The 55,813-nt window shown below is 65.3% G+C and carries 51 protein-coding genes and 1 pseudogene (2 of these 52 running past the window's edge); 22 read left to right on the forward strand and 30 right to left on the reverse strand.

The genetic code is table 11. From position 1 onward, the window contains the following. The 3 genes from AC5RTT_RS00530 to AC5RTT_RS00540 all read right to left on the reverse strand — a co-directional run. A protein-coding gene (locus AC5RTT_RS00530; RefSeq protein ID WP_494143543.1) for a reverse transcriptase family protein crosses the window boundary here: on the reverse strand, window positions 1–620 show its 5' portion. The gene continues 262 nt to the left of window position 1, outside the view; the window shows 620 of its 882 coding nt (coding positions 1–620); it begins with the start codon at window positions 618–620; its stop codon lies beyond the left edge, outside the window. Between the two features lie 164 nt (window positions 621–784). Continuing rightward, window positions 785–1,546: a hypothetical protein gene (locus AC5RTT_RS00535; protein ID WP_494143544.1), complete on the reverse strand. Its 762-nt coding sequence runs from the start codon at window positions 1,544–1,546 to the stop codon at window positions 785–787. A gap of 113 nt (window positions 1,547–1,659) precedes the next feature. Further along, a complete protein-coding gene (locus tag AC5RTT_RS00540) occupies window positions 1,660–2,259 on the reverse strand; it encodes a recombinase family protein (RefSeq protein ID WP_494143545.1) in 600 nt (199 codons plus the stop codon). 408 nt (window positions 2,260–2,667) lie between these two features. Between AC5RTT_RS00540 and AC5RTT_RS00545 the strand changes: the two genes are divergently transcribed. Beyond that, window positions 2,668–2,970, forward strand: a complete 303-nt coding sequence (locus AC5RTT_RS00545; RefSeq protein ID WP_494143546.1) for a DUF4193 domain-containing protein — start codon at window positions 2,668–2,670, stop codon at window positions 2,968–2,970. Between the two features lie 683 nt (window positions 2,971–3,653). Here the strand turns inward: AC5RTT_RS00545 and AC5RTT_RS00550 are convergent. From AC5RTT_RS00550 to AC5RTT_RS00560, 3 genes are all read right to left on the reverse strand, one after another. Continuing rightward, a complete protein-coding gene (locus tag AC5RTT_RS00550) occupies window positions 3,654–3,938 on the reverse strand; it encodes a hypothetical protein (RefSeq protein WP_494143547.1) in 285 nt (94 codons plus the stop codon). A 63-nt stretch (window positions 3,939–4,001) separates the two neighbouring features. Further along, a complete protein-coding gene (locus tag AC5RTT_RS00555; protein ID WP_494143548.1) occupies window positions 4,002–6,200 on the reverse strand; it encodes a CBM96 family carbohydrate-binding protein in 2,199 nt (732 codons plus the stop codon). 521 nt (window positions 6,201–6,721) lie between these two features. Continuing rightward, window positions 6,722–7,216 carry a hypothetical protein gene (locus tag AC5RTT_RS00560; protein ID WP_494143549.1) on the reverse strand — a complete coding sequence of 165 codons (495 nt, stop codon included), beginning with the start codon at window positions 7,214–7,216 and terminating at the stop codon, window positions 6,722–6,724. 356 nt (window positions 7,217–7,572) lie between these two features. On the opposite strand from AC5RTT_RS00560, the gene AC5RTT_RS00565 reads away from it, so the two are divergent. The 4 genes from AC5RTT_RS00565 (at window position 7,573) to AC5RTT_RS00580 (ending at window position 13,077) form a co-directional block, all read left to right on the forward strand. Next, window positions 7,573–9,789, forward strand: coding sequence for a catalase (locus AC5RTT_RS00565; RefSeq protein WP_494143550.1), 2,217 nt, complete (start codon window positions 7,573–7,575; stop codon window positions 9,787–9,789). A 46-nt stretch (window positions 9,790–9,835) separates the two neighbouring features. Further along, window positions 9,836–10,733, forward strand: a protein-coding gene (locus tag AC5RTT_RS00570; RefSeq protein ID WP_494143551.1) for an IS5 family transposase whose coding sequence is annotated in 2 segments (ribosomal slippage) — window positions 9,836–10,186 and window positions 10,188–10,733 — 897 coding nt in all. Because the reading frame shifts where the segments join, the coding sequence is not laid out codon by codon here. Between the two features lie 188 nt (window positions 10,734–10,921). Continuing rightward, window positions 10,922–12,121: a pyridoxal phosphate-dependent aminotransferase gene (locus tag AC5RTT_RS00575; protein ID WP_494052759.1), complete on the forward strand. Its 1,200-nt coding sequence runs from the start codon at window positions 10,922–10,924 to the stop codon at window positions 12,119–12,121. Continuing rightward, window positions 12,118–13,077 (forward strand): 2-hydroxyacid dehydrogenase, encoded by a 960-nt coding sequence (locus AC5RTT_RS00580; RefSeq protein WP_494143552.1) that lies wholly within the window; start codon window positions 12,118–12,120, stop codon window positions 13,075–13,077. Before AC5RTT_RS00575 ends, AC5RTT_RS00580 begins: the two co-directional genes overlap by 4 nt. A 151-nt stretch (window positions 13,078–13,228) precedes the next feature. Here the strand turns inward: AC5RTT_RS00580 and AC5RTT_RS00585 are convergent, their stop codons facing one another. Beyond that, a complete protein-coding gene (locus AC5RTT_RS00585; protein WP_494143553.1) occupies window positions 13,229–15,508 on the reverse strand; it encodes a beta-L-arabinofuranosidase domain-containing protein in 2,280 nt (759 codons plus the stop codon). Window positions 15,509–15,643: 135 nt separating this feature from the next. Beyond that, the gene (locus AC5RTT_RS00590; protein ID WP_494143554.1) at window positions 15,644–16,702 is read right to left on the reverse strand and encodes a TerC family protein; all 1,059 of its coding nucleotides are present in this window, start codon (window positions 16,700–16,702) and stop codon (window positions 15,644–15,646) included. Between the two features lie 246 nt (window positions 16,703–16,948). On the opposite strand from AC5RTT_RS00590, the gene AC5RTT_RS00595 reads away from it, so the two are divergent. After that, a complete protein-coding gene (locus AC5RTT_RS00595; protein ID WP_494143555.1) occupies window positions 16,949–17,614 on the forward strand; it encodes a GntR family transcriptional regulator in 666 nt (221 codons plus the stop codon). Continuing rightward, window positions 17,611–18,786 carry an MFS transporter gene (locus AC5RTT_RS00600; protein WP_494143556.1) on the forward strand — a complete coding sequence of 392 codons (1,176 nt, stop codon included), beginning with the start codon at window positions 17,611–17,613 and terminating at the stop codon, window positions 18,784–18,786. The genes AC5RTT_RS00595 and AC5RTT_RS00600 overlap by 4 nt, the downstream gene beginning before the upstream one ends. Window positions 18,787–18,908: 122 nt before the next feature. On the opposite strand, the gene AC5RTT_RS00605 is transcribed toward AC5RTT_RS00600, so the two are convergent. The 4 genes from AC5RTT_RS00605 to AC5RTT_RS00620 all read right to left on the reverse strand — a co-directional run bounded on the left by AC5RTT_RS00605 (window position 18,909) and on the right by AC5RTT_RS00620 (window position 22,779). Continuing rightward, a complete protein-coding gene (locus tag AC5RTT_RS00605; RefSeq protein WP_494143557.1) occupies window positions 18,909–19,481 on the reverse strand; it encodes an MOSC domain-containing protein in 573 nt (190 codons plus the stop codon). 34 nt (window positions 19,482–19,515) lie between these two features. Then, the gene (locus tag AC5RTT_RS00610) at window positions 19,516–21,906 is read right to left on the reverse strand and encodes an ATP-binding cassette domain-containing protein (protein ID WP_494143558.1); all 2,391 of its coding nucleotides are present in this window, start codon (window positions 21,904–21,906) and stop codon (window positions 19,516–19,518) included. Window positions 21,907–21,982: 76 nt separating this feature from the next. After that, the gene (locus tag AC5RTT_RS00615; RefSeq protein WP_494011270.1) at window positions 21,983–22,402 is read right to left on the reverse strand and encodes a VOC family protein; all 420 of its coding nucleotides are present in this window, start codon (window positions 22,400–22,402) and stop codon (window positions 21,983–21,985) included. Beyond that, window positions 22,390–22,779 carry a helix-turn-helix transcriptional regulator gene (locus AC5RTT_RS00620; protein WP_494011419.1) on the reverse strand — a complete coding sequence of 130 codons (390 nt, stop codon included), beginning with the start codon at window positions 22,777–22,779 and terminating at the stop codon, window positions 22,390–22,392. The genes AC5RTT_RS00615 and AC5RTT_RS00620 overlap by 13 nt, the downstream gene beginning before the upstream one ends. A 280-nt stretch (window positions 22,780–23,059) precedes the next feature. Here AC5RTT_RS00620 and AC5RTT_RS00625 point away from each other — a divergent pair, with 280 nt between their 5' ends. Next, window positions 23,060–23,488, forward strand: coding sequence for a CBU_0592 family membrane protein (locus AC5RTT_RS00625; RefSeq protein WP_494143559.1), 429 nt, complete (start codon window positions 23,060–23,062; stop codon window positions 23,486–23,488). A 25-nt stretch (window positions 23,489–23,513) separates the two neighbouring features. Here the strand turns inward: AC5RTT_RS00625 and AC5RTT_RS00630 are convergent, their stop codons facing one another. The 12 genes and pseudogenes from AC5RTT_RS00630 to AC5RTT_RS00685 all read right to left on the reverse strand — a co-directional run bounded on the left by AC5RTT_RS00630 (window position 23,514) and on the right by AC5RTT_RS00685 (window position 35,429). Beyond that, complete coding sequence (locus AC5RTT_RS00630; RefSeq protein ID WP_494011268.1) at window positions 23,514–23,762, reverse strand: hypothetical protein; 249 nt, start codon at window positions 23,760–23,762, stop codon at window positions 23,514–23,516. 117 nt (window positions 23,763–23,879) lie between these two features. Continuing rightward, entirely contained in the window at window positions 23,880–24,866 is a 987-nt protein-coding gene (locus AC5RTT_RS00635) for a 3-hydroxyacyl-CoA dehydrogenase family protein (protein ID WP_494143560.1), read from the reverse strand. Window positions 24,867–24,868: 2 nt separating this feature from the next. After that, window positions 24,869–25,357, reverse strand: coding sequence for a ribose-5-phosphate isomerase (locus AC5RTT_RS00640; protein ID WP_494143561.1), 489 nt, complete (start codon window positions 25,355–25,357; stop codon window positions 24,869–24,871). Further along, complete coding sequence (dhaL, locus tag AC5RTT_RS00645) at window positions 25,354–27,138, reverse strand: dihydroxyacetone kinase subunit DhaL (protein WP_494143562.1); 1,785 nt, start codon at window positions 27,136–27,138, stop codon at window positions 25,354–25,356. Before dhaL ends, AC5RTT_RS00640 begins: the two co-directional genes overlap by 4 nt. 52 nt (window positions 27,139–27,190) lie before the next feature. Next, window positions 27,191–28,192: a sugar phosphate isomerase/epimerase family protein gene (locus AC5RTT_RS00650; protein ID WP_494143563.1), complete on the reverse strand. Its 1,002-nt coding sequence runs from the start codon at window positions 28,190–28,192 to the stop codon at window positions 27,191–27,193. 2 nt (window positions 28,193–28,194) lie between these two features. Further along, window positions 28,195–29,313, reverse strand: coding sequence for a Gfo/Idh/MocA family protein (locus AC5RTT_RS00655; protein ID WP_494143564.1), 1,119 nt, complete (start codon window positions 29,311–29,313; stop codon window positions 28,195–28,197). Beyond that, on the reverse strand, window positions 29,298–29,999 hold the full coding sequence (locus AC5RTT_RS00660) for a ThuA domain-containing protein (RefSeq protein WP_494011262.1): 702 nt from the start codon (window positions 29,997–29,999) through the stop codon (window positions 29,298–29,300). Before AC5RTT_RS00660 ends, AC5RTT_RS00655 begins: the two co-directional genes overlap by 16 nt. Before the next feature lie 22 nt (window positions 30,000–30,021). After that, window positions 30,022–31,025 (reverse strand): annotated as a pseudogene (locus AC5RTT_RS00665) (sugar phosphate isomerase/epimerase family protein). Between the two features lie 31 nt (window positions 31,026–31,056). Beyond that, a complete protein-coding gene (locus tag AC5RTT_RS00670) occupies window positions 31,057–32,247 on the reverse strand; it encodes a Gfo/Idh/MocA family protein (RefSeq protein WP_494143565.1) in 1,191 nt (396 codons plus the stop codon). A gap of 14 nt (window positions 32,248–32,261) precedes the next feature. Next, the gene (locus tag AC5RTT_RS00675) at window positions 32,262–33,089 is read right to left on the reverse strand and encodes a carbohydrate ABC transporter permease (RefSeq protein WP_494143616.1); all 828 of its coding nucleotides are present in this window, start codon (window positions 33,087–33,089) and stop codon (window positions 32,262–32,264) included. Window positions 33,090–33,168: 79 nt separating this feature from the next. Next, entirely contained in the window at window positions 33,169–34,104 is a 936-nt protein-coding gene (locus AC5RTT_RS00680) for a carbohydrate ABC transporter permease (protein ID WP_494011259.1), read from the reverse strand. Then, a complete protein-coding gene (locus AC5RTT_RS00685) occupies window positions 34,101–35,429 on the reverse strand; it encodes an extracellular solute-binding protein (RefSeq protein WP_494143566.1) in 1,329 nt (442 codons plus the stop codon). Before AC5RTT_RS00685 ends, AC5RTT_RS00680 begins: the two co-directional genes overlap by 4 nt. Before the next feature lie 246 nt (window positions 35,430–35,675). On the opposite strand from AC5RTT_RS00685, the gene AC5RTT_RS00690 reads away from it, so the two are divergent. Beyond that, the gene (locus AC5RTT_RS00690) at window positions 35,676–36,731 is read left to right on the forward strand and encodes a LacI family DNA-binding transcriptional regulator (RefSeq protein ID WP_494143567.1); all 1,056 of its coding nucleotides are present in this window, start codon (window positions 35,676–35,678) and stop codon (window positions 36,729–36,731) included. A 10-nt stretch (window positions 36,732–36,741) separates the two neighbouring features. Next, on the forward strand, window positions 36,742–37,941 hold the full coding sequence (locus tag AC5RTT_RS00695; protein WP_494143568.1) for a mandelate racemase/muconate lactonizing enzyme family protein: 1,200 nt from the start codon (window positions 36,742–36,744) through the stop codon (window positions 37,939–37,941). A 33-nt stretch (window positions 37,942–37,974) separates the two neighbouring features. Here the strand turns inward: AC5RTT_RS00695 and AC5RTT_RS00700 are convergent, their stop codons facing one another. Next, on the reverse strand, window positions 37,975–39,081 hold the full coding sequence (locus tag AC5RTT_RS00700; protein WP_494143569.1) for a GTP pyrophosphokinase: 1,107 nt from the start codon (window positions 39,079–39,081) through the stop codon (window positions 37,975–37,977). A gap of 302 nt (window positions 39,082–39,383) precedes the next feature. On the opposite strand from AC5RTT_RS00700, the gene AC5RTT_RS00705 reads away from it, so the two are divergent. Then, window positions 39,384–40,772 carry an APC family permease gene (locus AC5RTT_RS00705; protein ID WP_494143570.1) on the forward strand — a complete coding sequence of 463 codons (1,389 nt, stop codon included), beginning with the start codon at window positions 39,384–39,386 and terminating at the stop codon, window positions 40,770–40,772. Window positions 40,773–40,843: 71 nt separating this feature from the next. On the opposite strand, the gene AC5RTT_RS00710 is transcribed toward AC5RTT_RS00705, so the two are convergent. Together AC5RTT_RS00710 and AC5RTT_RS00715 are read right to left on the reverse strand one after the other, a co-directional pair. Then, window positions 40,844–41,500: a cyclodeaminase/cyclohydrolase family protein gene (locus AC5RTT_RS00710; protein ID WP_494143571.1), complete on the reverse strand. Its 657-nt coding sequence runs from the start codon at window positions 41,498–41,500 to the stop codon at window positions 40,844–40,846. Between the two features lie 52 nt (window positions 41,501–41,552). Further along, window positions 41,553–41,915, reverse strand: a complete 363-nt coding sequence (locus tag AC5RTT_RS00715; RefSeq protein WP_494143572.1) for a hypothetical protein — start codon at window positions 41,913–41,915, stop codon at window positions 41,553–41,555. A gap of 58 nt (window positions 41,916–41,973) precedes the next feature. Between AC5RTT_RS00715 and AC5RTT_RS00720 the strand changes: the two genes are divergently transcribed. Both AC5RTT_RS00720 and AC5RTT_RS00725 read left to right on the forward strand, forming a co-directional pair. Beyond that, window positions 41,974–42,774 carry an alpha/beta hydrolase gene (locus AC5RTT_RS00720; RefSeq protein WP_494143573.1) on the forward strand — a complete coding sequence of 267 codons (801 nt, stop codon included), beginning with the start codon at window positions 41,974–41,976 and terminating at the stop codon, window positions 42,772–42,774. 42 nt (window positions 42,775–42,816) lie between these two features. Then, a complete protein-coding gene (locus AC5RTT_RS00725) occupies window positions 42,817–43,755 on the forward strand; it encodes a carbohydrate kinase family protein (protein ID WP_494143574.1) in 939 nt (312 codons plus the stop codon). A gap of 88 nt (window positions 43,756–43,843) precedes the next feature. Here AC5RTT_RS00725 and AC5RTT_RS00730 read toward each other — a convergent pair whose 3' ends face one another. Continuing rightward, entirely contained in the window at window positions 43,844–45,025 is a 1,182-nt protein-coding gene (locus AC5RTT_RS00730; RefSeq protein WP_494143575.1) for an ABC transporter substrate-binding protein, read from the reverse strand. Window positions 45,026–45,238: 213 nt separating this feature from the next. Here AC5RTT_RS00730 and AC5RTT_RS00735 point away from each other — a divergent pair, with 213 nt between their 5' ends. From AC5RTT_RS00735 to AC5RTT_RS00770, 8 genes are all read left to right on the forward strand, one after another. Further along, complete coding sequence (locus tag AC5RTT_RS00735) at window positions 45,239–45,781, forward strand: TetR/AcrR family transcriptional regulator (protein WP_494143576.1); 543 nt, start codon at window positions 45,239–45,241, stop codon at window positions 45,779–45,781. Then, window positions 45,778–46,131, forward strand: coding sequence for a DMT family transporter (locus tag AC5RTT_RS00740; protein WP_494143577.1), 354 nt, complete (start codon window positions 45,778–45,780; stop codon window positions 46,129–46,131). The genes AC5RTT_RS00735 and AC5RTT_RS00740 overlap by 4 nt, the downstream gene beginning before the upstream one ends. Next, a complete protein-coding gene (locus AC5RTT_RS00745) occupies window positions 46,128–46,457 on the forward strand; it encodes a DMT family transporter (RefSeq protein WP_494143578.1) in 330 nt (109 codons plus the stop codon). Before AC5RTT_RS00740 ends, AC5RTT_RS00745 begins: the two co-directional genes overlap by 4 nt. A gap of 70 nt (window positions 46,458–46,527) precedes the next feature. Continuing rightward, window positions 46,528–47,121, forward strand: coding sequence for a TetR/AcrR family transcriptional regulator (locus AC5RTT_RS00750; protein ID WP_494052781.1), 594 nt, complete (start codon window positions 46,528–46,530; stop codon window positions 47,119–47,121). 363 nt (window positions 47,122–47,484) lie between these two features. Beyond that, entirely contained in the window at window positions 47,485–49,188 is a 1,704-nt protein-coding gene (betA, locus tag AC5RTT_RS00755) for a choline dehydrogenase (protein ID WP_494143579.1), read from the forward strand. A 31-nt stretch (window positions 49,189–49,219) separates the two neighbouring features. Then, the gene (locus AC5RTT_RS00760; RefSeq protein ID WP_494143580.1) at window positions 49,220–50,770 is read left to right on the forward strand and encodes an aldehyde dehydrogenase family protein; all 1,551 of its coding nucleotides are present in this window, start codon (window positions 49,220–49,222) and stop codon (window positions 50,768–50,770) included. 120 nt (window positions 50,771–50,890) lie between these two features. Continuing rightward, window positions 50,891–52,495, forward strand: coding sequence for an APC family permease (locus AC5RTT_RS00765; RefSeq protein WP_494143581.1), 1,605 nt, complete (start codon window positions 50,891–50,893; stop codon window positions 52,493–52,495). Window positions 52,496–52,599: 104 nt separating this feature from the next. Continuing rightward, complete coding sequence (locus tag AC5RTT_RS00770; protein WP_494143582.1) at window positions 52,600–53,559, forward strand: lipid kinase; 960 nt, start codon at window positions 52,600–52,602, stop codon at window positions 53,557–53,559. A 6-nt stretch (window positions 53,560–53,565) separates the two neighbouring features. Here the strand turns inward: AC5RTT_RS00770 and AC5RTT_RS00775 are convergent, their stop codons facing one another. Together AC5RTT_RS00775 and AC5RTT_RS00780 are read right to left on the reverse strand one after the other, a co-directional pair. Continuing rightward, window positions 53,566–54,864 carry a Y-family DNA polymerase gene (locus AC5RTT_RS00775; protein WP_494143583.1) on the reverse strand — a complete coding sequence of 433 codons (1,299 nt, stop codon included), beginning with the start codon at window positions 54,862–54,864 and terminating at the stop codon, window positions 53,566–53,568. 24 nt (window positions 54,865–54,888) lie between these two features. Beyond that, the gene (locus AC5RTT_RS00780) at window positions 54,889–55,320 is read right to left on the reverse strand and encodes a LexA family protein (RefSeq protein ID WP_494143584.1); all 432 of its coding nucleotides are present in this window, start codon (window positions 55,318–55,320) and stop codon (window positions 54,889–54,891) included. A gap of 116 nt (window positions 55,321–55,436) precedes the next feature. Here AC5RTT_RS00780 and AC5RTT_RS00785 point away from each other — a divergent pair, with 116 nt between their 5' ends. After that, window positions 55,437–55,813, forward strand: the 5' portion of a protein-coding gene (locus tag AC5RTT_RS00785) for an HAD family hydrolase (RefSeq protein ID WP_494143585.1). 442 nt of this gene lie beyond the right edge of the window; only the first 377 of its 819 coding nucleotides appear in the window; the start codon lies at window positions 55,437–55,439; its stop codon lies off the right edge, out of view.

The following is a 55,813-nucleotide window of genomic DNA, read 5'->3' on the forward strand; positions in this document are numbered from 1 at the left end:
AAACGCACTTTTCGCCTATTTGTATGGAACCCAAACGACAGCAGTAGTTCGCTTATCACCTCCAAGTGCTCGTCACCCACACTTGGTCCGGAAAAGGTCAGGTCATCTGCGTATCGCGTGTACACGAGCCCGTTCTCGGCTGAGAACGATCTGAACTTGTCGTCCAAGGGGCGAAACACAAGGTTTGATAATACTGGGCTAGTCGGAAAGCCCGTTGCAAGGGACCCGCTGAAGGTACTTGCATTAGTAATTGCTTCGGCAACGGTTGGATTGGCGCCATGGACTTGAAGAGCGCCTTCAACCTGTTGCCGGCTTATTGAAGGAAAGAAATCCGTGATGTCCACCGTCAACAGGGCGCGCGCGTTTAGGTGCGCCTTGGCATTTGTCGAAGTTCCGCGTCCGCGGGTAAACCCGTGAACATTGGGATGGGGGTCCAAGACCTTCCGGTCAATGAATTCCTTGAGCCGTTTCTGGAGCCTGAGCAGGGCCTCGTCAAGGGGCCGACATACTGTCCGGTACCCGCCCTTAGGTTTACGCGTGGTGTGGACGTGGACATCCGATGCGTTGAGCGGCCGGTCAAGCCAGGTAATCGCCGAGTCAGGCAAGGATGCGGCGAGCATAAGATTATTGACGCTGCGGATTCGGGGCAAAACCTTCAATAAGAGCCTCCAAGCGTGGAGTGCGGGGCGCGGAAATCACGCATGAAGGCAAAGCCGACTAAGGTGCTGGCGTGTGCGAGTCGCACACTCTTGAACTGCCGCACCCCGCAAGCTGCTATTTTATACTATTCGCGGGCAGCTTTAGTGCAGGTGGGTGCATGGATGCCGGTAACTTGGAAGTAAGTATGATCGGCTAGCCGAACGGCCCTGCTGGAAACACTCTTTCGGAAGTTTGAAGCGAACAGCGACGAACATGATGGTTCTATGGTTGCGAAGTCCCTGTACTCAAACTTTTTAGGCAAACGGTGAATGTCACAACAGAGCTCCGCCCACACTTTAATTGCTTGAGTAGAAATTGCAATGCAGTAGTCAGCAATGGATAGCACCCGGTCTGCCTTCGTTCCGATCGAGTGGGAAACTAAGGCCAACGATGTGCGTGCAGCTTCGGCGGCGGATCTGACTATTAGTGGATACCGCGTTTGCAGGCGCTGATTTTGTTCAAATACAAAATTTACTTCCCGGCCCCGATACTTTTGAAGTGTGCGGGTGACGACCCATTCAAACTGAGCAGGTAGCGTGTTGTATGGATCATCATCTCCCACAAGCAGATTTGAGGAGCACAGCCACTCGAAATCCAGACGTGGGAGCAGCGCCTTGAAGCGAGATTTGGCGAGGAAGTTATCGTCAACGTGGTGAAATCCGATGCGTTCGAGGCGCGCGGCATTGGGCTCCAGCTGAAAGTCCGGCTGCAGGTTTAGTTCATGAATGAGGTCTTCGATCTGTTCCGAAACGGCTGCGGCGTCTCGCACGATGACTGCGCTGGCTGACGGAAACCGAGCGTCACCGTTGAGGGCCCCCTCGTCCAGAAAGACTTCCAGTGGTTGCACTCAGGCATGTTATCCGAGTTTCGCGATGGCATGCCGGCAGAACCCACGCCAGGTTGACTCAATTGTGGAGCGCCCAAAGTCCGATAACGGACGTTTTGTTAGGTGCTTGCATGCTAAAGGAGCTGCGTGGGTGGAAGGGGCTTTGGGTTCATTCCGTTCGCCAGCCGGATGTATTGGTAGACCGTTTCGCGGCTGATGCCATAATCTCGGGCGAGGACGACCTTAGGAATGCCGCTGCCGGCCCGCTCGACCAGCTCGGCTGCCCGTTCCGGTGTCAGGGTCTTCTTCCGCCCTTTGTAGACGCCGCGTTGCTGGGCCAGGGCGATGCCCTCGCGCTGGCGCTCCCTGATCAGGGCACGCTCAAATTCGGCGAAGGCGCCCATGACCGAGAGCATGAGGTTGGCCATGGGGGAGTCCTCGCCGGTGAAGACGAGCTGTTCCTTGACGAATTCCACCCGAACCCCTCGCCGGGTGAGCCCCTGGACCAGCGCACGCAGGTCGTCCAGATTGCGGGCAAGCCTGTCCATGCTGTGCACAACGACGGTGTCGCCGTCGCGTACAAAGCGGAGCAGTTCGGCGAGCTGCGGCCGCGCCGTGTCCCTGCCGGAGGCTTTATCCGTAAAGACCCGGTCCAGTGTCTGGCTTTCGAGCTGGCGCTTCTCGTTCTGGTCCAGAGTGCTGACCCGTACGTACCCGATGCGCTGACCCACCACGGCCGCCTCCAAACCTCAAAGTGTGTATTTGAGTTTCAGGGTCGCCCTGACGCACGTCAAGCCTTGCTCGCACTGGTCTCGCGGCGGCCTTTGCCTCAATCCCAACGTTTGGTGCGGGCGGGGTCTATTGCCGCTTCCCAGCGGTTTCTCAGGTTGAGGTCGGACACTGAGGTCAAGCTCCGGTCAGCCGCTGTCTGGTCGGAGCTTCGCCACGCGTGGGATGTGGGCGGGAGAGCCCATTTTGGAAGACCCCCACGTTGGGGCGGGGGAGTGGTGCTGACTATCGCAGGTGCGCCTATTAATCTGTTGACGGGCATCCGCGATGGGACGTGGGAACAACGGCACAGTAGTGTGCGTTGCAGTCTCGTCCAAAGAGAAACAGAGCACCAGAAATGAGAAGCACTTAACGTGGCAACCGATTACGACGAAGTCCGTTCCGACGTCAAGGAATCCCAGGACAGTTCCCTGGAGGCGCTGAAGTCCGCCAGCGCCCCGGATGCCCGCAGCGTCGTCACAGAGCTGGACGAAGCCGACGCCCTCGATGAGGGCCTGACCCCAGGTGGAGAAATTGTCTCCGAGGAACTCGTTGTTCAGGTCATCCCGCAGGGCAAGGACGAGTTCACCTGCTCTTCTTGCTTCCTGGTCCGGCATCGGTCCCAACTGGCACGTGAAAGCAAAGGCCACTCCTACTGCATCGAGTGCGAAGGCTAGGACAATCCTTTGCGACGGCCGTCAGCACGGGCGTCCCGGTTCTCGGTAAGTGCAGCCTGACATAACGTCGGCTGGCGAGTGCTGAAACTGCGCCGGCGTCCTACGCTTGAACCTCGCCGAGGTCTCCATGACCTTCTGGGCGGAAGCGCCCTTCGGCGGCAGCACTGATGTTTTCGCTGCCCTCGGACACGTCTGGTGAGCTGCGAGAGAGCCTGCCGGTGTAAACTCAGAAAAGATCTATAGTTGAAGCTTCAACCTATTTACTTTACATAATCTCCATTATCGGCGTTTGCTTCGAAGACTCATTTAACGAGAGCACACGCATGTATCCCCACAACAGGTTCATCGCGACTGGTGATTCCAGCAGGTGCATTTAACTGCAGCCAATGACGCGCAGGCATGCTGGAGTGGAGCCTCGGTTGCGTTCTATCGCTCCAAGTCAGGGAATCGTTTGGAGCGGGGTCCAACGGCATCTGTGGTTGCACTGTGGTTGGTGGCGTTCCTAATAACCGGGCGGTCCTTTGCAGGAACATAGGCGCCTTTATGCCGGCCCGGCCTGGATGGCCGCAGGGCTGCGGTGACAACGAATGCGAGGATGATCGCTACAACTGCAGCTAAACCAAGAGAGGGGCCCAAAAGGCCAGCCATCGCAGGAAGTCAGCTATCAGGTCATCCTTTTGGCGTCAGTTGTTCAGCTCGTACCACTTGCGGTTCTGCACTGCGTTGGTTCCGTCCACGTGCAGGCATCCACCGCTGCACACTGATCTGTCCACGCAGAACCCTGTGCCGTCCTCTTGGGTGGCGTAGCACAGGGATGGTGCGACTGTGCCGTTGGCTGATGGGTCTTGGTTCTTGGCTGGTTCGGTGTTCTGTGCCGGGGCTTTGTCCGCGCCGCCGACTGCTGATGCGATGGTGCCCGCTGCGACTACTGCTGTTACTGCTGCTGATGCAGCTTTCCTTATGCGCATGGTGGTACTTCCTTTCCGGCAGATGGTGAGCCCCCCGATTGGGGGGCTCACCCTTTCTTTTGCTTATGGTGCGGAGCGTGATCCGCTGTCGGTTTGCATGGCGCCGTGAACAGGCTTGAACTCCCACGAGTAGGAACCGTCAGCCTTCAAGCTCATCCGCAGGTGCCCCCACGTGTCGCTGAACCGTTTCTGCATGTAGCTTGGCGAGCTCGTGAACGAACGCAGGCTGATGCCGCCCGTGGACACCTGGAACTGCTGCATCCCGTCAGTGGTGCAAACGTCACTCTTGTTCACCGGGCAGGTCCGCTCATAGTTGTGCTGCGAACCGGACAGCAGCACCCGCACCCGGTGCTTGTCGAACACGTCAATCCACGGCTTGCCCTGAGTGAAGCGGCTGTGGCTGGACGTGTTGGACGTGAAGTACGGGTCATGGTAGACAACCGCCAAGTGCTTGCCCGCGGCTTTGGCCCGCCCGAGGTCCGCGTCAAACTCTGCGGTCATTTGGCTTGCCCGCGTGGTGTTGTAACGCCATATCGCTGTGGGAGCAAACAGGATGTGCCAGTTGCCCTTATCAATCGCGTACCATTCCAGCGCGTCCTGGAACCTGCCCAGCGTGGTGCTGGTAGCAGACTTGGAGGTGCTCACACACTGCCCGTCCATGTAGCGGTCCAGGTCGTCGTTCCGGCCCGGCTCCACGTCATGGTTCGGCCCAGGCGTCCAGTAGGTCTTGGACTTGATCGGCCCCCAGTTGCGTTCATAGTTCGCGTAGGAATCGTTGCCCGAGCCGCAGGTACCGACGCTGTACTGGAAATCACCTACGCCAATGAAGTTATCCAGCGCTCCACTATCCAGCGCGCCCCGGATGCTGGCCGCGTTCTTCCCGGAAGCCGAATTGGGGTCCGTCACGCCGGATGGGTTCATATCACCCGTAGCGGCGAAGTCGAACGCATCCCCGCTGGCCGGCGGCGCCGGAGGGGTTGGTGTGGGCGAAGGCGGGGTTGGTGTGGGTGAAGGCGCGCCCACGTTGTAGACGCGCACCCAGTCCACCCGCATTTCCCCGGCCCCGTCAGCCGTGCTGTCAGGGAACCAGTCCAGCTGCAGCGTTTGGTGCATGGGGCCGGGAGGTTGGTGTGCCGGGTCCCTGTCCTCGAACCACTTCACGCCGTCCACGTAACCAACGATGCCCTTATCGGTCCACTCGACCGCGTAGTTGTGGAACTGGGACACGTCCAGGGCCTTCTGCGCCGAGATTTGTTTGTTCTCGCAGGAGTAGTGGTGGAAGAACTTGATGACGTTCCAGGCGCCAGCAGTTTCGGCGTAGTCAATCTCGCCGTCGCACGGCCAGTTCTCACTGTCCGGCCAAAGGATGGACACCATGTGATATTCGTTGTCACCGGATCCTGCTGCCCGGACTTCCCAGCGCCCATACTTGCGGTTGTCGAACTTGGCGCCGATGCCGGCGGTGGTTCCGTTAGGGGTGCCGTTGATCACGAGTTTGGAGCCGTCAACGGCGGCCTGCTGCGGTGAGCGGATGCCGTTGCCCGCGTGGCCTGCGCTGTTGTAGACGGTCCACTTGGCCGGGTCAGGTGCCCCGGTGTAGTTGAATTCGTCCCCTGCCACTGGGGTGCCCCAGTTGAAAGTAGCGGCGGCGGTGGTGCCGTCACCCGGCGGTTGCGTGGGCGTTGTGGTGTCAGCTTCCGTAGTGACTACCAGGCGCGGGCGCAGAGCCGGATCCGCCGACTCGTCAGACTTAAAGCCCACCCACTTTTGCGCGTGGGTTTCGAGCTTCAGATTGTTTTCGCCAGCCGTGACGCCCTTGGTCACGTCCCACTCCACCCAAGCGCCCGCGGCAAAGCCACCGGTCTTCCCGAGCCAAGTTCCCCGTGCGGGTGCGTTGTTCCACGTCACGCCGGTTTCAGTCCAGCCGCCCGCCGTGGTGTAAACGTCCACGTACTCACTCGCGGTTGTGGACGCTTCCGAGTAGGCCCGCAGCTTGGCCGACGTGATCTTTTCGCCAGCCGGGACCGTGACGTTGAAGCGCAGCAGGCTATGACGCCAGATGTTGGTCCGGCCTTCCGTGGACCAGCGGACGCTGGTCCCGAAGTTCTCCGTTGGCCGGTCCGCCTGCACGTAAGTGTCGGCGGCGGCCGTGACAGTAACCGGTCCCGCCGCGTTGACGGTCCCGCCGCCCACGACGGCAAGTGTAATGAGCATGGCTAATGTTGCCAGGGCGGCAGTGGTCCGCCGCAGGGTGGTTCTCATGGCAGTCCCTCCATGGTGTTAGGGGTTTTGGCTATGCCTTGCCCCACCCTGCCGTCGCAGGACCGGTGATGGCCGAAGTATGAGTGGCCGGTAGCCAAATCATAGATGAACGTGTGACTGCTGTGACAGATGTTGAACGGGGGGATTCAGGATGGGTCGGCCGCGAAGGTCATACCCCGCGTTCCTCCGCCAGCAGTGGCAGCAGACAAGGATGGCGTGGTCACCGGGGTGGACCTTCCATGAGTGCCTGGGGACCGCTAAGGCTGTGCACACAACAATCTCCGCCCACGACGAAAAGCGCTCCCGCGACTTCCATCGATTCACCCGTTGGACCCCAGGGCGCGAACTGCGGGACCCTCAGTACAGCACCCTTGACAATCCTGAATGACATCGAGCTAGCCCCCGCCCAGCTCCCAACAACGTCAGACGGTCATAGAAGAACCGTCAGGTCAGAGTCCGCTTCGCTTTTGGACACTCCACAGACGAAAGGGTCTAAGACCAATCTGACGGCTGCTCATTCGTCACCTCGCCGGCAGGTGGTTTGGCGGTCGTCTTGGTGTGTGGCCAAACCGCTCCTGCGCAGTTCCGGCGGACGTGCCGAGGGCTGCGCCGATAGCCTCCCAGGAGTCGCCCTTCGCGCGGGCAGCCCGGACGGCGGCTTCCAGCTCGGCCTCGGCCTTCGCAGCAGCCGTCCGGGCAGCGGTGATCCGGCGGAAGTCCGCAGCGTCCCTGTCAGCGCGAGGCACCGGGTTGAGGCGAAGGAGCGTACCATCCACCCGCAGCGGCGCGGCTAGGTGCTCGACATGCAGGACGTAACCTTCTTCGGGCCCGCGCTGTACGTAGACGGTGAGGACGGTCTTTCCCTCGCCGTCATCAAAGTCCACTTTCCCGTAGCTCTCACTCGGGCCAACAGGCCATGGGCGCGGCCTCAACCGCCCTGAAGCTTCATACTGCGCCAGCTCGTCGACGTTCTGCCCGACGCGGACCTCGGGGACGCGTGCTTCGCGTGGGGTCATCCTGACCGTCCTCCTTCAACTTGTCTAGCCGCCCACCCCGACGCGTTCGTAGCGGCATTCGGGCAGCGCTCTAGTACAGATACCAGTACAAGTCACTGCGCATTAAAACGCACGAGTACCGGGTACTCGATCGTTCCGCTCTGAGCGCCGTCCGGGACTCCGTCGACGAGGATGTGGTTCCAGAGGAGCGACCGTTCAACCCCGTACCGCCGCTGCATGTCGAAGTGGTGTTGATCAGGGCCGCGTTAGCTTGGGGATTTGTGGCACGGGCCAACGTTACCTAGGGTACTAAGCACGCTTAGTATCTTGGTTTCGACAGCGGACTGCCAGATTTCCCATCCTGAGGAGAAGAATTCGTGCCAGAAGAGAGCAACATCCACATTCCCGGCGTCCCCGCCAGCGAGCCCGCCAGCCTGGAGGAACCGACAACTCCGCGGGAGCCGCTGCCGCCAAAGCCGGACCAGCGAGGACCTGAAGCGGTTTCGCCTACGGGAAGCCCAACAGGGGCGCCGGCTACGGCGCGGGCCCAGTCCGGTCAGTACCTGACTACTGCCCAGGGGTTGCGCGTTCGCGACACCGACCACTCCTTGAAGGCCGGTTCGCGCGGCCCAATCCTGTTGCAGGACCACCACCTGCGGGAGAAGATCACGCACTTTGACCACGAGCGCATTCCCGAGCGCGTGGTGCATGCCCGGGGCGCCGGGGCCCACGGTGTCTTCCGTTCCTACGGCACTGCTGCAAACATCACCCGCGCAGGCTTCCTGGCCAAGGACGTGGAGACTCCGGTCTTCGTCCGTTTTTCCACCGTGCTGGGTTCCCGTGGCTCTGCTGACACGGTTCGTGACACCCGGGGCTTTTCCACCAAGTTCTACACGGATGAGGGCACGTACGATCTGGTGGGCAACAACATCCCCGTCTTCTTCGTCCAGGACGGTATCAAGTTCCCGGACATCGTTCACGCCGCGAAGCCGCACCCGGACCGGGAAATTCCCCAGGCGCAGAGTGCCCATGACACGTTCTGGGATTTCGTCTCCCTGCATACCGAGGCCCAGGCGCACACGATGTGGAACATGTCCGACAGGGGAATCCCGCGTTCCTACCGGACCATGGAAGGCTTCGGCGTCCACACCTTCCGGTTCATCAACGCCGAAGGCCGCACCACCCTGGTGAAGTTCCACTGGAAGCCAAAGCAGGGCGTCCACTCACTGGTGTGGGAAGAAGCGCAGATCATCAACGGCATGGATCCGGACTTTCACCGCCGTGACCTCGCCGACGCCATCGAAGCAGGCGCCTACCCTGAGTGGGAGCTCGGTGTCCAGACGTTCCCGGACACCGAGGACCAAATGTTTGAAGGCATCGACCTGCTGGACCCCACCAAGTTCGTTCCCGAAGAACTGGCTCCCGTCCAGCCAATCGGCGTCATGACCCTCAACGCCAATCCCACCAACTTCTTCGCCGAAACCGAACAAGTGGCGTTCCATCCCGGCCACCTCGTCCCCGGGATCGACGTCACGAATGACCCCCTGCTCCAGGTGCGCCTCTTCTCATACCTTGACACCCAGATCTCCCGGCTGGGCGGGCCCAACTTCGGCCAGATTCCCATCAACCGTCCGCAAGCCCCGGTGAATGACATGCTGCGGGACGGCATGCACCAGCAGGGGGTCCACGGGGGAGCGGCTCCATACCACCCCAACTCGCTCGACGGCGGTTGCCCGTTCCTCGCCGGACAGGATCTTGGTGCTTTCATCGACGTGCCGGAGGAAGTGGCTGCCTCCATCAAGGAACGGAAGAACCCGGCATCCTTCGATGACCACTACAGCCAGGTGGGCCTCTTCTTCCGCAGCCTGAGCCCGGTGGAGCAGGACCACGTGATCCAGGCTTACACCTTCGAGCTCGGCAAATGCTACGAAAAGTCCATCCGCGAACGGCAGCTTGCAGCCTTGGCCAACGTGGACGCCGGCCTGTGCGCAGCGGTAGCCAAGGGCCTGGGCCTCCCCGCCCCGCAGGCAACAGAGCAAGTTCCGGAGTCCGACCCCAGCCCCGCTTTGTCGCAGGTGGGCAAAACCTGGCCCGTTGCCGGCCGCATTGTCGGGATTCTCGCCGATGGGAACAGCGACCTTGCTGCCGTGAACGCAGCACGAAAGGCGCTGGACGCCGAGGGGATCGTCTCCCTGGTCATCGCCCCCCAGGGCGGCTTCCTGGGAAAAGAGAACGACGGCGGGGTCCCCGTGCAACGGACGTACCTCACCGCCCGCTCCACGGAGTTCGACGCCGTCATCGTTGCGGCTTCTGCCGCTCCGGCACCCGACGCCGAACCTGGACTCGACGCCAAGGCCGGCACCCCCGGAAGTGCACTGGATCCACGGGCGGTCCTGCTGCTTACCGAAGCGTTCCGTCATGCCAAGGCCATTGGCTCCTTGGCCACCAGCACGGACGTCCTGACGGCCACGGGCATGCCCGAGGATGCACCCGGGATCGTTACCGGGGAGAACGCTGAAGCCCTGGTCACGGAACTGACCGGGCTGCTGGCATCCCACCGGGTCTGGGAACGGTTCCCGGTGACGTCCGCCTAGGGCGTGTCTCCTAAAGTCTGGGTCGGTTGTTCGGGATGCTGGATGAGTGTCTCGTACTTCTGTTCTGACTGATGGTCAGTGGGCCCGCATTCAGCCGTTGCTGCCGACTTCTGATGGCCGTCGCGGGCGTCCGTTCCGGGACGACCGGCGCGTGGTGGAAGGCATCATCTACCGGTACCGGTGCGGGATCGCCTGGCGTGACGTGCCTACCGAGTTCGGTCCGTGGCAGACGATTTGGAAGCGGCACCGTCGCTACAGCGGTGATGGCACTTGGGACAGGATCCTGGCCGGCCTGCTGATGGTCGCGGACGCCCAAGGCGAAGTGGACTGGTCGATTTCCGTGGACTCGACCGTCAACCGCGCCCACCAGCACGGCACCAACCTTCCGCGCGCCACAGGGGGCCCGGTCGAATTACATGAATCTGTTTGATGAACCGGATGATCATGCGATTGGCCGTTCCCGCGGCGGACTGAGTACCAAGATTCACGCTCTGGTCGATGGCAAGGGCAGGCCATTGGTGCTGCTGGTCGCCCCGGGCCAGGGCGGAGATGCGCCGATGTTCACGCATCTGATGGACCAGCTGAAGATCAATCGTTCCGGTCCGGGCAGGCCACGCACCCGCCCGGACCGTGTCCGCGGCGACAAGGCCTATTCATCCAGGGCGATCCGGACCCACCTGCGCGACCGCGGCATCACCGCTGTTATCCCGCAACCATCCGACCAGATCGGCCACCGGAAGCGGCGCGGGTCTACGGGAGGCAGGCCTCCGGCCTTCGACAGAGAGGACTACAAAGGCCGCAACGTCGTCGAACGGAACTTCAACATCTTCAAACAGTGGAGGGCTTTGGCAACCCGCTACGACAAACTCGCGCTCACCTATCGCGGCGGAGCAGTTCTCCGTGCAATCAGCATCTGGCTGACAGCTTTAGGAGACACGCCCTAGGCGCACTCAAGGAAAGCCAACCAAGGGAGGGGAGTGCCGCCGTCGTTCCGCCGGCAGGCGTTCCCCTCCCTGCCGCTGCCTGCGTATCCATAAATCATGGAGCAGGTCTATATATCAAAGCTCGCATTCTGATATATTAGCTAGGGATCGGCAGTACCGATTATCAACTCGATGAGGAGTGGAACAGCATGCAGCAACTCGCACACCGGCTCGACCGGCTGGGCACCGAGACCGCCTTCAGCGTCGCGCAGGCCGCCGCGTCCTGGAAGGCGCAGGGGAACCGGGTATACCCGTTCCATCTCGGCGATATTAACATCCCTACCGCCCCGCACATCGTCGAGGCGATGAACAAGGCTATTGCGGACGGCTACACGGGCTACTGCCCGGGCCCCGGCATTCCGCAGCTGCGGGAGGCCCTCGCCGATGACCTCGGCTCGCGCCGCGGCATCCAGTTCTCGCCGGACAACGTGGTGGTCATGACCGGCGGAAAGCCCGTCATCACCAAGTTCCTCCAGGCGGTCATGAACCCCGGCCAGGAAGTGCTCTACCCGAACCCCGGCTTCCCCATCTACGAATCCCAGATCGAATACCTCGGCGGCACGTCCGTTGCCTACCGCTACGTGCCCACCTCCACGGGCTTTGCCATCGACCTCGACCAGATCCGTGCATCGATCACCCCCAACACCGTCGCCATCATCTACAACGACCTGCAGAACCCGATCTCTGCTGAGTCCACTGCCGCAGAACGTGAGGCCATCGCTCAAATCGCCATCGAGCACGATCTCTGGGTGCTCTCCGACGAGGCGTACTTCGAGACCCGCTACGAAGGGGTCTCCCACTCGATTGCGTCCCTGCCCGGCATGGCAGAGCGCACCGTCATCCTCTACACCTTCAGCAAGAAGTTCGCCATGACGGGCTCCCGGCTGGGTTGCGCCGTCGCCCCGGTGGAGATTGCCAAGGTGCTCAGCACGCTGAACACCAACGATGAGTCCTGCACCACGCACTACGTGCAGTGGGCCGGCATCGAAGCACTCCGCGGCCCCCAGGAACCGGTGCAGCAGATGCTCGACATCCTGAAAACCCGCCGGGACGCAGCCTGTGAACTCCTGAACGGCATCCCCGGCATGCACGTCGCCGTCCCGCAGTCCACGTTCTACCTGTTCCCGGACGTCACCGACGCCATGGAACGCATGGGCTTCACTGCAGTGGGCGATTTCGCCACCGAGGCCCTGTACAAGACCGGCGTCTCCTTCTGTACCCGTGAGCACTTCGGCCGCCGCCAGCCCGGCGAAGACCGGCAGTACATTCGGCTCGCGTACTCGGGCATCGACGTTCCGGACATCCGCGAAGGCCTCGGCCGCCTGCGGGAATGGATCGAAACCGCATGAGCCGCGTCGTCGTCACGGGACGTATCCCCGAACCAGCACTCGAGAAACTCCGCGCCGAGCATGAGGTCGACGCCTGGGCAGGCCCGGAATCCATCAGCCGCGAGGAACTGCTGCGCCGGGTCGCCGGCGCAGACGCCGTCGTCAGCCTGCTCACCGAACGCATCGACGCCGAACTGCTCGACGCCGCCGGCCCGCAGCTCAAAGTCGTCGCCAACGTAGCCGTCGGCTACGACAACATCAACGTCACGGCCTGCACCGAACGGGGCGTCGTGGCCACCAACACCCCGGGCGTGCTCATCGACGCCACAGCCGACATCGCGCTCAGCCTCATCCTCATGGCCACGCGCCGGCTCGGCGAGGGCGAACGGCTCATCCGCTCCGGCGAGGCCTGGAAGTGGGGCATGTTCTTCCTCCTCGGCAGCAGCCTCAAGGGCAAGACCCTCGGCGTGGTCGGCATGGGCGGCATCGGCCAGGCCACCGCACGCCGTGCCAAGGCCTTCGGCATGGAAATCGTCTACCAGTCCCGCAGCGAAATCGATCCCGCCATTGCATCTGAGCTGGGTGCCCGGCGGGTGGACCTCGACGAGCTGCTGGCCGTCTCCGACGTCGTTTCGCTGCACTGCCCCTACGGGCCTGCCACTCACCACCTGATCGGTGCGGAGCAGCTGGCAGCGATGAAGGACTCGGCGTACCTGGTCAACACCGCCCGCGGACCCATCGTCGACGAAGCGGCGCTTGCAACCGCACTGCGCGACGGCGTGATCGCGGGAGCCGGCCTCGATGTCTACGAGCAGGAGCCGACGGTGCATCCCGGGCTGCTGGACCTCGACAACGTGGTCCTGCTGCCGCACCTGGGCTCTGCCACCGTGGAGACGCGCACCGCCATGGCGATGCTCGCCGCGGACAACGCACTCGCCGTGCTCAGCGGGAACCAGCCGCCTGCCCCGATCGGGTAGCAGGCCACAGCCGCCGTGCCGCAGATTTCCGGGGGAACGGATCTGCGGCACGGCCATCCTTAAACGTGCGACGGCGGTTCCGCAGCAGCCGGCGCAGCAGTACGACGTCGGGACGCACCAAAGCGGGCAGCGCTGCCGGGCGGATACGAAGTCAGGCTCCCCGCCGGAGCAGTGCGACGGAGAGCAGGTCGCCGGACATGTGGCCGGGCATGGCCTGGACGCTGAAGACCAACCGTCCGTCAGCTTCGTTGCCGGGGGAGGCCGCCGGAATTTGGTAGTCGAGCACCACCGTGTCGCCGTCCTGACGCTCCAGCGCGGGCCGGTCCAGCACTGCGCCGTTCAGCCGCAGCTGATGGTCGCGCCCTTCGGCAGCCCGAAACCGGACGCGTAGGGTTCCCGCCTCCTGCCCAAGGTCCCAGAGGACGTAGGAGAACCACCCGGTGGCACTGCGCCAGTGCAGCCCGTCCACGCCGCCGGCGCGTGTGGACTTCCCGGCGAAGCCGTGGTCGGATTCGGGCTGTTGTTCCCCGGCCATGACCTCGTCCACCACCGCCGTGCGTTCCGCGGCGGCCTGGTCCAGGAGCCGCCGTTCGGCGGACCGCTGGGCGGGATCGCCCGTTGGCCAGTAGACGGTGTAGCGCTCGTCGTGGATGCCGGCGAACGGCTCCAGCAACACAGTGCCCGCGCGCCCGGATGCGTCCACCACGTCGATTTCGGCACGCAGCGCCTCCCGGTCCACCAACCTGATGGCACCGCAGTCCGGCACCACGGGAGCCCGGCTGAGCGGCAGCATGGGTCCTGAGGCGACGTGCCCCATCCGTTCATCCGGCGCCTCAAATCCGGGAACATCTCCGGTTCCCGCCCGGGCGCCCAGCACCACGGGGCCGTACCGGTACGAGACCCAGGAGGACCCGTCCGGTAGGGCCTCGGCCGCGAAATGGGCCCGCAGCCGGATGAGCACGGTTGATGTGCCCTGCCAGGTGCGGCTGATGCTCACGTACTCGCCGTCGTCGTCCGCGCTCCCGCCCGGCCCTGTACCGGCGTCGACCTCCATATCCGCAGCCCAGGAGGGCCGGCGCAGCCGGATGGTGGCCTCCACCGGTGCTTCCGCGGTGACAACCAGGGCCACGTGGTCGGAGAACGGAAACCCGGTTTCCAGCCGCACGCGCAGGCCGTACTCCTGCCAGTCGAGGGTGGACGGGATGTACAGGTTGACCAGGAGGTCATTCCCGGCGCGGCTGTAGATCAGCTCCCCATAGCGGGCGTGGTTCTCTAGGCCGGACCCCACACAGCACCACATGGACTCCTGCGCCCGCGAGTACACGCGGTAATGCCCCGGCCGCATGGGCGTGAAGTACACCAGCCCGCCCGTTCCGGGGTGCTGCGAGGACAGGATGTGGTTGTACGTGGCCCGTTCATAGAAGTCGATGGCGGCCGCGTGACCACGGGCCTCAAAGCGCAGCTTGGCCAGCTTCAGCATGTTGTACGTGTTGCAGGTTTCCGGTCCTTGCGGGTCCTGGACCATCGGGGAGAAATCCGATGCCGGATGGAAGTGCTCGCGTACGCTGTTCCCGCCGATGGACACTGACCGCCGGGACACTACTGACGCCCAGAAGATATCGCACGCATGTGCTAAATCCGCGTCATCCGTCAGGCCCGCCAGCCGCGCGTAACCCACCACCTTCGGGATCTGGGTGTTCGCGTGCAGGCCGTCAAGCAGGTCCTGCCCGGCAGCCAGCGGATCCAGCAGTGCACGGTGCGAGAAGCGCCGGGCCTCCCGGAGGTACTCCTCCCGGCCGGTCAGCTCCCACAGAATGGCAAAGGCCTCGTTCATGCCGCCGAATTCGGCGTGGAGAACGTCCTCGAACGCGTCATTACCGAGGTGCGCCGAGACCCGCAACCACCAGCCCGCCAGACCGACGGCAACGTCCAGCGCTTCCGTAGACCCAGCGAACACGTGGGCGTCCAGCAGCCCTGCCAGCGTCTTGTGCAGGTTGTACAGCGGAACCCACCGGCCATTGAGCGTGAACAGGTCTGCATCCACCTCACCGCGGGCCAGTTCCTTGCCCAGGTCCCGGCCTTGGGGCACCCCACCCACGTAGCCGTCACCGTGCGCGGCCTGGCAGGTTCCGAGGATTACGACGGCGGCCCACACCTTCGCCAGGAGTTCCGGGTTGCCGGTGGCTGCATACAGCTTGGCGCAGCCGGACAGGTAGTGTCCGCCGATGTGGCCGCCCAGGCCGTCCGATTCCCAGTTGCCGTGGGGTTCCGCGGCGGGCTCCAGTCCGGCCTCGTGCAGATAGGGTGCGAACAGCCGGTCGGCGTCGAGGGACAGGATGTAGCGGACGGAGGTCTCCTGCGCCTGCCGGAACCTGCTGTCCAGGAGCCGGATCCGGTCCAGCGGGAAGGAGGTCGTCCTTGCATTCGTCACGCCACTCCTCTTCGCCTAAACCGCCAGCCACAGTTTTCCTACAACGATGTAGATTATGCGGGCAAACAGCGGGGACAGCAAGCCCCTGTGCCGCGCCTGCTGTCCCCGCTGCGTCTTTTGCCTACCTGGCAGCGGCTACCGGACGGACTCTTCGGCGGGCGGTACGTCCTCCTTGCCCCGAACCCGGGAGCTCCTGCCCCACAACGGCTGCAACGCCTCGAGTTCCTCAGGCGTCGCATTGCGGAAAGGCGGTCCAGCCGGCACGGGCGGCTCGTGCCGGGCCTGGCCGCGGGTGACGATCAGGCTCGCGGCGATGGAGACCCCAAGGATGGCGGTGATGACGGCGAGGGAGACCGGCGTCGGGATGTAGTAGACGTCGATCTTGAGCGCCATCTTGATGCCCACCCACACGAGCACCAGCGCGAGGCCGGCCTTCAGGTACACGAACCGGTGGATGAGGTCCGCCAGCAGGAAGTACATGGCGCGCAGGCCCAGGATGGCAAAGGCGTTGGCCGTGAACACCAGGAAGACCTCGTCTGTCACGGCGAAAATGGCGGGGATGGAGTCGACGGCGAAGATGATGTCCGTGACCTCCACCAGGACAAGGACCGCCAGCAGGGGAGTGGCGAGCAGGACACCGTTCCGCCTGATGAGGAACCGCTGGCCATGGAATGCGTCCGTCATCGGCACATGCCGGCGGAACAGCTTCAGGGCCCGCGATTTTTCCGGGTCGATGTGCTCGTTGCGCTGTTTGAGCATCCGGTAGCCGGTGAAAAGCAGGAAAGCGGCGAACAGGTAGAGGACCCAGCCTGCACTGGCGATGATCGCCGATCCGGCCGCGATGAACAGGCCGCGGAACACCAGCGCCCCCAGGACGCCGAAGAACAGGACCCGGTGCTGGTACTCGCGCGGGACGGCGAAGAAGGTGAAGATGATGGCCCAGACGAACACGTTGTCCACCGCGAGCGATTTTTCGATGAGGTAGCCCGCGAAGTACTGCTGCCCGAACTCCGCGCCGTACATCACCCAGACAATGCCGCCGAACGCGACGCCGCACAGCACCCACAGCGTTGACCATGCCGCCGCTTCACGTACGGAAATGACGTGCGCATGCCGGTGGGCCACGAGGTCGACGACGAGCATGAGGAGGATGAATCCGATGACAGCGAACCACATCCACAGGGGAACATTCATGGAGCACCTGCTTCCAGTCAGTAGTTACCAACTGGAGGTCTCTCCCGGGCCAAAGGCTGGCCTGTCCACCGGAAGGCGCTGGGGCCTACGTACTGACGATGGACGGAGTAGGGATACTCCCCTCCGGAAAAACTAAGTTAACTGCTTTTCCGCGCGCTGGCAACTGCCAGGGCCCGCTCGCGGTTGGAACTCGTCGAGCCGCCTGTATAGATGTATACATGTATGATTCCGAGTGGAGGTTGCACCATGCCAGAATCGCCGGCCCGGAACACCGGAGCCCACGTTGTCTACGCCGAACTGAAGCGCCGGATCCTCACCCTGGAGCTCAAGCCGGGGGAGCGTATCTATGAACCGGCAATGGCCGCGGTGCTCCAGGTGAGCCGAACACCCCTGCGTGAAGCGGTGCGGCGGCTCATTTCCGAGAGCCTGCTGGAGCAGCAGCCAACCGGCGGCGTGGTGGTGCCGCCGCTGGATGAAGCCGCGATATCTGAGCTGTATGAGGTGCGGGCTGCCATGGAATCCCTCATGGCGCGGAACGCCTGCATCAAGGCGACGGAGGCGGATATTGAAGCGCTGCGGGGCATCCTTGCGCGCAATGCCGCCATGGTGGAATTTGCCGATGACGCCATGCAGCAGGGCATGGCCCTGCATGCCAAAATCGCGAACATTGCCGGGAATTCCTGGGCCCGGCGCTTCCACGAGCAGATTTCCAGCCAGATGGAACGGTACCGCCACTTCACCAACAGCACCCAGGAGCGGCGGGACCAGGCCTTGGACCAGCACCGGACGTTGGTGGATGCGGTGGCGGCGGGCAAGCCGGAGAAGGCCGCCAAGGTCGCCTTTGACCACGTGATGGCCGCCCGTGACGCCGCCCTGCGCACCATCACCGGCAACGGCCTTGTCATGCCGTGATCGGGGAACTTGGACGCCGCTCCGGCACAGCCCTGCTGATCCACTCAACCCTGATCCAGGCCGTCACCTTCCTTGTCCGGCCGGCCGCCACTTACCGTGCACTCGAGCTGGACGTTCCCGGCTTCGCCCTGGGGTTGCTCGCCGCCAGTTATGCCGTCTTTCCCCTGCTGCTCGCCGTTCCCACGGGCAGCCTGGTGGACCGCCTGGGTGAACGCAGGCTGATGGCGGCCGGGTCCGCCGTCGTTCTGCTGTGCTCCGCGTTTCTGCTGCTGTGGGGTTCGTCGATCGTGGCGCTGGTGGCCGGAACGGCGCTGCTGGGTGCGGGACAGCTTGCCTGCGTGGTGGGGCAGCAGGCTGTGGTGGCCAACAACGCCGCCGCAACCCGGTTGGACTCCGCCTTTGGCTACCTGACGTTCGCGGCGTCCCTGGGGCAGGCTTTGGGGCCGCTGGCAATTTCGCTCGTGGGCGGCGCTTCCGTCCGCCCCGATACCCAGGCCATCTTCTTCCTTTCGGTCTGCATGAGCCTGGTGCTGTTCGCAACAACCTTTGTCATCGCGGCGAAATTCGGGGGAGGAAAGAAAAAGGCAGTTGCCGCACCTGCCGGCAAAGGCAGCGCCCTTGGTCTTTTGAGGACCCCTGGGGTAGCCAGGGCCCTGGCCACCAGCGCCACTGTCCTTGCCGTGGTGGACCTCACCATGGTGTACCTTCCCGCGCTTGGCGCCGACCGCGGGTTCACCGCTGCAACCGTCGGCGCCATGCTGACCGTCCGGGCCGTGTTCTCCATGGTCTCCCGTATCCTGTTGGGGCGGATTGCCCGGAAGATCGGCCGCATGCGGCTGCTGGTTGCCAGCCTTGCCCTGTCCACCGCCGCGTTGGCGGCCGCCGCGATACCCATGCCGGCATGGCTGCTGTTTGTGGTCATGGCAGTGCTCGGACTGGGGCTTGGCATCGGCCAGCCCCTCACCATGTCCTGGCTTTCATCGCAGGCTCCGGCAGGGCAGCGCGGGCGGGCCCTTGCCCTGAGGCTGGCGGGCAACCGGGTGGGCCAGGTGGTGCTGCCGAGCGCCATCGGCGTTGTCGCGGCGGGCCTTGGCACCGCCGGCGTCTTCCTTGCCTCGGCGGCAGTGGTGGGCGGAACGCTCGTGCTGCTCCGGGGCGTGCGGCTGGACTGACCCGTGCCTGGATAGTTCGCCCACACTGGCCCAGTTTTTGCCTGGCAGCCGGGATAGTCACCAGCACCGGGCACGAAAAGGTGCCAAAGGTGGGCTGGTTTGGGAGGCTGCCCGCTGGAGCGCTACGGCAGCCGCGACGAGCGCAGCGCGGTGGGCACGCCGGCCTGTGAAGGGTCCAGCGGTACCGGGCTGACCAGGACTGCCGGGCCGCGGTGCAGGAAGCCGCCGGACAGGGCGCGGGAGCGGATGCCCCCGCGCCCGCGCATCGCGGCGTGGGCGCCCGGGGCGAGCATCCCGTCCATCCACGCGCACGGCTGGGCGTGCCTCCCGGCGTGCAGCGTTACCGCCGAGCCGCCCGACTCCAGCACGAAGTCCTGCCCCAGCAGGGGAGCCAGTTGCGCGCCGCGGAGCACCACGTTCCGCCGGGTCAGCAGTGGATCGAAGGGCCCGGCCCCCAGCTCGGCGGCGATCGCCTCCAGGGATTCGACGGCGAACAACGTCACCGCGGCATCCATGTGGGCCGCCTTGCCGAAGAAACGGTCTCCCACGATGCCTTTGCCCGCCACCACCTCAGCCTCTTCCGCGTCCACCGTGGGCACGTTGGCTGCGCCGTCCCGGGCACGGCCAAAGTAGGCATGCCCGGGGGACACCAGCAGGTGCAGGATCTCGACGTCGTACCGGTAGTTTTCGGCCATGCCTCCACCGTAGGCGGTTGCGCGCGGGAGCGGGCTACGCCCCCACGTAGGTGGCCAGGTGCTGCCCGGTCAGCGTGGCCCGCTTGGCCACAAGGTCAGCCGGGGTGCCCTCGAAAACGATCCTGCCGCCGTCGTGCCCTGCCCCGGGTCCGATGTCGATGATCCAGTCGGCGTGCGCCATCACGGCCTGGTGGTGCTCAATCACGATCACCGACTTGCCCGACTCCACCAGGCGGTCCAGCAGGCCCAGCAGGTTCTCGACGTCGGCCAGGTGCAGGCCCGTGGTGGGCTCGTCCAAGATGTAGACGTCGCCCTTCTCCGCCATCTGCGTCGCGAGCTTCAGCCGCTGGCGCTCGCCGCCGGACAGGGCAGTGAGGGGCTGGCCAAGAGTGATGTAGCCGAGGCCCACGTCCGCCAGCCGCTCCAGGATTTTGTGGGCGGCCGGTGTCTTGGCTTCGCCCTGGCTGAAGTAGGCCAGTGCCTCCTCGACGGACATTGCCAGCACTTCGGCGATGTTGCGGCCGTCCAGCGTGTACTCCAGCACCGCGGCCTGGAACCGGCGGCCCTCGCAGTCCTCGCAGGTGGATTCCACCGTGGCCATGACGCCGAGTTCGGTGAAGATCACCCCGGCGCCGTTGCAGGTGGGGCAGGCGCCCTCGGAGTTGGAGCTGAAGAGTGCCGGCTTGACCCCGTTGGCCTTGGCGAAGGCCTTTCGGACGGGTTCCAGGAGCCCGGTGTAGGTGGCCGGGTTGCTGCGCCGCGAGCCCTTGATGGCGCCCTGGTCGATGGTGATGACGCCTTCGCGCTTCGCGAGCGAGCCGTGGATGAGGGAGCTCTTGCCGGAGCCGGCCACGCCGGTGACCACGCACAGGACACCCAGCGGCACGTCGACGTCCACGTTGCGCAGGTTGTTGGTGGACGCGCCGCGGATTTCCATCGCCCCGGCCGTTGCGCGGACTGACTCCTTGAGCCGGGCCCGGTAGCCGATGTGCCGCCCGGTGACGGTGTCGCTGGAACGCAGCCCGTCGACGTCGCCCTCGTAGACAATCTCGCCGCCGCCGGAGCCGGCCAGCGGGCCGAGGTCGACGACGTGGTCGGCAATGGCGATGGTCTCGGGTTTGTGCTCCACCACCAGGACGCTGTTGCCTTTGTCGCGCAGCTGCACCAGGAGGTTGTTCATCCGCTCGATGTCGTGCGGGTGCAGGCCGATGGTGGGCTCGTCGAAGACGTAGGTGACGTCAGTCAGGGATGAGCCCAGGTGGCGGATCATCTTGGTGCGCTGCGCCTCGCCGCCGGAGAGGGTGCCGGCGGGCCGTTCCAGGGACAGATAGCCCAGTCCGATCTCCGCGAAGGAGTCCAGCAGGTCCCGGAGTCCGGCGAGCAGCGGCCGGACCGAGGGCTCGTCCAGGTCACGGATCCATTCGGCGAGGTCGCTGATCTGCATGCTGCAGAGGTCCGCGATGTTCTTGCCCTTGATCTTCGAGGACAGCGCCTCCGGCGTCAGCCGGGTGCCCTTGCACTCCGGGCAGGTGTCGAACGTGACCGCCCGCTCCACGAAGCGGCGGACGTGCGGCTGCATGGCCTCCACGTCCTTGGACAGCATGGATTTCTGGATCTTGGGGATGATGCCCTCGAACGTGAGGTTGACGCCTTCCACCTTGATCTTGGTGGGCTCGGCGTACAGCATGGTGTCCAGCTGCCTCTTGGTGAAGGACGCTATGGGCTTGTCCATCGGCAGGCCCATCCCCTCGAACAAGCGCCCGTACCAGCCGTCCATGGAGTAGCCCGGCACGGTCAGGGCGCCCTCGTTGAGGGACCTGGAGTCGTCGTAGAGGGCCGTCCGGTCGATGTCGCTGATGTTGCCCATGCCCTCGCAGCGCGGGCACATCCCGCCCAGGTACGTCACCTGCTGGACGACGCTCTTCTCCACACGGCCGCCCTTCTCCGTGCTCATCACGCCGCTGGCCTTGCGGGTGGGGACGTTGAAGGAGAAGGCGGTGGGCGGGCCCACATAGGGCTTCCCCAGCCGGCTGAACAGGATGCGCAGCATGGCGTTCGCGTCCGTGGCGGTGCCTACCGTGGAGCGCGGGTTGGCGCCCATCCGTTCCTGGTCCACGATGATCGCCGTCGTCAGGCCCTCCAGCCGGTCGACGTCGGGACGGGCCAGGCTGGGCATGAACCCCTGCACGAACGCGCTGTACGTTTCGTTGATCAGCCGCTGCGACTCCGCGGCGATGGTGGCGAACACCAGCGAGCTTTTCCCTGACCCGGAGACTCCCGTAAAAACCGTCAGCCGGCGCTTGGGCAGTTCCAGGCTGACGTCCTTGAGGTTGTTCTCCCGCGCGCCCTGGACACGGATGGTGTCGTGGCTGTCAGCGACGTGCATTCCGGCTGCGGGGGTGCTGGTGCTCGTGTCCGTGCTCATAAGGTCTCCCTCTGTTCGGCCGTTTGGGCGGAGGGAGGCCGGTTCGGAGCCTCCCTTGGCGTCGCTGGGTTCAAGCTTAGGGCTGCTGGTTGATCCGGACGGTGTTGCCGGCGGGGTCGCGGAAGGCGCAGTCCCGGATCCCGTACGGCTGGTCGATGGGTTCCTGCACGACGTCGGCCCCGCTCGCCTCCACCTTGGCGAAGGCGGCGTCCACGTCCGGGGAGGACAGGACCACCGTTGCGAAGGTGCCCTTGGCCATCATTTCGGCGATGGTGCGGCGCTCGTCGTCCGTGACGCCGGGGTCTGCTGCGGGCGGGTAGAGGACGATGGAGACGTCCGGCTGGCCTGCCGGGCCCACGGTGATCCAGCGCATGGTGCCGCGGCCAACGTCATTGCGGATTTCGAAGCCCAGGGCGTCGCGGTAGAACGCCATGGAGGCGTCCGGATCGGTGTGCGGAAGGAAGCTGGAGGAGATGGTGATGTTCATGGCAGCCATGCTAGTTGCGGCTCCGCAAGCGGCGCTTCTCGATTCCTGACCGGTCTGCTGACCTGTTTTTCAACGCAGGCGGGGATGCCCGCCGTCGAGCGTTCCGCCTCCTGTTTGTAGGTGCTGGGAGGCATCCCCACCAGCTCGCTGAAGCGGGTGCTGAAGGTGCCCAGCGAGGAACAGCCGACGGCGAAGCACACCTCAGTGACGCTGAGGTCGCCTTTGCGCAGCAGCGCCATGGCGCGTTCAATCCGCCGGGTCATGAGGTAGCTGTAGGGCGATTCGCCGTAGGCGAGCTTGAAGCGGCGGCTGAAGTGGCCGGCGGACATATGGACGTCCCTGGCCAGCGATTCAACATCCAGCGGTTGGGCGTACTCCCGGTCCATGCGGTCCTTGACGCGGCGAAGCTGGGTGAGTTCGCGGAGGTAGGGGTCGGAGGTCACACCTCAGATCGTGCTACGGGGCAGGGGAGTTGTCCAGAGGTGTGCAGCATCACGGTTCAGCAGTGAAAACGGCCGGTTCCCCGCGGGATATGATTGTGCCGCCGGCCAGTATGAGGCCCTCGCCCGGACAGGGCTCGAGAAAACGCAGCACCGGCAAAACCGAACCTTCATTGCTATCGAAACCCCTGCCCGGATACTGTCCGGGACATCTTGAAAGGACGCCATGGAACTGCTGTGGGAAATTGCCGGCTGGGCAGGCGCGGCTGCGATTCTCAGTGCATACCTGGCCGTGTCCATGGGCTGGTTGAAGGCCGGCAAGGGTTTCCAGGTGGCGAACCTGTTCGGTGCCGTTGCCTTCATTATCAACGGCACCTTGCACGGGGCCTGGCCCTCGGTGTTCACCAACGTGGCGTGGTTCCTGATCTCCGCGGTCGCCCTGGTCCGTATGCGGGCAACGGACGGCCCCGCTGCCGCTGCCGCCGAAGCTTCCCAGGTGCAGTACCCCGGCGTCCCGGACACCACCGGCCAGATGGCGGTGGTTGAGGTCCTGACGGGCGCCATCCCCGTGGTGGCTCCCCGCCCCTCGATGGTGCCGGCACCGGCTGCGTGTTCCGCACCTGCCCTGGCTGAGGGGCAGCGGCTGGCCGTTTAGGCTAGCCACGCCGGTCCACCCAGCGCTAGGGGCGGGGTGCCTCCACCCGGACCTCACGGTAGCGCGGGGGAATGCGCACAATCTCAAGTTCGGCCAGGTCGAGGAGCCGCCTGTCGCCGGTCAAGGTGTCGAGAATCCAGACGAGCCCCTGGTCCGGGGCAGTGCCCGTCACCGGGCCGCGGTGGACCAGGGTGTTCTTGTAATACGCTTCGACGGCGTCGCCTGACGCGAGTTCGCGACAGAAATCGACGTCGATGTGGTCACTGCTGGCCATGACCTTTCCCCGCCTCTCGCATGGGAGTTTTCCTGGTTCGATTCTCCCGGGCACAGGTGTCCGCAAGGTGTCTTTGGGGTGATCTTCTGCTGACGCGATCGGACACCCACGAAGTGCTCAGTTGATCGGTGCCGGACCCAGCTCGTCAAGCAGCTTCTGCATGGCTACGTACGCCTTGTTGCGGTAGGCGATCAGCTCGGGGATGCGTTCGGCGGGGACGTTGAGGAAGCCGGCGCCGGTCTTAGTGCCGAGCTTCCCGGCATCCACCAGGTCACTCAGGATTTTCGGCGTGGCGAACCGCTCCGGAAAATCGGTCTGCAGGGACTTGTAGCAGAAGTCGTAGACGTCCAGCCCGGCCATGTCCGCGATCGCAAACGGCCCGAAGAAGGGCAGCCGGAAGCCGAAAGTGGTGCGGACCAGGGTGTCAACGTCGTCCGCGGTTGCTATGCCCTGTTCCACCAGCTGCGCGGCTTCGTGGAACAGCGCGTACTGCAGGCGGTTGAGGACGAAGCCGGTTGCGTCCTTGACCACTGCTGTTTGCTTTCCGGCCGCGTGGACCAGGCCGCGGACAGTCCCCACCACCTCCGGCGAGGTGCCCGCATGCGGAATGATTTCGACGCCGGGGATGAAGGGTGACGGGTTGGAGAAGTGGACGCCCAGGAACCGTTCCGGGTTGCTGACCGGCCGGGAGAGTTCACCGATGGAGATGGTGGAGGTGTTGGACCCGATGACGGCGTCCGCCCGGGCCGCCTGGCTGATGCGGGACAGCGTCTGGTGCTTGACCGCAATAATCTCGGGGACCGCTTCCTCGATGAAATCTGCGTCGGCAACGGCTTCCTCGATGTCGCTGGCGGCCCAGAGGTTCTGCTTGAAGATTTCAGTGGAACCGGCGGGGAACAGCCCGTCGGCCACGAACTGGTCCGACTCCGCCAGGAGCCGGTCGTAGTTGCTCCGCGCCACTTCAGCGGACACGTCGGCGAGTGCCACGCGTGCTCCACCGAGCGCCAGGACCTGGGCGATCCCGCCGCCCATGTACCCCGATCCGACGACGGCGACGTGCCGGGTACCGTTCCCGGGGCTTGGGGTGGTTGCTGCTTCAGGCATGTTCAGACTGCTTTCGTGGATTCGGGCTCGTAGGAGCAGATGGCGTCCACCTTGGCGGCGGAGGGTGACGTTGTATCGAAGCAGTGGTTGAGCCACTCGCCCACGAGCTTCTTGGCCAGTTCCAGGCCGATGACGCGCTGGCCCATGGTGAGGACCTGTGCGTTGTTGCTCAACACCGAGCGTTCCACGGAGTAGGAGTCGTGGGCGGTGACGGCCCGGATGCCGGGAACCTTGTTGGCAGCGATGGCCACGCCCAGGCCGGTGCCGCAGATCAGCAGGGCACGGTCCGCCTCGCCGTCTGCCACCTTCCGGGCGGCGCGGACGGCGACGTGCGGGTAGGCAGTAGGGTCGTCCGCACCGACGCCCACGTCCAGCACGGAGGCAACACGGCTGTCGGCTTCGAGCAGCGCCTTCAGCGCTTCCTTGTATTCGACGCCGGCTTCATCGTTGCCGATGACGATCCTCCATCCTGCCCCGGCAGCGGCGCTCATGCGTGAGCTCCATTTCCGGACACGGAAGCGACCTGCCTGGGATAGGACAGCGGCTGTGAAGAATCGAAGTAATCGGAAACCCGCGTAGCGATCAGGGCAAAGGACACTGCTCCGGGATCCGGGTGGCCCAGGCTCTTTTCGGCCAGCGGCCGTGCCCTCCCCTTCAGCGGGCGCAGGGATGCGGTGGCGTCGGCGGCCTGGCGCGCGGCGGTCACCGCGGAGGCCAGCGCCCCGGTCACTGGCGCCCCGACGTCGAACGTGGCCAGGAAGGCCTCCCGGAAGGGAAGCAGCGCGTCCACCATTGTCTTCTCGCCCACATCAGCCTTGCCCAGGCTGGTGACGGCCTCCACGAAGGCGTTCACGGCGGCCGCCGCGTCCCCGCCGCTGTACGAGTCCTTGTTGCCGAGGGCCTGCCCGGCCGCCGCGAGGGCGGATCCCCACAACGCCCCCGACGTTCCGCCTGCGCGTTCACTCCAAGCCTCCCCGGCCGCGGTCAGTACCCGCTGCACGGAGGCGCCGGCAGCCGTGGCGTGCAGGGCGGCTGCCGCTGCCGCTTCCGCGCCGCGTCGCATGCCGATGCCGTGGTCGCCGTCGCCGGCTATCGCGTCCAGCCTGCCCAGCTCTTTTTCATGCTCGACGACGACGGCCCGCGCCTGCGCGAGCACGACGGCTGCCAGCCGGCCCAGCTCAGCCGCTGCCGCCGTCGCAATTTCCTCCTCAGCAGCCGCGGTGCCCTCCTGTTCGCCCCGATCCAGGGTCCGCCGTGCCCGGCGTTCCCGCCCTGCCATACTGCCCTTGCGGAACCCGGGGGTGTCGGCCGGGGCTGCCCAGTAGCGCTCCAGTTCCTCGTCCAGCCACAGCAGCGTAAGGGACAGCCCGGACATGTCCAGGCTGGTGACCAGCTCTCCGCACTCCGGCTCCACGATGGTCAGTCCCGCAGTGGTGAGGAGTTTCTCGATCTTGCCGAACAGCAGGAACAGTTCCTCGTACTTGACCCTGCCCAGGCCGTTGAGGATGGCCACCACGCGGTTGCCGGCCCCATCAGGCTTGTCCTGGAGCAGCCGGGAGACGAGCAGTTCGGCGAGTTCGGAGGCCGTAGGCAGCGGGTGCTCGGAGATCCCGGGTTCACCATGAATGCCCAAACCCAGCGACATCTGGCCGGGCGGAACCCTGAACAGCGGTTCGGCAGCACCGGGAAGCGTGCAGCCGTCGAAGGCGACGCCGAGCGTTCTGGTGCAGTAGTTGGCGCGGATGGCCAGCTGTTCGACGGCGTCCAGGTCCAGTCCTGCTTCGGCCGCGGCGCCGGCGATCTTGAAGACGGTCAGGTCACCGGCAATTCCGCGGCGCTTATCAATTTCATCCAGGGGGGCGCTGGCGACGTCATCCGTGACCAGGACCGTCCGCGTTTCGATGCCTTCGGCGTTAAGCCGCTGCTGGGCTTCGCCGAAGTGGATCACGTCCCCCGCATAGTTGCCAAAGCTGAACAGCACTCCACCCCCGGTGTCCGCCGCCTTGGCCACGCGGTAGGCCTGGCCGGCGGAAGGTGAGGTGAAGATGTTGCCGCACACCGCACCTGCAGCCAGGCCGGGGCCCACCAGGCCGGCAAACGCGGGGTAGTGACCGGAACCGCCGCCCACCACCACCGCCACCTGGCGGTGCGCCATTTCGGTGGAACGCACAACGCCTCCGTCCACGCGGGCCACGTACCCGCGGTTGGCGGCCACGAAGCCGTCCAGTGCCTCCTCCACGAAGTCGGCGGGGTCGTCAAAAATCTGGGTCATGGTTTCCTCGTTTGGATCCTTGTAGGAAGGCCGGCCTTCAGGCCCTGGGCAGTCACGCGTTGACGAGGTCCGCCGTCGGCTGTTGCCGTCCCTGCGCAACATGGCTCTCGCCCAGCGCATAACCGTCCCGCTTGGGAAGCACGTGGCGCCGGAGGTAGTCCTGGTTGCTGGCGGAGACGCTCAAGCCGTCCCCGCCGTAGTGCTCGGTGCAGAGGATGCCCTGGAAGCCGGCGGACAGCGCCAGCTTGAAGGCCTCGCGGTAGTTGATGAGGCCGCTTTCCATCGGAGCCGGAATGGTCACATACGTGCCGCGCGCGGCGTCTTCGTCCCGGAAGTAGTTCTTCATGTGCCAGTAGTTGGAGTAGGGCAGGGTTTTGGCCACCATCTCACGCCAGTCCTCCACCGGCCGGTGCAGCCGGACCAGGTTGCCCAGGTCCGGGTTCAGGCCCACGTTCGGAAGCCCGATGTCCTGGACGAGGCGCACGGACGAGTCCGCGGTGCCAAGGTAGGTGTCCTCGTACATTTCGAGCGAAACCAGGACACCTACCTGCGCGGCGTGCCGGCCGAGTTCGCGAAGGCGGGCGACGGCGTCACCCCACGCTTCCTTGTCTCCCGACGGGTCCTTGTGCCCTTCCACCGTCCAGAACCACAGCTGCTTCTGCTGCTCCGGGGTGATGGCCTGGTGGAGCCCGAACGAGACAACCTCGCAGCCCAATTCCGCAGCGGCGTCAATGGTGCGGTGGCTGTAGGCCAGGTTAGCTTCCCAGTTGCGTAAATCGATCACGCTGTGCCGGATCGCGGAAATGGCCGGGATGCCAATGCCCACCTCCTCTGCCACCTGCTTGAATCCGGCGAGCCGGTGCCGGCTCAGGTCGCCGGGCCGCAGCCAGCTGTCCGTCAGGTCCGCGTTCACAAACCCCGCATCCTTCACCTCAGCCAGCGCCTCGGCCCAGGCGGATGGATCCGCGTCGTTGACGTGGGTTCCGTCGGGGCTGGTACCCGGAAAGGGAAGCATCGCAGCAGCGACGGGCCAGTTTTCTGCCGTGTAGGCCATACCTAGGATGCTTCCTGGGTCTGAAGCGCGTCCTCCGCCAGGACAGTCAGCTCCACGCTGTCCGGCCGCTCCACCGTGCTGGTGATGCGGACAGCCGAACCGCTGTGCGCTGATTCGAGCACGGATTCCATGACCTCCAGGGCGTGGTAAGCCATCGCACCGCCGGCGCGGGGCTCAGTGCCGGGCGCCGTGGAGGCGAGATCCGCGATCCCAAAGCCGCGTCCGGAGTCCACGTAGCCAGCGGACACGGGGAGCGTCTGCCAGTCCTCTGCCCCAAGGGAAAACAGCTGGACGTCGCCGTCAAAATGGTTGGGGTCAGGGACCACCAGAGATCCGCGCTCGCCGTGGATCTCGATGTTCGGGGACTTGGACTTCACGGCGTCGAAGCTCATAAACAGGGTGGAGAGCGCACCGGACGCATGGGTCAGGACACCGGTCACGTGCGAGTCGATGGTGACGGGGATCTTTTCACCCTGCCGCGGCCCGGAGCCGATGGTCCGCTCGTTCCGGGTATGGCTGGCCGCGCCCACCACCGACACCACCGGCCCCAGCAGGGTCACCAGGGCGGTCACGTAGTAGGGGCCCATATCCAGGAGGGGCCCGCCGCCAGGCTGGTAGTAGAAGTCCGGGTTCGGGTGCCAGCGCTCGTGGCCGGGGGTCACCATGGTGGCGCTCGCGGAGACGGGTGCGCCGATGAGGCCGTCGTCGATCGCCTTGCGTGCCGTCTGGATGCCGGTGCCAAGCACGGTGTCAGGAGCACAGCCGACGACGACGCCCGCCTCCCGCGCGGCGTCCAGCACCTGCCGCGCCTCCCTAGTGGTGGCAGCAAGGGGCTTCTCGCCGTATACGCTCTTGCCCGCCGCGATCGCCTTCAGCGCCACCTCGGCGTGCGCCGCCGGGATAGTAAGGTTCAGGACCAGTTCGACGTCGTCCGCGGCCAGGAGTTCGTCCACGGACACTGCGCGGACGCCGTCGTACTGCTCCGCCACCGCCTGCGCCCGCGCCGGATCCAGGTCGGCCACCGCCACGAGTTCGATGTCATTGAGCTTGCGGAAGTTGACGAGGTACTGCGCGATGATGGCTCCGCAGCCAACGATCCCTACTTTCAACGGCTTGCCCACAGCAGGCCCCTTTCGATGATGGTGCGGACGTTCTGGTCCTGGAGGATTTCCACCCGGTGGCCGGGGGTGGCGACGAAGATCCGGCCTTTGCCCCACTGGCGGGTCCAGATGGCCGGGGACGTGACTTCACGGTTCCAGGGGTCCCACTCGCGGACTTTCTGGGTGGTGGTGGCGAGGACGTCGATGTAGTCGTCGGAGAGGACCCAGTACTGTTCGGTGACCAGGTCGAAGTCCTTGATGCCTTTGGTGATGGGATGCTCGGCGGCTGCCGGCAGCATGTTGACGGTGTAGGGAACGTAGTTGTCGGACTGTTCTCCGCTGCACTCGTCCGGGTGCTTGCCGGGGTGGCAGGCGAACTGGCCGCCGATCAGGTGCAGGTAGTCCGAGTTGTTGCGGTAGGAGTCGGCGATGCCGCCGTGCCAGCCGGCCAGGCCGGTGCCGTTTTCCACGGCTGCCCGCAGTCCGGCGAACTCGTCCTTTTCGATGGTGGACATGGTCATGCACTGCATGACCAGGTCCACCCCGGCCATGTAGTCGGCGTCGGCGTAGATCTTGGGGGATTCCTCGACGCGGACATCGTAGCCCTGCTCCTTGAGGTAGGGGATGAACTCTTCAGTGGCTTCGACCGGCTGGTGTCCGTCCCAGCCGCCGCGCACCACCAGTGCTGATTTGTTCTGGGTTGTCATTTTTTCCTCTTGAGTCGTCTGTTCAGCGGGTGGCGAAAGCGGCGTCGAACGCGGCTGCGGGCGGGGCGATCCGGGCAAGTTCCTGGACCATCGCCAGGGCCTGCGGTGCACCGATGAGGCGGTCCATTCCGGCGTCCTCCCATTCGATGCTGGTGGGCCCGTGTAACCGATGGCGTTCAGGGTCCGGAAGATCCGGTTCCATTGCACATCCCCGTGCCCTGCCGTGACGAAGTCCCAGCCGCGGCGCGGATCTGCCCAGGCAAGGTGGGAGCCCAGACGCCCGTTGCGGCCGTCCAGCTGGCGGACGGATTCCTTTACGTGGACGTGGAGGATGTGCTCTGCGAAGTCCTGCAGGAACATCACGGGGTCCAGGTCCTGCCAGATGAAGTGGGACGGGTCGAAGTTCAGCCCGAAACTCTTGCGGTGCCCGATAGCTTCGAGGGTGCGCTTGGCGGTCCAGTAGTCGTAGGCGATTTCGGACGGGTGGACCTCCAGGGCGAACCGGACGCCGTCTTCTTCGAAGACGTCCAGGATCGGGTTCCAGCGGTCCGCGAAGTCCCGGTACCCGGCGTCGATCATTGCCTGGGAGGCGGGCGGGAACATGGCCACTGCCTTCCAGATGGACGAGCCGGTGAACCCTGTGACGGTCTTGACGCCCAGGCGCGCAGCTGCCCGTGCCGTGTCCTTCATCGACTCCGCTGCACGGCGGCGGACTCCTTCCGGTTCCCCGTTTCCCCAGATTTCCGGGGACAGGATGCCCTGGTGGCGCTCATCGATGGGGTCGTCGCACACTGCCTGGCCGGTGAGGTGGTTGGCGATGGCGAAGGCCTGCAGGTTGTTCTTCTCCAGGATGTCCAGCCGGCCTTGGAGGTAGTTGTCGTCCTCCGCCGCGCGGCGCGGGTCCAGGTGGTCGCCCCAGCAGGCGATCTCAAGCCCGTCGAAGCCCCACTCGCCGGCGAGCCGGGCCACCTCCTCAAACGGCAGGTCGGCCCACTGGCCGGTGAAAAGCGTGATTGGTCGTGTCATCAGGTTTCCTTCGTTGCGTGCGGAAGCATGCTCAGACTTTTTGCCACTGGCAGGAGTTGGCGGCGCTGGATTCCACGGCCGCGAGGATCCGCTGCACCTGCAGGGCGTCCGCGAAGGACGGTTCCGGCTGACGGCCTTCTCCGATTGCCGTGACGAGGTCCACCACCTGGTGGGTGAAGCCATGCTCGTACCCGAGCCCGTGCCCGGTGGGCCACCAATTTCCCACATAGGGGTGCTCGGGTTCGGTCACGAAGATCCGGCGGAAGCCGGCGTCGGGAGATTCGGCTGCGTCGTAGAAGGACAGGACGTTCATGTCCTCGAAGTCGAAGGCCAGGGAGCCCTTGGTGCCGTTGACTTCCAGCCGCATGGCGTTCTTCCTGCCAAGCGCGTACCGCGTGGCCTCGAAGACGCCGATGGCACCCGCGGAAGCAGCGCCGTCGAACTTTGCGCTGAAAATGGCCGCGTCATCAACGGTGACCTTCCCCCGGGGCGCGTCGCTGCTGAGGTCGCCGTGCCCGCCCAGTCCTACAAGGTCGCCCGCCAGGGGGCGTTCAGGGACGAAGGTTTCGAGCAGTGCCGACACCCCGGTGATGTTCTGGCCGGTGACCCACTGGGCCGCATCAATGCTGTGGGCCCCGATGTCGCCCAGGGAACCGGACCCGGACTTGCTCTTGTCCAACCGCCAAGTCATGGGGGCGTTGGCATCGGACAGCCAGTCCTGGAGGTACTGGGCCCGGACGTGGCGGATCTCGCCGAGCCGGCCCTGTTCCACGAACCGCTTGGCCAGGGCCAGGGCAGGCGTGCGGCGGTAGCTGAAGCCGCACATGGAGGCGATGCCCTGCTTGGCGGCAGTCTCCGCGGCCAGGGTCATCCGCTCGGCTTCCTCCACGGAGTTCGCCAGCGGCTTCTCGCACAGCACATGCTTGCCCGCCTCAAGGGCGGCAAGGGCGATCTCGGCGTGGGTATTGCCCGGCGTGCAGATATCGATCAGGTCTATGTCGTCCCGCTCGATCAGCCGGCGCCAGTCCGTTTCAACCGATTCCCAGCCGAACTTGTCCGCTGCCGCGCGTACGCCCTCGACGTTCCTGCCGGCGACGGCGGTGAGTTCCGGTTGCAGCGGCAGGTCGAAGAACCGGGGCGCGGTGCGCCAGGCGTGGGAGTGGGCGGCGCCCATGAAGGCGTAGCCCACCATGCCTACCCGCAGGGGTTTCGCGGTGGTCATAGGAGAAATCCTTTCTATTTGCTGAAGCCGGCGGTCAGGCCGCTGAGCAGCTGGCGGCGGCCCACGACGTAGAGCACCAGGATGGGCAGCGTGCTCAGCATCACGGAGGCGAGCACGGCCGGGATGTTGACGCTGTACTCGCCCTGGAAGCTCCACAAAGCGAGGGGCAGCACGCGTAGCTCCGGGCTCTGGGTGAGGACCAGCGGAAGCAGGAATCCGTTCCAGACGTGCAGGCCGTTGTAGATGGCGACGGTCACGATGGCCGGACGGGTCAGCGGGAGGGCCAGCCGCCACATGATCTGCCATTCGCTGCAGCCGTCCAGCCGCATCGATTCGAACAGTTCGTTCGGTACGTCGCGGATGAAGTTGGACAGGATCAGGACCGTCAGAGGGATGGCGAAGGCAATGGACGGCAGGATCAGTGCCAGCAGGCTGTCGTACAGGTTGAGCCGGATGATCATCAGGTAGATGGGGATGATCGTCGCCTGGAGCGGGATCGCCAGGCCCATCAGGAACATGCCGTTGACCAGTTTCAGGAACCTGCCGCTGCCCCGCACGATGGCGAAGGAGGCCATGAAGGAAATCAGTACGGCGGGTGCTACGGCACCGATCGTCACGATGGCACTGTTCATGAAGTACCTGGGGAAATCCGCCTCAAGGACCAGCTGGTAGTTTTCCAGCGTGGGCGAGGTGGGGAGCGCCAGCGGGTTCTGGCCGAAGTAGCCTTCCTGTGTCTTCAGGCTGGTGATCACCACGTAGTACACGGGAATGATGATGATGGCCAGCCAGAGCCAGCCGCCCAGCCCCGCGGGGATGTTGAGCCGCCGGAACCTGGAGCCCAGGCCCGGTGTGCGGCCTGACGAGGCTGCAGCGGCGCCGGCCCTGGTTTCCTCCGTGCTGGTGTTCAAGACGGTGCTCACGCTACAGCCCTTCCAGTTGGCTGCCCTGCTTGTCCTTGCCTCCGAGGCGCTGGAGGAGCAAGGCAAGGGCAAGGCCGATGATGACGAGGATGACGGCGATGACGCTGGCGGGGCCCATCAGGTTGGCCCGGAAGCCCCGCAGGTACATGTCCAAGGCAAGGATCCTGGTGGAGTTGCCCGGGCCGCCGCCGGTGAGGACGAAGATCAGGTCGAAGTACGTCAGCGATCCCACCACCATCAGGGTGGATGAGGTGATGATGGTGTACTTCAACTGGGGCAGCGTGATGTGGAAGAACTGCTTGATGACGCCCGCCCCGTCGATCTCGGCCGCTTCGTAGAGGGACTTGGGAATCTGCCGCACGCCGCCCTGGTAGATGAGCGTATGGAACGGTACGAACTGCCAGGCGATCACGAAGATGACCAGTCCCAGGGCCAGGTGCGGGACACCAAGCCAGTCCTGCGCAAGGAACGGCAGGCCCAGACCCGTGGCCAGGCCGAAGTTCGGATCCAGCAGGGCCTTGAACGCAATGGCTACCGCCGCTGAGGAGAGCAGCAGGGGCAGGAAGTACAGCACTGCCAGGGCTGCGCGGTAACGCTGGCTTCCTGCCGTGAAGACCCCCAGGAGGAGGCTGATCGGCGTCTGCACCAGCCAGGAGGCGATCATGATCAGGAAGGTCAGCCCCAGGGCGTTGTACAGGCCGGGGTCCGCGAGGACGGAGAACCAGTTGGCCATGCCTGCCAGACCGATGGCGCCGATGCCGTCCCAGCTGGCGAAGCTGAGGATGAAGACGCCGGCCAGCGGCACTACGGCGAAGACCAGGAAGAAGAACAGCGCTGGCACAGTCAGCCACGCAAGTGCGGCCTTGCGCTTCCCGGTTTGTTCGGACTCGCCCCTGGTGACAGCAGTCCGGGGCGCGGTGGAGACGGTGTTACTCATTTTCCGAGGGTGGCGTTCATGTTCTCGGCGAACTGCTGCGGCGTAATCGACTTCAGGAACAACTGGTCGATGTTGTTCAGCAGGGCCTCGGCTGCGGTGGGGCTCAGGGCCTGGTCCCACGACTGCTGGAAGTTCGGGGCGTTCTTGGCCAGGTCGTAGACGAAGTTCAGGAACTCCTTGTCCTCGGACTTGTCCAGCTTGTCCTCGATGCCGTTAACAATGGGTACGGACCCGGAGTTGATGTAGGTGTCAATGACTGTTTCGGTCAGGATGCCGTCCTTGAAGAACTTCTTCGCGGACTCCTTTTCCTGTTCGTTCGCCTTGGAGGAGATCGACATGTACTGGGCCGGGTTTCCGACGCCGTTCTTGGGGTCGCCCTTTCCACCGGGAACCGTGGGGAACTGGACGAAGCCCAGTTTCCCGTCCTGGACGAAGTTCTGGCCGTTTTTCTTCATCCCGCCGTAGGTCCAGGTGCCGTGCAGCATCATGGCGGCCTTGCCTGTGAACAGGAGGGCCTGGTCGGCGTTGGAGTCTGCGGTGATCGAGGAGAAGCCCTTGATGAAACCTTCAGCGGAAACGAGTTCCTGGATCTTGGTGCCGGTCTCAATCACAGCCGGGTCCAGCCAGGAATTCGGCTTGCCCTCGAAGATTGCGTTGAAGACCTCGTGGCCGCCGATGCGGTCCAGCAGGTATTCCAGCCACATCATGGAGGTCCAACGGGACTGCCCGCCGAGCGAGAAGGGTGCCACGCCCATGTCGTTAAAGGTCTTGACCAGCGACATGACGTCATCCCAGGTCTTGGGCGGCTGGACGCCGGCTTTCTCGAACAGTTCCTTGTTGTAGAACAGGACGATCGGGGCTACGTACTGGTTGGGCAGGGCGTAGATCTTGCCGTTCACGGTGGCTGCGCCGAAGGAGGAAGGGAAGAACTTTTCCTTGAGGTCCTTGTTCTCCTCGAACCAGCCGGTCAGGTCCTCCACCTGGCTCGCTTCTGCGTAGGTCTTCAGCGTGCCGCCGCCCCAGCCGTAGATGATGGTGGGTGCCTGGCCGGCCCCGATAGCGGTCTTGATCTTGGTCTTGTAGGCGTCATTCTGAAAGTAGGTGACCTGGATCTTGTTGTCCGGGTTCGCCGAATTGAACGCATCGACGGCCTTCTGCATGGTGGTCTGGTTCGGCTCGCCGGACAGATACCACATGCTGGCACCCCCGCCTGCGCTTGAGGTTCCCGGCCCCGAGGTGCCGCAGGCGCTGGTTGCTGCGACCGCAAAGGGAGTAAGGGCTGCAAGGGCGAGGAAAGAGCGGCGGGAGGTCTGGGGCTGCTTCATTGCTTCTCCATCTGGAAATTGCTTCTTTGCAAGTATCGGAGCGGCGGCTCCGTTTCCACTTTTTTCGAAATATTTCGAACTTGTGGTTTAGATCACTCTCTAAACTAAAGCCGCTAAATCCATGGGGGTCAAGAGAAAGTGGCGGGAAATTTCGGAGCATCCCTGCGCTCTAAGGCCGTGTCTTGACGCTGGAAGCAAGCACGGACAGAATTGGATCTCCGGAATATTCGAAAGATTGCGATCGCCATGACAACGAAAACGCCGCCGCGGACCAAGCCGACGCTCGCCTCTGTGGCGCGGCAGGCCGGTGTCTCGGCGCCCACAGTGTCCAAAGTGGTTAACGGTCGCGAAGATGTTGCCCCGGAGACGCGCGCCCGCATCCTGGCAGCACTTGAGCAGTCCGGCTACCAGTCCCCCCAGCTGCGACGGACCACGGTGGAGGTCGGGACCATTGTCGAGGTAGTGATCGACGTGCTGGACTCGGCCTACATGATCGAGGTCCTCAACGGGATCCTGCAGTTCGCTGCGGGTGCCGACGTGGAGATCCTCGTCAGCGTCACCGGCCGTGGAAACTCCAGCCTGCCCAGTCCTGAGCGGCGGGCCCAGCGCATGCTGGACGAGGGGAGGGCAGGGATGATCGTGGTGACCTCCGCCTTCAGCGAGGCACAGCTGCAGGCCTTCCGGCGCCGCAAGATTCCCGTCGTCGTCATCGATCCGCTGAACCCGCCATCAGCTGACGTGGTGAGTGTGGGCGCTACCAACTGGGCCGGCGGCAAGGCCGCCACCGAACACCTGCTCGACCTGGGGCACCGCCGCATCGCCTACATCGGCGGGATCGAGAACGCAGAGTGCAACCAGGCGCGGCTGCACGGCTACATGGCGGCCCTGATGGCACGCGGCATCACGGTAGATCCCCGATACATCATTTCCGGCGGCAGGTTCCGGCGGGAAAGCGGTGTTGCCGGCTTCCAGGAGTTGCTCAAGCTCAACCAGCCCCCCACTGCGGTTTTTGCAGGCAGCGACACCATCGCCCTGGGTGTCCTCAGCGAAGCAGGACGCCATGGCATTCGGATCCCGGAAGACATCAGCCTCATCGGCTTCGACGGAACCAAGCAGGGCGCCGAATCCGTCCCCTCGCTCAGCTCCGTAGCCCAGCCGCTTGAAGAGATGGGACGTGCGGCGCTGCGGTCAGTGCTGCGGCAGGCCCACGGTGAATTCCCCGACTCGCACCGGGTGGAACTCGCCACCCACCTGATCGTCCGTGACTCCACCGCCCCTCCCGCAGTGGCTGAAAAGGAATGAAGCCTCAACGATGAAAATCACCAACCTGGACACCGTCGTCGTCGATTTCTACCGGACCAACCTCATCTTTGTCCGGCTGAGCACAGACGCCGGCATCACGGGCGTCGCTGAGGCAACGTTGGAAGGGCACGAACACGCAGTCCTCGGCGCCGTGGCCGTCCTTGCCGACGCGGTGCGCGGCAAGGACCCTACCCGGGTAGCGCAGAACATCTATGAAGTGAACCGCGATGCGTACTGGCGTGGCGGACCCGTATCGATGACTGCGCTCAGTGCCCTCGAAATGGCCATGTGGGACGTTTCCGCACGCGCGCTCGACGTGCCCGTGCACCGGATGCTGGGCGGAAAGGTCCGTGATAGGGTGCGCGCTTACGCCAACGGCTGGTTCTCCGGAGCTTCGTCACCGGAGGACTTCGCCGACGCCGCGGTGCAGACTGTTGCCCAAGGGTTCCGCGGGCTCAAATGGGATCCGTTCGAAGCCGCGGACCTGACGCTGGAGCCGGGGGACCTGCGGCGCATGCTTGAGCCTGTCGCTGCCGTCCGGGAGGCCGTGGGCGGTGATGTTGAGCTGTTCATCGAAGGGCACGGCCGGTTCGACGTGCCCACCGCGATCCGGGTGGCGCGCGAACTTGAACAGTTCCAGCCTGTGTTTTTCGAGGAGCCGTGTCCTCCTGATGGGATCGACGCGCTGATCGAGGTACGTTCCAAGTCGCCCGTGCCGATCGCCGCCGGCGAGAGGTGGTTCGGGCGGAATACTTTCGTTCCCGTCCTCGCGCGGAACGCAGTGGATTACATACAGCCGGACGTCACCCATGCCGGCGGGCTGCTGGAACTGTCCTTCATCTCCACGCTTGCGGCGGCCCACTACATTCCGTTTGCCCCACACAATCCAAGTGGCCCGCTCAGTACCGCAGCCACACTTCAGTTGGCAGCCATGCTGCCGAACTTCCGGTACCTGGAGATCATGGCCACAGACGTTCCCTGGCGGAGTGACATCTCCAACGAGCGCCTTCAGTTGACGGAGGAAGGCGACGTCATCATCCCCGACAACCCCGGCCTCGGCATCGAACTCGACTTCGACGCAATTGCCGAGCACCCGTTCACGCCCCACCCGATGCGGATCTTCACCGATTCGGTAGCGGACATCCGCCCGCCGGACGGCCGCTCCTACTTCAACCTGGAGCGGTCGTCGGCGGGCGCGGGCAGCAGGTGAACAGCATCGCATCACAGCAGCTGCCTCCGCCCCCTACTTCTTCGTCAGCCGGTAACGCTCGATCTGTTTGAGCCGGCGCAGGAGGCTGTCGCGCCGGGGGTGCGGGACGGCGTCGGAAGCCTCGGCAGTGAGGTCGATGTGCTTCGTGCCGTACTGCCACAGCAGAAGGTCATCGAGGAGGCGGTCCGGGCCGGGGGAGTAGCGGTGGTCCAAAGCCTTGCGGACCTCGGTGATGCGGTTGGCGGTGAGCAGCCCGGCCAGCTGCATGGTCTGGTTGAGCCCGTGCGCGGCGAGGAGTTCGGCAGCCCAGCCCCAGTCGTCGTCCACCTTGCGGTCAACGTGCGGAAGCAGGGTCCGCCAAACGTCGCGGATCCGGTTGGGCGTGAGCGGGGCGGCGCCCTCGCCGTCCATGTCCCAGAAGCTGCGGACTTCCTCGTAGCGTTCATGCAGGTCCGCGAAGGCCGTCTCCACCGTTTCGAGCATGGCGGCAGTGGCAGTGAACTGGCGGTCGAAATGTGGGGTCCAGGCGCGCGGGTCCTCGGCTTTGAAGCGGATGTCGTGCTCGATCTCGCTCCAGGCATGCGCGAAGATGGTGCGGATCTGGCACTCGAAGAAGTAGCTGCCGTTGGGCTGGGCGTCCGGGTTGAAGACCTGCTGGTATTCCTTAACGGCCTCGTTCTGGATGGTCCGCAGGATCAGGTGCCGGCTGGAGTACCCGTAGGTTCCCGATTCGATGGAGCCGATGTCCTTCTCGCGGTCGCCGCGGCAGTCGAAGAGTTGGCGCTGGCGCTTGATCAGGTTGGCCACGGTCGCGTTCTCGGCCGGGAGCCTGGTGATCACCCGGATTCCCACCATGTCATTAAGGGTCCGGAACGGGTCGGGGAATTTCAGCACGCGGGGCCCGCCCGGCTCCAGCGGCTCCTCGGTCCGGGAGATCTTTTCCCTGAACGATTCCACCGTTTTGGTGCGGCCGGTGACGAAGAGCGGGGTGACCTCGGTGTCTTTCAACATGTCCCGCATGATCAGCAGGACGTCCTTGGTGACAAGCTTCAGGGCGGGGCGGACGCGCTCGTAGACCTCCACGTTGTGCTGCACGGAATCACGCAGCGGCGCGTCAAGGCTTTCCCAGTTACTCGGCATGCTCCCAGCTTACGGCGGGGGTAGGACAGGGGACGGGAATGCGACTTGGAGGCCTTGGCCGGCCCCACATGACGCGGCCGTAATACAAAGCAGGCCCTTGACCCGTGACCGGCGTCACTGGTTTACTAAATGAACACCATTCATTTATGGAGTGCCGGTTGGACTTTCGCAAGCATCTAAGTCAACAGAAGGAAAGTGGCCACGAACGGCGTGGCCAGGCTCCCGGGCGCACCGTCCTCCCCAGATCGTTCCCGTTCCCTGTACCGCCCCGACTTCGCAGGCCTGAACCTTTAGGACCCCCCATGACCTCCGCCTTTGATACCCAGAACCCCGCGAAGGGGAGCCCGCCCGAAACTGAGGCCGAAAGAAACGGAACCGGCTGGCGCCGCGTGCTGGGGGTTCCTTCGCTGGTGCTGCTCGGCCTGGTGTACATGGTTCCCCTGACCATCTTCAGCACCTACGGAATCGTCGTCGAACTGACCGGCGGGCGCCTCTCGGCCGCCTACGCTGCCGCGCTGGTGGTCATGCTCTTTACCGCCCGTTCCTACGGCCGGATGGCCAAGGCCTTCCCGTTTGCCGGCTCCGCCTACACGTACGCCACGAGGTCGTTCGGTGCGGGGCTGGGCTTCATGGCCGGATGGTCCCTGCTGCTCGACTATCTGCTCCTGCCAATGATCAACTACCTGCTGATCGGCATCTACCTGAACGCTGCCTTCCCGGGCGTGCCGGCGTGGCTGTTCATCGTCGTGTCGATCGTGGCCGTCACCGTGCTGAACATCGTCGGCATCACCGCCGTGGCCCGGGCCAACTTCGTGGTGGTGGGACTCCAGGGCCTGTTCATCGTGCTGTTCGTTGTGCTCGCCTGGGTCTCGGTCAGCGGCTCGGGAACAGTTGACCTCCTGGCCCCCTTCACAGGAGTGGACGGTGCGGGCGGACTGTCACCCATCCTGGCCGGCGCCGCCATCCTGTGCCTGTCCTACCTGGGCTTTGACGCGGTTTCCACCTTCGCCGAAGAAACAAGGAACCCGCAGCGGAACATCCCCCGGGCCATCATGCTGACCACCGTCCTGGCCGGCCTGATCTTCCTGGGCCTTGCCTACATCAGCCACCTGCTGCTTCCGGTGGGCACCTTTGCCAGCCCGGACTCCGCAGCGATCGAAGTGGTGGGCACTGCGGGTGGAAACTTCCTGGTGGCATTCTTCACCGCCGCCTACATTGCGGGCAGCCTGGGGTCGGCGCTGACGTCCCAGGCGTCGGTTTCCCGCATCATCTTTTCCATGGGCCGCAGCGGCGTCCTGCCCGCAGTCCTGGGACGGCTCCACCCGCGGCTGCGGACACCGGTGGTCCCGATCGTCCTGACCTCGACGGTGGCACTGCTTGCCCTGGTGCTCGACCTGACCACAGTTTCCTCGCTGATCAGTTTTGGCGCCCTCGTTGCCTTCTCGGTGGTCAACCTGTCCGTCATCAAGCACTACTTCATCAACCAGAAGGAGCGCGGACCCAAGGGCCTGGTCAACAACCTGGTGCTGCCCGGTACCGGGCTGGTGCTGACCGTCTGGCTCTGGACAAGCCTGAGCAGCCTGTCCTTCTCACTGGGTCTGGCCTGGGCAGGGCTCGGGCTGGTGTACCTGGCGTTCCTGACCCGCGGATTCCGGCGGCCCACACCACACCTGCAGCTTGAGGACGCCTAACTAGTTCAACACCCACGCCGCCCGCCCCCAACAGCAGCGGGACGGCCAGGGCCGAGGTGGCCACCGCCGCCTCAGATGCTATCGGTGGGGGCGGCGCGGTCATCAATCCCGGCTGCCAGGCCGTCGATCCGGTCCAGGGCGGCGGTGAGGCGTTCCACATTGGCCCACAGGTCCGGGTGCTGCTCCCGGACGTCCTCCAGTGAGGTGCCGGCGGACCGCAGCGACCCCAAGTCGAAGCTGACGTTTGTCCGCGCCCCGGCCACCGCCGCGCGGAGGGCGCCGAACGCGACGACGACGTCGGCGACCAAGGCAGGGTTCCCCTTGTCCGCCAGCCAGGCGAGGTCGTCAATGGCTTCGATGGCGCGCTCGCCGAGGACGGCCGAGGCCTTGGCAGCGTCCACGGATGCGTTGCTGATGGCCTCGTCCCGCTCCGGTCCCGGGTCCAGCCGGAACGCGGCGCCGAAGGCCCGGGATGCCGCGGAGTCGTCATCGGCAAGTTGGAGGGCTTCCCGGCGGAGCTGCTGGGCGCGTTCCCTGATGGAGGCAACCATGCCGCCGTCGTCCTCTTTCTCCGAGTAGCCGGCCACCATGGAGGCCAGGGATGCAGCGATGGCCAGCATGACGCCCGTGCCGGCGCCGCCACCGGGCGAGCCGGTGGACTCGGCCAGGGCGCGGGTCCAGTCGTCGACCGTCGAATCGTTTGTGGTCACCGTTTGAGAGGAATCCATGACAGAAACGTGCCCACAAAGGTCCCCTGCCAAACGCTAAAGGACGACGGCGTTACTCGCCGTTGCCATCCGGCACGCCTTCGCGGCCGGCGGCCGGTGCGGGCAGCCCAGGGCCGGGCAGCCGGAGGTCCAGGAACCGCATCACCAGTGCAGCGGAAATAAGTGCGGCTGAAAACGGCAGGCACGCCAGTGCCAGGAACCCGTACAGCTGGGCGAGGAAGGCCGCCACGGGGTTGCCGCTGTTGAGCGCGTTGATGCCGATTCCCTGCATGAACCAGTTCGAGGACAACATGATGAGGACGGCGAGCACGCCGAGGGCGATGCCGCTGAACAGCGTGCGCGTATACAAAGACGAGGTGCGGACCTGGCTCATGATTCCCCCAAGGATGTGCCGGATGGACCCCCAGCTAACCATGCAGGGCAAGCCCGGGCAAGGCACGGCGGAGGTGCCGCGCCCGCTGTAGTCTCGGCTCATGATCGAGCGCCACCGCTACCAATACGGCCCGGACTCCAGTCAATGGGGCGAACTTTTCCTGCCCGTACGGTCGGCTGGAACGGGGCCGCGGGGCGTGGTGGTGGTCATCCATGGCGGCTACTGGCGCTCAACGTACGGCGCGGAACTGGGCGAACCGCTGGCGCTGGACCTGGCCGAGCATGGCGTCGCGGCTTGGAACCTGGAATACCGGCGGGCAGGCAACGGCGGCGGTTGGCCGGGCACCTTCCAGGACATCCTGGCCGGCATCGACAAGCTGCGTGAACTGGCGGGGCCTCACTCTCTGGACCTGGCAAAGGTCGTGGCGCTGGGCCATTCGGCGGGCGGGCACCTCGCGGTCTGGGCGGCGGGAAGGGACAGGCTGGGCTTTCTGGGCCTGCCGGAGGAGGACCGGGAGGTCCGGGCGGACCGCGCGGGCGTCCGGCTCGCGGGCGTGGTGAGCCAGTCCGGCGTCCTGGACCTGGCCGGGGCCGAAAGGCTCCACCTGAGCAACGATGCGGTAGCCAACCTGCTGGGCGGACCTCCGTCGGACTTTCCCGGCCGGCATCGGTACGCGGATCCGGTGGCCGCGCTGCCGCTGGACGTCCCCGTCTTCGCCGTCCATGCCGAGGATGACGACGACGTCCCACCGGCAATGTCCGCAGCGTACGTTGACGCGGGCCGCTCCGGGTCGGTGCCCCCGCAGCTGGTTAGCGTCCCCGGCGACCACTTCGCGCTGATCGATCCCGGCGCGGAGGCCTACCGGACGTGCCGGGAACTGGTGGCGGTGCTGCTGCGCTGACACGAACTGCTGGCAGCGGCCCATGTCTGGCAGAGTATGACCATGCTCACTGTTATTGGCGAAGGCCTTGTTGACGTTGTCCAGCGCGCCTCGGGGATCGAGGCCCACGTGGGCGGCAGCCCGCTCAACGTCGCGGTGGGCCTGGCCCGCCTGGACCACCCGGTGCAGTTCATCGGCCGCTATGGGCGGGACGCCTACGGCGATTCCGTGGCTGCGCACCTGCGCGCCAGTTCAGTGATGCTTCCGCTCGGCCCGGATGACCTGCCCACCAGCGTGGCCACCGCCCTGGTGGACGACGACGGCGCCGCCACCTACACGTTCGACCTCGCCTGGGAGCTTCCCGGCATCGCCGACCGGCTGGGCTTCATGCTGCAGGGCACCACCTTGCTGCACACCGGGTCCATTGCCACGATGCTGGCGCCGGGCGCAACCGACGTCCTGGCCGCCGTCGAATACGCGCACCCGTCCGCCACCATCAGCTTTGATCCCAACTGCCGGCCCAGCATCATCACGGACGTGGACTACGCCCGCCGCCATACTGAGAAGTTTGTGTCCCTCGCGGACGTGGTCAAGGCCTCCGATGAGGACCTGGCCTGGCTGTACCCGGGGGAGGATGTGCTGGAATCGGCCCGGCGGTGGATGACCCTCGGCAGGACCGAAAGGCCGGCGATGGTGGTGGTCACCCGCGGCGCGGCCGGGCCCTGGGGCATCACGGCAGCCGGGGAGGCGGAGTGCCCGGCCCCCAAGGTGGACGTGGCAGACACCGTGGGCGCTGGGGATTCCTTCATGGCCGCGTTGCTGTCCGGCATCGTGGACCGCGGCCTGGACGGTGCCCAAAACCGCAAGGACCTCCGTGAACTGCCTGCCGAAAGCCTCGCCGAGCTGCTTGAGCACGCTGCCCGGGCAGCCGCCGTTACCGTCTCCCGCCCCGGAGCCAATCCGCCCACGCGGGCTGAGATGAACGGGAGCCTGGCCGGGTAGGGCGGAGCGGCAAACGCCCGCTTCAGCGGAGACGGCTTGCCGTCCTGCCAAAGCGGGCGCTGTTCGGATAAACGCTGTCTTGCCGCCGCTACTCCTTGCCGAGGCCGGCCGCGGAGGTCTTCCCGTCCGTCACCTCGTTGAGTGCTGTGAGGTCGAAGATGCCGTTGATGTCGGCCTGCTTGGTGGTCCCGGCGGTGACGCCGTCGGCCAGGAGCTTCTGGTAGGTTCCGGCCAGCGGGTCCACCGTGAACACGATGTTCTTCAGCGAGCGGTCGATCACGTCCGCCTTCAGCTCCGCGCCGGCCGCCTCCTTGAGGGCGGCGTTGATGACGCTGGCCTTCTCGGCGCCGGACGCGCTGTTCAGCCAATCCACCGACTTCGCGTGGCCCTTGAGGAGCGCCTTCACGGTGTCCGGGTGCTCGGCCGCGAACTTCTGGTTCACGATGAGGATGGTGGTGGGGAACTCCCCGGGCTTGACGGAGAGGGAACCGTCCCAGAGGTCCTTTTCGTCAACCAGCACCTTCGCTCCGGCGGTCAGCACGAGCCGCGACGCCCACGGCTCCGGCAGCCACGCGCCGTCGAGCTTTCCGTCCTGGAACAGCTTGAGCGTCTGGGCGTTTTCGGTCGGGTTGATCGCGACGTCGCCGCTGCCCTCCACGTTGGTCTTGTAGCCCTGGGAGGCGAGCCAGGCGCGGAGGGCCACGTCCTGCGTGCCACCGAGCTGCGGCGAGGCGAGCGTCTTGCCCTTGAGGTCCACCGCGGAGTTGATCTCCGGCTTGACCACCAGCTGCGCGCCTCCTGCGGCGGCGCCGGCGATGATGTGGATCGACTCGCCCTGGCTCTTGACGAACGAGTTGATGGCCGGGTTGGGGCCGATGTAGGTGGCGTCAATGGCTCCGGCATTGAGCGCCTCGATCGCTGCGGGGCCCGCGTTGAACACTTGGGTGCTGAGTTTGGTGTCCCCGAGCTCCTTGGCAATGTGGCCCTGGCTCACGCCCACCAATGCGGGAGCGTGGGTGACGTTGCCGAAGTAGCCAAGCTTGAGTTCGGCTGCGGGGTTACCGGCGGGGGCGGCCTCGGCCGCCGGGGCAGTGCCGGAGTTGTTGCTGCTGACGGCGGAGGCGACGGCGGCGCCTCCGCCAACGAGGGCGAGGACTGCTGCGGCGATACCGATCTTCAGCCCAAGGGGCCGCTTGGGTGCTGCCTGGCCGGCGACAATGCGGGTGGAGTTTCCCGCGTTCTGCGGGCTCTTCTCTGTTGGTTCTGACATTGGAATTCCTTTGCTGGGTCTGATGCTGAGTCGAGAGTACGGAGCCCCCAGCGGGGCCACAATCGTTCCTGTAGCAGGCGTTCACGGGACGACGCGGACGCTCAACACGGCGTAGTGGAGCGTCAAGAAACGTCGCGCTGCGTCTTTTTGGGACGGCTTGCAGAGGGCGTGACCGGCGCTCAAACTTTACCGTCTGGATGGTAAAGTTTCAGTGTGAGAGAGAGCCAGCGTCCCCAAATCCTTGAAGCGGGCCTGCGTGTGGCCTCGCGCAGCCAGGGTGCCGCCATCACCCTCGATGCGGTGGCTTCCGAGGCAGGCGTCACCAAGCCCGGTCTGATGTACCACTTTCCAAACCGGGATGCGTTGATGGTCGCCCTGGTCGAGTACGCTGCCTGCCAGCTGGAGCGCAGAATGGCCGCGCTCGCCGGCGGCAGCGAAGGAACAGTGGAGGAACGGTACCGCTCCTATGTCCAGGCGGCGGCTGACGGGCAGAACATGCGCGCGGAGTGGGCCTTGTGGTTCCACTCATCATGCCGGGCTGACCTGCAGGAGGCCTGGGCCCGGCATCTGGATCACTGGCTCCTGATCCCTGAGGGGACGCCACCTGCACAGCGGACGAGGCTTCTGACTGTCCGGCTGGCGGCGGATGGACTGTGGGCTGCCCAGGCCAGCGGCGTGGGTGCGCCCGGGAAAGCGGACAGGGCGGCAATCGTGGCCCACCTCCTCGGCCTGATCGGTGAAGGGGGAACGGAGTGAAGCGCTGGCTTTACCTCGGCGGGGCCATCGTCACGGAAGTCAGTGCCACCCTTGCCCTGAAGGCGGCCCTTGAAGCGCCGGGCTGGTATGTCCTGGTTGTGGCCGGGTATGCCGCCGCGTTCTTCCTGCTGACCGTCTGCCTGCGTCTGGGAATGAGCATCAGCGTCGCCTACGGCGCCTGGGGCGCCGGCGGCGTCACCGCGACTGCGGTGCTGTCGGCGGCGATCTTCGACGAGCCGCTGACCTGGCTGATGGGCTTCGGCATCGCGCTGATCCTGGCGGGCGTCATCACGGTCGAAGCCGGGTCGCAAAAAGGGCACCGTACCGCCCGCGGGGAGGAGCAGGCATGACTTGGTTTTTCCTCGGCCTGGCCATCCTCACCGAAGTTGCGGCAACCATGTGCCTGCGCGCCTCGGAGGGCCTGAAAAAGAAGCTGTGGCTGGTTCCCATCGTCCTGGGTTATGTTGCCGCCTTCGGTTTCCTGAGCCTGGCGCTTGACCATGGGATGCCCCTTGGCGTGGGGTATGGCATCTGGGTGGCCTGCGGCGTGGCGTTGACAGCGGCGGCCAGCCGTGTGCTGTTCAAGGAGCCACTGACGCCCACCGTGGCTTTCGGGATCCTGCTCATTTCCGCCGGCGTTCTTATCGTCGAAATAGGCGCCGGCCAGGCGCATTAGTGGCAGGGGGCGGGTTCATCACCAGGCACGGCGAGGTGCAGCAGCCGCGGTTTCCCCATATTCTGGCCGGATGGACACAAGCACCGTGAACTCCCGTGAACAGGGCGAGCAGGTTGACCGGCAGCAGCGCATTCTTGAAGCGGCGCTGGACCTGCTGTCCCGCCATGGGATTTCGGGTGTGAACATGCGTGCCGTTGCCCGGGAGGCAGGGGTCGCCCTCGGGCTGGTGAACTACTACTACGAAGACAAGTCGAGCCTGATCCGTGCCGTGCTGCACAGCGTCGACGAACACGACCTCGCGCTCGTTGCGCCGGACCCTGCATTGCCTCCGGACGAGCAGCTCCAGAACGCCCTTCGACGCGTTGCCGGCCCGGAACTCCTGACCACGCGGTACCTGTCCCTGCGCCTTCACCTGTGGGCGCTCGCGAGGGCCCACGAAGACTTTGCCCTGATCAACGCGGCGGCCTTTGACCGCTACCTGGACGGGCTCGCAGCCCTCATAGCCAATGCCAGGCCGGAGCTGTCCGGCAAGCAATGCAGGGAGCGTGCGGCCGACATCGTCGTTGTGCAGAACGGAATGTGGCTGACTGCGCTCCTCGGCGTGGACAAGGAATCCATCCGGCGGAGCATTACCCGCACCGAAGAGATCGCCTTCGCCGCTTAGCAGCCTCTACGCGGCACCGTCACCTGGAGAGGCCGGGCCTCCATGCCGTAAGCCGGCGCGCCCTTTTGCCCCGCCATAGCGCTCGTCACATTCGGGCGGAAGTCCGACATGTGCCACATCCCGCCACCCTCTTTCCGCACCCAAACGCAGCCGGATGTTTCGGTGCCGGAAATTCCTGAACAGATGTCCAGCTTTCCTATTGAACACTTGTTCAAAGTGCATTACTCTCCTTGGTTATGACCTACGCCACACCAGGGAATACCGCGGATTCTCCGGCTAACACGGTCAACCTTTCGTATTCGGAAGAAACGACGACCCGCCCTGGGCCACTGACCGGCGCCAGGTAGAAGGAGAGTTTGCAGCATGACAAAAACCCACTACGACTACGTCATCGTCGGCGGCGGAAGCGCGGGCTCCGTGCTCGCCAACCGGCTGAGCGACGGCGGCCAGGCCAGTGTCCTGGTCCTTGAGGCCGGGCGGAGCGACTACCCCTGGGACCTCTTCATCCAGATGCCCGCCGCGCTCACCTTCCCCAGCGGCAACCCGCTCTATGACTGGCGCTACGAGTCGGACCCCGAGCCCTACATGGGCGGCCGCCGCGTGGCACATGCCCGCGGCAAGGTCCTGGGCGGCTCAAGCTCCATCAACGGCATGATCTTTCAGCGCGGCAACCCCCTCGACTACGAGCGCTGGGGCGCCGACCCCGGCATGGAAACCTGGGACTTTGCGCACTGCCTGCCGTACTTCAACCGGATGGAAAACGCGCTCGCCGCCGACCCGGACGACGAACTCCGCGGTCATAACGGCCCGCTGGTCCTGGAACGCGGTCCGGCCACGAACCCACTCTTCCAGGCGTTCTTCGCCGCCGCGCAGGAAGCCGGATATCCCCTGACGGACGACGTCAACGGCTACCGCCAGGAAGGCTTCGCAGCCTTTGACCGCAACGTGCACAAGGGCCAGCGGCTCTCGGCGTCGCGAGCCTACCTGCGGCCCAATTTCGGCCGGAACGACCTGACCGTCCTGACCCGGGCTCTGGCCACCAAGATCAACTTCACGGGCAACGTGGCCACCGGCGTCACCTACCGCCGCAACGGCAAGACCCACCAGGTGAACGCGGGCGAGGTTATCCTGGCCGGCGGTGCCATCAACACGCCGCAGCTGCTCCAGCTCTCCGGTGTGGGCGACGCCGCCCACCTGAACTCCCTGGGCATCAACTCCGTGGTGAACCTGCCCGGCGTCGGACAAAACCTCCAGGACCACCTCGAGGTCTACATCCAGCACGCCTGCACCCAGCCGGTGTCCATGCAGCCGGCCCTGGACGTCTGGCGCATGCCGTGGATCGGCATGCAGTGGCTGTTTGGCCGGAAGGGTCCGGCCGCCACCAACCACTTCGAGGGCGGCGGCTTCGTCCGTTCCAACGAGGACGTGGCTTACCCCAACCTGATGTTCCACTTCCTCCCGGTGGCCGTGCGCTACGACGGCCAGAAAGCGGATGCCAAGCACGGCTACCAGGTGCACATCGGGCCCATGTACTCCGACGCCCGCGGCACCCTCAAGATCAAGTCCACGGACCCCACGGTGCACCCCTCCATGGTGTTCAACTACCTGTCCACGGACCAGGACCGCCGTGAGTGGGTCGAGGCGATCCACGTGGCCCGCGACATCCTGGGCCAGTCCGCCATGGACCCCTTCAACGGCGGGGAGCTCTCGCCCGGGCGTGCGGTCCAGACCGATGCCGAGATCCTGGACTGGGTGGCCCGCGACGCCGAGACGGCGCTGCACCCGTCCTGCACCGCCAAGATGGGCCCGGATTCCGATCCGATGGCCGTGGTAAACCCCCTGGACATGACCGTGCACGGCACCCGGGGCCTCCGCGTGGTGGATGCCTCCGCGATGCCCTACGTCACCAACGGCAACATCTACGCGCCCGTGATGATGCTCGCGGAAAAGGCTGCTGACCTGATCGCCGGCAAGACACCCTTGGCGCCGCAACACGCGGAGTTCTACCGCCACGGCATCAGCCCGCTGGATCGCAACGCCGCCGGTGTCCCGGCAGGCAGGGCCTAGGCATGATTAACGCACAGGAAAAGGAGCAACAATGACAGCCACCGTTGAGCAGGTCCACCAGGCCGGGCAGGGGCACGATACTGTCAAAGGCCTGTACATCGACGGCACCTGGCAGGAGGCGTCCGACGGCGGCACAACTGTCGTGCGCTGCCCCGCGGACGGCAGAGAGGTGGCAGTTGTCGCCAAGTCGACGGCGGAGGACGCGGAGCGGGCCATCGCCAGTGCACGTGCAGCCTTCGATGGCGGCCCCTGGCGGCGGCTCACCGACCTTGAGCGCGGGGCGGTCATGCTCCGCGTGGCCGGACTGCTGGAGCGGGACAAGGCTGCCTATGCCCGGGCCGAGGCGCTCGATACCGGCAAGCGCCTCGTCGAAGCCGAATACGACATCGACGACATTGCCGCGTGCTTCCGGTACTACGGAAAAGTCGCCGGCCTCGACGCCGGCCGGGTGATCGACACCGGCCGCCCGAACGCCATCAGCCGTGTGGTGTACGAGCCGCTGGGCGTCTGTTCCCTCATCGCCCCGTGGAACTACCCGCTTCTCCAGGCTGCCTGGAAGGTGGCCCCGGCGCTCGTCGCGGGCAACTCGTTCGTGCTCAAGCCCAGCGAGCTCACGCCCTCCACTGCCATCCTGCTCATGGAGACCCTTGCCGAAGCCGGGGTTCCCGCCGGCGTCGCAAACCTGGTGACCGGAAGCGGGTCGAAGGTGGGCGGCCCGCTCAGCTCGGACCCGCGCGTCGACCTCGTCTCCCTCACCGGAAGCCTGGCCACCGGCCAGACAATCATGGCCGCCGCCGCGGAAACCGTGAAGCGCGTCGCCTTCGAACTCGGCGGAAAAAACCCCAACGTCGTCTTCGCGGACGCGGACTGGGACGCCGCCGTTGACAACGCCCTGACCGCCGTGTTCCTGCACTCCGGCCAGGTCTGCTCGGCAGGGGCCCGGCTCGTCGTGGAAGAGTGCATCGCGGAACGGTTCGTGGCTGAGGTGGTGGAACGGGCGAAAAAGATCCGGATGGGCGGGCCGTTCGATCCCGACGCCGAGACGGGGCCGCTCATCTCCGCCAAGCACCGCGACCAGGTCCACGCCTACGTCCAGGCCGGCATCGCGGAGGGCGCCGAACTGTTGTGCGGCGGCTACATCCCGGACGAGGGACCACTTGCCGACGGCTTTTTCTACCCGCCCACGGTGCTGGGCAACTGCCGCTCCGGCATGAGCGTGCTGCGGGAGGAGTCATTCGGCCCGGTGCTGACCGTCGAGACATTCCGGACCGAGGACGAAGCCGTGGCCATCGCCAACGACACGGAGTACGGTCTGGCAGGCGCGGTGTGGACCTCGGACGGGTCAAAGGCGCAACGTGTTGCGGGGGGCCTCCGGCACGGAACAGTATGGATCAACGACTATCACCCGTACGTCCCGCAGGCGGAGTGGGGCGGCTTCGGGAAGTCCGGCATCGGCCGGGAGCTCGGCAGCGCGGGACTCAACGAGTACCGCGAGGCAAAACATATCTGGCAGAACATCCAGCCCGCACCCAGCGGCTGGTTTGGCCCATCTGCCGGCGCCGGGGTGGGGACCGCCGGCTAGCAACAGCATTTGGGGGGAACGGCCGGGCGCTGCAGGCGTGGCGCCCGGCCACCGATGTCACCCGCGTCCAATGGCGGCCGCGGGGCATCACCATCGTGCTTTTCTCATCTAGGAGTTCGGATGTTGGAACCCAGCAAGGGTACTGATTCAAGTGGCATGGACGAGTTCGGCTATGCCCAGACCCTGGACCGCAGCATCGGCAAGTTTGCCAGCTTCGCGGCCGGCGTCAGCTATATCTCCATCCTCACCGGCGTCTTTCAATTGTTCTACTTTGGTTTCTCCATGGCCGGGCCGGCCTACGCATGGTCCTGGCCCATCGTCTTCGCCGGCCAGCTCATGGTGGCCCTCTGTTTCGCCGAGCTGGCCGGCCGCTATCCGGTGGCTGGATCGGTCTACAACTGGGCCAAACAGCTTTCGTCGGGGACGTTCGCCTGGCTGGCGGGCTGGCTGCTGCTCATTTCCTCGATCGTGGCGCTCGGGGCCGTGGCCTTGGCACTCCAGCTCACCCTGCCCCAAATCTGGTCCGGTTTCCAGATCATCGGAGACGGCACCGGGACCTACGATTTCGCCCTCAACGGCGTGCTGCTCGCCAGCATCATGATCTCCATCTCCACGCTCATCAACGCGTTCGGTGTGAAGCTGATGACCAAGATCAACAGCATCGGCGTCTTCGTGGAGCTCGCCGCCGCCGTGCTCCTCATCCTTGCCCTTGCCTGGCACGTGGTGCGGGGCCCGGAAGTCCTTTTCAGCACCGAGGGCTACGGCATGGACCACGACCTTGGCTTCTTCGGTGTGTTCCTGATCGGCGCCATGGCTTCCGGGTACGTGATGTACGGCTTTGACACCGCCAGCTCCCTCGGCGAGGAGACGAAGGATCCGAAGAAGACTGCCCCCAAGGCCATCCTGCGGGCAATCACGGCGTCCTTCATCCTCGGCGGCCTGATTCTCCTCGGCGGACTCCTGGCGGCCCCGGACCTGAACGACCCCAAGCTGGGCTCTGCCGACGGCGGCCTGCAGTACATCGTGCTCTCCGTGCTGGGAGGCCCGTTCGGCAAGGCCTTCCTGGTGTGCATCGTGGTCGCCGTGTTCGTCTGCACCCTCGCCGTCCACGCCGCAGCCATCCGCATGATGTTCGCCATGGCCCGGGACAACAACCTCCCCTTCAGCCGCCAGCTCAGCAAAGTGCACCCGGAGCGGAAGACGCCCACGGTGGCGGCCATCGTCATCGGACTCATCGCCATCATGCCCCTGATCGTCAACGTTTCCCAGCCCGCGATCTTCACCATCCTGTCCAGCATCAGCATTGTCCTGATCTACCTCTCCTACCTGCTGGTCACCGTCCCGCTGCTGCGGCGGCGCTTCCTGAAGAAGTGGCCGCTGTCCGACGAAAGCCACGGAAAAGCCGGCTTCAGCCTCGGCAAGTGGGGTCTCCCCGTGAATATCCTCGCGGTCCTCTGGGGCGGCGCCATGACGCTGAACCTGATCTGGCCCCGGCCGGAGATCTACAACTCGGTACCGCCCTTTGAGTGGTACCTGCAGTGGGGCGGGGTGCTCTTCGTGGGCGCCGTCGCTGTAGGCGGGACCCTGCTGTACCGCCTGAAGATCCGGCACCAGACAGGTGTCCTGGCAGAGCATGCCGCCGCAGCCCGGCCCGCCGCAGACGTCCGCGATCCGGATGCTCCGTCGGAGCCCCAACTGGCAACAGCGGCCCTCTCCAACCCGTAGCACCAGCCAACCCATAGCAAAGGTATGACGGGCGTCCCCTCCACCACTCGGCGGAGGGGGCGCCCGCAGGCATTTCCCGGCCAGATGGACCTAACATGTCCCACATGAAGGTTGCCCGAGAGGCCCGCTCCGCTGCCGTGATCATCAACTCCCGATCACGCCGGGGGGCCGCCGCGCGCGAACTGGCGGTGGATGCCCTGCACAAGGCAGGCGTGCCGGTCTCCGCCGTGCATCAGGTGCATTCGGGGGCGGAGCTGGCCGGGACGCTGGACCGGGTGGTTGCGGACGGGCATGACCTGGTGGTCGTGGGTGGCGGCGACGGGACGGTTTCCTACGCCGCCGGCCGGATTGCCGGCACAGAAGTGATCCTCGGAGTCCTTCCGCTGGGCACCGCCAACGACCTCGCCCGCACCCTGGAGATCCCGGACAACCTGGCGCAGGCGTGTGCCGCCATCGCGGATGGGAAGGTGGTGGACATCGACCTCGGGCGGGCAAACGGCCAGCCCTTCCTCAACGTCGCCTCCGCCGGCCTGTCCGTCCGGGTCACTGAGGCACTCAGCCCCGGCCTGAAGCGGCGCCTCGGGCCGCTGGCGTACGGCATTGCCACCCTTCGGGCATATGCCCGGCACGAGCCGTTCCGCGCCTGGCTTGAGTTCCCGGACGGGGACCACGAGCCATTGCAGCTCGAGGGCCTGCTCCAGGTGGCCGTCGGCAACGGCAGGCACTACGGCGGCGGCAACACGGTTTCTCCCACGGCCGGGATCGATGACCACATCCTCGACATCTACGTCATCCTGGCAGCACCGCTTCGGGAACACGTGAAGATCGCACGGCTGCTCCGGGATGGAAGCTTCGTTGAGCATGACCGGGTGTACCACTTGACCAGCCGGTCCGTCCGGCTGGTCACCGAACCGCCGATGCCGGTTAACCTCGACGGCGAGATTGCAGCCGTCACCCCCGCCGACTTCACCATCCAGCGGAACGCGGTCCATGTCGTGGTGCCGCAGGCCAGCACCGGCGCAATGTTCGACGGACCGCCCGCCCCGCCGGTGCTCCCGGCCTAGAAAGCCTCAGGCAGCCTTCACCAGCGGGAGCTCGTCCCAGTGCGTTGTGTACCGAGGGGACTGCATGCCGCGCTTCATGGACCAGTCCACGCCGCCCTTGATGCCGCCGTGGCCGAGCCCGATGGAGCCGCGCCCGAAGCGGCGGCTGACGTCCTCCAGGAGCGGGCCGATGCCGCGTTCTTCATGCCGGTTCTCGAAGGGCTCCAGGGGAGACTGGTTTCCGGTGGGGCGCAGGTCCGTGAGCATGAGTCCGGCCTTGGCGTACTTCAACCCGTCGCGGATGAGGGGCAGCAGGGCATGGGTGGCCTTGGTCAGCAGGAGCGGATCCGCCGTGGGCATGGGAAGGGACAGGCACACCGAAGGGTAGGCCTGTTCGTGCTGCCTGAACGGGGAAGTGGCCGCGAACGCCGTCAGGACTTTCGCCTGCAGGCCGTGCTTTGCGAGCCGGGCGCTCGCCTGCTGGCCGTAGATGCTGAGCACCTGCCGCATGCCGTCAACGGTGGTGACCGGCGTGGAGAAGGAGCGGGAAAAGATGAGCTGGTCCCGGCCAAGGCGCTCCTCCTCCATGGGAATGCAGGGGATGCCACGCAGCTCCAGCACCGTTCGCATCAGCACCACCGAGAACTTGTCGCGGATGACTACAGGGTCCGCGCGGACCAGGTCCAGCACCGTGAAGATGCCCAGGACATTCAGGCGCCTGGTCAGCCGGGCCGCGATGCCCCACACCTCGTCCACGGGGAGCCGGCCCAGCAGGGCCTCCCGATCCGGTGCCGGTACGGCCTCCCAGTGGCACACCCCGCCGAAGGAGGCGTTGTTCTTCGCCCACTTGTTGCACAGCTTGGCCAGTGTCTTGGTGGGCGCTATCCCCACGCAGACCGGGACACCCACGTTCCGCCGGACCGCGGCCTTCATGGTCCGGCCGAGCGCCAGCAGCTCTTCGGGCCGGCCCTTCACGCCCAGGAAGGCTTCGTCGATGCTGTAGACCTCCAGCCACGCCGAATGCCTGCCGAGAAGCTCCATCACCCGGGCGCTGATATCGCCGTACAGCTCGTAGTTGCTGGACTTCGCTACCAGGCCCCACTCCTTTGCCCGGGGTGCGAGTTTGAACCAGGGATCGCCGGTCTTGATGCCCAGCGCCTTCGCCTCCGGGGAGCGGGTTACCGCGCAGCCGTCGTTGTTTGACAGCACGATCAGCGGACGCCCTTCAAGCGAGGGATCGAAGGCGCGCTCGGCCGAGGCGTAAAAGCAGTTCACATCCACGTGGGCGATCTGCGGCATCTGCCGCATCAGGACCGGTTTGGGCATGGCCCTCCTTCCACAATCGGCAGGTCAAACATGGTGCAGGCACCTGGTGGCCACGCCCCACACCGTCAGCTCGGATAACGCGGGGACCCGGATGTCCGGGTACTTCGGGTTCTCCGCCTGCAGCACCACCCCCGTGGACGTGATGCGTAGCCGCTTGACCGTCAGCTCTCCATCCAGCACGGCGACCACCACGGAACCGTCCTTTGGCTCAAGGGCCCGGTTGACGATCAGTTCATCGCCGTCGCTGATGCCGGCGCCCTCCATCGAGTCTCCGGTCACGCGCACCACGAACGTGCTGGTGATGTCCTCGATCAGGTGCGCGTTCAGGTCGATCCGGCCATCGAAGTAGTCCTGCGCCGGCGACGGGAAGCCTGCCGCAACGGCGACAGGAGAGATCAGGACCGACAGGTACGAGGCGCCCGCATCTATCACGCGGGGACCAACTATAACGCCCACAACACACCCTTAGTCGAAAATATGTTCGATTAGTTCAGTGTAGCGCCGCGGGCTGACAAGCGGACCTCCTGGCTGCCGGAATCATCCCGCCGGCCGCCGCCACGTAGACTTGCAGGATGCGGTTGGTGGCAAGCGATATTGACGGAACGATCCTCGGGCACGACGGAAAAATCAGCGACCGCACCGTCCGCGCCTTCCACGCCTGCCGGGACGCCGGCGTCGAACTCGTCTTCGTGACCGGACGGCCGCCCCGCTGGCTGCATCCACTCCAGGACCAGCTGGGCCATACCGGGACGGTCATCTGCTCCAACGGGGCCGTGGTCTGGGACCTCGAAACGGACAAGCTGGTTTCGGCCCGCACGCTCAGCATCGCTGCGGTGCTGGAAATCCGCCGCATCATCAAGGACCTCCGCCCGGCTGCACTGTTCGCCGCGGAAACGCTCACCGGCTTCCACCTCGAGCCCGGGTTCATCGAAAACGAGTCAAGCGAACT

It is taken from the genome of Arthrobacter sp. Y3221157 (assembly GCF_059089865.1).

What these genes read in the sequence shown, in the direction of transcription:
- AC5RTT_RS00550 (WP_494143547.1), bottom strand. Translation starts at nt 3,938, where the DNA reads ATGCGCATAAGGAAAGCTGCATCAGCAGCAGTAACAGCAGTAGTCGCA.
- AC5RTT_RS00555 (WP_494143548.1), bottom strand. Translation starts at nt 6,200, where the DNA reads ATGAGAACCACCCTGCGGCGGACCACTGCCGCCCTGGCAACATTAGCC.
- AC5RTT_RS00560 (WP_494143549.1), bottom strand. Translation starts at nt 7,216, where the DNA reads ATGACCCCACGCGAAGCACGCGTCCCCGAGGTCCGCGTCGGGCAGAAC.
- AC5RTT_RS00575 (WP_494052759.1), top strand. Translation starts at nt 10,922, where the DNA reads ATGCAGCAACTCGCACACCGGCTCGACCGGCTGGGCACCGAGACCGCC.
- AC5RTT_RS00580 (WP_494143552.1), top strand. Translation starts at nt 12,118, where the DNA reads ATGAGCCGCGTCGTCGTCACGGGACGTATCCCCGAACCAGCACTCGAG.
- AC5RTT_RS00590 (WP_494143554.1), bottom strand. Translation starts at nt 16,702, where the DNA reads ATGAATGTTCCCCTGTGGATGTGGTTCGCTGTCATCGGATTCATCCTC.
- AC5RTT_RS00595 (WP_494143555.1), top strand. Translation starts at nt 16,949, where the DNA reads ATGCCAGAATCGCCGGCCCGGAACACCGGAGCCCACGTTGTCTACGCC.
- AC5RTT_RS00605 (WP_494143557.1), bottom strand. Translation starts at nt 19,481, where the DNA reads ATGGCCGAAAACTACCGGTACGACGTCGAGATCCTGCACCTGCTGGTG.
- AC5RTT_RS00610 (WP_494143558.1), bottom strand. Translation starts at nt 21,906, where the DNA reads ATGAGCACGGACACGAGCACCAGCACCCCCGCAGCCGGAATGCACGTC.
- AC5RTT_RS00615 (WP_494011270.1), bottom strand. Translation starts at nt 22,402, where the DNA reads ATGGCTGCCATGAACATCACCATCTCCTCCAGCTTCCTTCCGCACACC.
- AC5RTT_RS00620 (WP_494011419.1), bottom strand. Translation starts at nt 22,779, where the DNA reads ATGGACCGGGAGTACGCCCAACCGCTGGATGTTGAATCGCTGGCCAGG.
- AC5RTT_RS00625 (WP_494143559.1), top strand. Translation starts at nt 23,060, where the DNA reads ATGGAACTGCTGTGGGAAATTGCCGGCTGGGCAGGCGCGGCTGCGATT.
- AC5RTT_RS00630 (WP_494011268.1), bottom strand. Translation starts at nt 23,762, where the DNA reads ATGGCCAGCAGTGACCACATCGACGTCGATTTCTGTCGCGAACTCGCG.
- AC5RTT_RS00635 (WP_494143560.1), bottom strand. Translation starts at nt 24,866, where the DNA reads ATGCCTGAAGCAGCAACCACCCCAAGCCCCGGGAACGGTACCCGGCAC.
- AC5RTT_RS00640 (WP_494143561.1), bottom strand. Translation starts at nt 25,357, where the DNA reads ATGAGCGCCGCTGCCGGGGCAGGATGGAGGATCGTCATCGGCAACGAT.
- dhaL (WP_494143562.1), bottom strand. Translation starts at nt 27,138, where the DNA reads ATGACCCAGATTTTTGACGACCCCGCCGACTTCGTGGAGGAGGCACTG.
- AC5RTT_RS00650 (WP_494143563.1), bottom strand. Translation starts at nt 28,192, where the DNA reads ATGGCCTACACGGCAGAAAACTGGCCCGTCGCTGCTGCGATGCTTCCC.
- AC5RTT_RS00660 (WP_494011262.1), bottom strand. Translation starts at nt 29,999, where the DNA reads ATGACAACCCAGAACAAATCAGCACTGGTGGTGCGCGGCGGCTGGGAC.
- AC5RTT_RS00670 (WP_494143565.1), bottom strand. Translation starts at nt 32,247, where the DNA reads ATGACCACCGCGAAACCCCTGCGGGTAGGCATGGTGGGCTACGCCTTC.
- AC5RTT_RS00680 (WP_494011259.1), bottom strand. Translation starts at nt 34,104, where the DNA reads ATGAGTAACACCGTCTCCACCGCGCCCCGGACTGCTGTCACCAGGGGC.
- AC5RTT_RS00685 (WP_494143566.1), bottom strand. Translation starts at nt 35,429, where the DNA reads ATGAAGCAGCCCCAGACCTCCCGCCGCTCTTTCCTCGCCCTTGCAGCC.
- AC5RTT_RS00690 (WP_494143567.1), top strand. Translation starts at nt 35,676, where the DNA reads ATGACAACGAAAACGCCGCCGCGGACCAAGCCGACGCTCGCCTCTGTG.
- AC5RTT_RS00695 (WP_494143568.1), top strand. Translation starts at nt 36,742, where the DNA reads ATGAAAATCACCAACCTGGACACCGTCGTCGTCGATTTCTACCGGACC.
- AC5RTT_RS00700 (WP_494143569.1), bottom strand. Translation starts at nt 39,081, where the DNA reads ATGCCGAGTAACTGGGAAAGCCTTGACGCGCCGCTGCGTGATTCCGTG.
- AC5RTT_RS00705 (WP_494143570.1), top strand. Translation starts at nt 39,384, where the DNA reads ATGACCTCCGCCTTTGATACCCAGAACCCCGCGAAGGGGAGCCCGCCC.
- AC5RTT_RS00710 (WP_494143571.1), bottom strand. Translation starts at nt 41,500, where the DNA reads ATGGATTCCTCTCAAACGGTGACCACAAACGATTCGACGGTCGACGAC.
- AC5RTT_RS00715 (WP_494143572.1), bottom strand. Translation starts at nt 41,915, where the DNA reads ATGGTTAGCTGGGGGTCCATCCGGCACATCCTTGGGGGAATCATGAGC.
- AC5RTT_RS00720 (WP_494143573.1), top strand. Translation starts at nt 41,974, where the DNA reads ATGATCGAGCGCCACCGCTACCAATACGGCCCGGACTCCAGTCAATGG.
- AC5RTT_RS00725 (WP_494143574.1), top strand. Translation starts at nt 42,817, where the DNA reads ATGCTCACTGTTATTGGCGAAGGCCTTGTTGACGTTGTCCAGCGCGCC.
- AC5RTT_RS00730 (WP_494143575.1), bottom strand. Translation starts at nt 45,025, where the DNA reads ATGTCAGAACCAACAGAGAAGAGCCCGCAGAACGCGGGAAACTCCACC.
- AC5RTT_RS00745 (WP_494143578.1), top strand. Translation starts at nt 46,128, where the DNA reads ATGACTTGGTTTTTCCTCGGCCTGGCCATCCTCACCGAAGTTGCGGCA.
- AC5RTT_RS00750 (WP_494052781.1), top strand. Translation starts at nt 46,528, where the DNA reads ATGGACACAAGCACCGTGAACTCCCGTGAACAGGGCGAGCAGGTTGAC.
- betA (WP_494143579.1), top strand. Translation starts at nt 47,485, where the DNA reads ATGACAAAAACCCACTACGACTACGTCATCGTCGGCGGCGGAAGCGCG.
- AC5RTT_RS00760 (WP_494143580.1), top strand. Translation starts at nt 49,220, where the DNA reads ATGACAGCCACCGTTGAGCAGGTCCACCAGGCCGGGCAGGGGCACGAT.
- AC5RTT_RS00765 (WP_494143581.1), top strand. Translation starts at nt 50,891, where the DNA reads ATGTTGGAACCCAGCAAGGGTACTGATTCAAGTGGCATGGACGAGTTC.
- AC5RTT_RS00770 (WP_494143582.1), top strand. Translation starts at nt 52,600, where the DNA reads ATGAAGGTTGCCCGAGAGGCCCGCTCCGCTGCCGTGATCATCAACTCC.
- AC5RTT_RS00775 (WP_494143583.1), bottom strand. Translation starts at nt 54,864, where the DNA reads ATGCCCAAACCGGTCCTGATGCGGCAGATGCCGCAGATCGCCCACGTG.